The 54,283-nt window shown below is 66.9% G+C and carries 56 protein-coding genes; 26 read left to right on the forward strand and 30 right to left on the reverse strand.

The annotated features are described in order from the left end of the window. The first annotated feature begins 7 nt into the window (after positions 1 to 7). The 4 genes from BDO18943_RS29095 (at position 8) to BDO18943_RS29110 (ending at position 3,281) form a co-directional block, all read left to right on the forward strand. Positions 8 to 838, forward strand: coding sequence for a heme/hemin ABC transporter substrate-binding protein (locus BDO18943_RS29095; protein WP_235996221.1), 831 nt, complete (start codon positions 8 to 10; stop codon positions 836 to 838). Positions 839 to 853: 15 nt separating this feature from the next. Further along, entirely contained in the window at positions 854 to 1,942 is a 1,089-nt protein-coding gene (locus BDO18943_RS29100) for a FecCD family ABC transporter permease (protein WP_175024984.1), read from the forward strand. Positions 1,943 to 1,961: 19 nt separating this feature from the next. Further along, the gene (locus BDO18943_RS29105) at positions 1,962 to 2,783 is read left to right on the forward strand and encodes a heme ABC transporter ATP-binding protein (protein ID WP_175024985.1); all 822 of its coding nucleotides are present in this window, start codon (positions 1,962 to 1,964) and stop codon (positions 2,781 to 2,783) included. Between the two features lie 111 nt (positions 2,784 to 2,894). After that, positions 2,895 to 3,281 (forward strand): VOC family protein, encoded by a 387-nt coding sequence (locus tag BDO18943_RS29110; protein ID WP_175024986.1) that lies wholly within the window; start codon positions 2,895 to 2,897, stop codon positions 3,279 to 3,281. Between the two features lie 89 nt (positions 3,282 to 3,370). On the opposite strand, the gene BDO18943_RS29115 is transcribed toward BDO18943_RS29110, so the two are convergent. After that, a complete protein-coding gene (locus tag BDO18943_RS29115) occupies positions 3,371 to 3,982 on the reverse strand; it encodes a trimeric intracellular cation channel family protein (RefSeq protein ID WP_043181041.1) in 612 nt (203 codons plus the stop codon). A gap of 8 nt (positions 3,983 to 3,990) precedes the next feature. Then, a complete protein-coding gene (locus BDO18943_RS29120) occupies positions 3,991 to 6,114 on the reverse strand; it encodes a penicillin-binding protein 1A (protein WP_175024987.1) in 2,124 nt (707 codons plus the stop codon). Positions 6,115 to 6,352: 238 nt separating this feature from the next. On the opposite strand from BDO18943_RS29120, the gene BDO18943_RS29125 reads away from it, so the two are divergent. Further along, positions 6,353 to 7,147: an aminoglycoside phosphotransferase family protein gene (locus BDO18943_RS29125; protein ID WP_175024988.1), complete on the forward strand. Its 795-nt coding sequence runs from the start codon at positions 6,353 to 6,355 to the stop codon at positions 7,145 to 7,147. A 604-nt stretch (positions 7,148 to 7,751) separates the two neighbouring features. After that, positions 7,752 to 8,654: an 8-oxoguanine DNA glycosylase OGG fold protein gene (locus tag BDO18943_RS29130; RefSeq protein WP_175024989.1), complete on the forward strand. Its 903-nt coding sequence runs from the start codon at positions 7,752 to 7,754 to the stop codon at positions 8,652 to 8,654. A 217-nt stretch (positions 8,655 to 8,871) separates the two neighbouring features. Here the strand turns inward: BDO18943_RS29130 and BDO18943_RS29135 are convergent, their stop codons facing one another. Further along, positions 8,872 to 9,519, reverse strand: coding sequence for a hypothetical protein (locus BDO18943_RS29135; RefSeq protein ID WP_175024990.1), 648 nt, complete (start codon positions 9,517 to 9,519; stop codon positions 8,872 to 8,874). Between the two features lie 497 nt (positions 9,520 to 10,016). Between BDO18943_RS29135 and BDO18943_RS29140 the strand changes: the two genes are divergently transcribed. Further along, entirely contained in the window at positions 10,017 to 12,113 is a 2,097-nt protein-coding gene (locus BDO18943_RS29140) for a translation initiation factor IF-2 associated domain-containing protein (protein ID WP_235996216.1), read from the forward strand. Between the two features lie 286 nt (positions 12,114 to 12,399). Here the strand turns inward: BDO18943_RS29140 and BDO18943_RS29145 are convergent, their stop codons facing one another. The 5 genes from BDO18943_RS29145 to BDO18943_RS29165 form a co-directional block, all read right to left on the reverse strand. Next, a complete protein-coding gene (locus BDO18943_RS29145) occupies positions 12,400 to 13,236 on the reverse strand; it encodes a bifunctional allantoicase/(S)-ureidoglycine aminohydrolase (RefSeq protein WP_011353825.1) in 837 nt (278 codons plus the stop codon). A gap of 869 nt (positions 13,237 to 14,105) precedes the next feature. Beyond that, positions 14,106 to 14,552 (reverse strand): hypothetical protein, encoded by a 447-nt coding sequence (locus BDO18943_RS29150; RefSeq protein ID WP_043181055.1) that lies wholly within the window; start codon positions 14,550 to 14,552, stop codon positions 14,106 to 14,108. Positions 14,553 to 14,930: 378 nt separating this feature from the next. Beyond that, entirely contained in the window at positions 14,931 to 15,590 is a 660-nt protein-coding gene (locus tag BDO18943_RS29155) for a methyltransferase family protein (RefSeq protein WP_175024991.1), read from the reverse strand. 143 nt (positions 15,591 to 15,733) lie between these two features. After that, a complete protein-coding gene (locus BDO18943_RS29160) occupies positions 15,734 to 15,898 on the reverse strand; it encodes a hypothetical protein (protein WP_175024992.1) in 165 nt (54 codons plus the stop codon). 254 nt (positions 15,899 to 16,152) lie between these two features. Then, positions 16,153 to 16,572, reverse strand: coding sequence for an HIT family protein (locus BDO18943_RS29165; RefSeq protein ID WP_175024993.1), 420 nt, complete (start codon positions 16,570 to 16,572; stop codon positions 16,153 to 16,155). A gap of 301 nt (positions 16,573 to 16,873) precedes the next feature. Here BDO18943_RS29165 and BDO18943_RS29170 point away from each other — a divergent pair, with 301 nt between their 5' ends. Both BDO18943_RS29170 and BDO18943_RS29175 read left to right on the forward strand, forming a co-directional pair. Then, complete coding sequence (locus BDO18943_RS29170; protein ID WP_235996217.1) at positions 16,874 to 18,052, forward strand: NHL repeat-containing protein; 1,179 nt, start codon at positions 16,874 to 16,876, stop codon at positions 18,050 to 18,052. A gap of 192 nt (positions 18,053 to 18,244) precedes the next feature. Continuing rightward, positions 18,245 to 19,645 carry a serine hydrolase domain-containing protein gene (locus BDO18943_RS29175; RefSeq protein WP_175024994.1) on the forward strand — a complete coding sequence of 467 codons (1,401 nt, stop codon included), beginning with the start codon at positions 18,245 to 18,247 and terminating at the stop codon, positions 19,643 to 19,645. Between the two features lie 88 nt (positions 19,646 to 19,733). Here BDO18943_RS29175 and BDO18943_RS29180 read toward each other — a convergent pair whose 3' ends face one another. From BDO18943_RS29180 to BDO18943_RS29205, 6 genes are all read right to left on the reverse strand, one after another. Continuing rightward, positions 19,734 to 20,357 carry a glutathione S-transferase family protein gene (locus BDO18943_RS29180; RefSeq protein WP_175024995.1) on the reverse strand — a complete coding sequence of 208 codons (624 nt, stop codon included), beginning with the start codon at positions 20,355 to 20,357 and terminating at the stop codon, positions 19,734 to 19,736. Between the two features lie 72 nt (positions 20,358 to 20,429). Next, on the reverse strand, positions 20,430 to 21,929 hold the full coding sequence (locus BDO18943_RS29185; protein WP_175024996.1) for a TIGR01777 family oxidoreductase: 1,500 nt from the start codon (positions 21,927 to 21,929) through the stop codon (positions 20,430 to 20,432). Next, positions 21,926 to 22,798 (reverse strand): thiol-disulfide oxidoreductase DCC family protein, encoded by an 873-nt coding sequence (locus tag BDO18943_RS29190; RefSeq protein WP_175024997.1) that lies wholly within the window; start codon positions 22,796 to 22,798, stop codon positions 21,926 to 21,928. The genes BDO18943_RS29185 and BDO18943_RS29190 overlap by 4 nt, the downstream gene beginning before the upstream one ends. A 97-nt stretch (positions 22,799 to 22,895) precedes the next feature. After that, positions 22,896 to 23,366 carry a DUF2269 family protein gene (locus BDO18943_RS29195; RefSeq protein WP_175024998.1) on the reverse strand — a complete coding sequence of 157 codons (471 nt, stop codon included), beginning with the start codon at positions 23,364 to 23,366 and terminating at the stop codon, positions 22,896 to 22,898. Then, entirely contained in the window at positions 23,363 to 24,670 is a 1,308-nt protein-coding gene (locus BDO18943_RS29200) for an SDR family oxidoreductase (protein ID WP_407649898.1), read from the reverse strand. Before BDO18943_RS29200 ends, BDO18943_RS29195 begins: the two co-directional genes overlap by 4 nt. Before the next feature lie 88 nt (positions 24,671 to 24,758). Beyond that, a complete protein-coding gene (locus tag BDO18943_RS29205) occupies positions 24,759 to 25,292 on the reverse strand; it encodes a GbsR/MarR family transcriptional regulator (RefSeq protein WP_011353812.1) in 534 nt (177 codons plus the stop codon). A 160-nt stretch (positions 25,293 to 25,452) separates the two neighbouring features. Here BDO18943_RS29205 and fabV point away from each other — a divergent pair, with 160 nt between their 5' ends. After that, the gene (gene fabV / locus BDO18943_RS29210; RefSeq protein ID WP_175024999.1) at positions 25,453 to 26,655 is read left to right on the forward strand and encodes an enoyl-ACP reductase FabV; all 1,203 of its coding nucleotides are present in this window, start codon (positions 25,453 to 25,455) and stop codon (positions 26,653 to 26,655) included. Between the two features lie 64 nt (positions 26,656 to 26,719). Here the strand turns inward: fabV and BDO18943_RS29215 are convergent, their stop codons facing one another. Then, on the reverse strand, positions 26,720 to 27,424 hold the full coding sequence (locus BDO18943_RS29215) for an SDR family oxidoreductase (protein WP_175025000.1): 705 nt from the start codon (positions 27,422 to 27,424) through the stop codon (positions 26,720 to 26,722). Positions 27,425 to 27,769: 345 nt separating this feature from the next. Here BDO18943_RS29215 and BDO18943_RS29220 point away from each other — a divergent pair, with 345 nt between their 5' ends. After that, positions 27,770 to 28,354, forward strand: coding sequence for a TetR/AcrR family transcriptional regulator (locus BDO18943_RS29220; RefSeq protein WP_175025001.1), 585 nt, complete (start codon positions 27,770 to 27,772; stop codon positions 28,352 to 28,354). Positions 28,355 to 28,447: 93 nt separating this feature from the next. Here BDO18943_RS29220 and BDO18943_RS29225 read toward each other — a convergent pair whose 3' ends face one another. Next, entirely contained in the window at positions 28,448 to 29,026 is a 579-nt protein-coding gene (locus BDO18943_RS29225; protein ID WP_175025002.1) for a hypothetical protein, read from the reverse strand. A gap of 284 nt (positions 29,027 to 29,310) precedes the next feature. Here BDO18943_RS29225 and BDO18943_RS29230 point away from each other — a divergent pair, with 284 nt between their 5' ends. Next, the gene (locus BDO18943_RS29230) at positions 29,311 to 30,228 is read left to right on the forward strand and encodes a DMT family transporter (RefSeq protein WP_175025003.1); all 918 of its coding nucleotides are present in this window, start codon (positions 29,311 to 29,313) and stop codon (positions 30,226 to 30,228) included. Between the two features lie 15 nt (positions 30,229 to 30,243). Here BDO18943_RS29230 and BDO18943_RS29235 read toward each other — a convergent pair whose 3' ends face one another. Further along, positions 30,244 to 31,029 (reverse strand): YhfC family intramembrane metalloprotease, encoded by a 786-nt coding sequence (locus BDO18943_RS29235; protein WP_175025004.1) that lies wholly within the window; start codon positions 31,027 to 31,029, stop codon positions 30,244 to 30,246. Between the two features lie 11 nt (positions 31,030 to 31,040). Next, a complete protein-coding gene (locus tag BDO18943_RS29240; RefSeq protein WP_175025005.1) occupies positions 31,041 to 31,571 on the reverse strand; it encodes a GNAT family N-acetyltransferase in 531 nt (176 codons plus the stop codon). A 204-nt stretch (positions 31,572 to 31,775) separates the two neighbouring features. Between BDO18943_RS29240 and BDO18943_RS29245 the strand changes: the two genes are divergently transcribed. The 4 genes from BDO18943_RS29245 to BDO18943_RS29260 all read left to right on the forward strand — a co-directional run bounded on the left by BDO18943_RS29245 (position 31,776) and on the right by BDO18943_RS29260 (position 33,940). Next, positions 31,776 to 32,141: an ArsR/SmtB family transcription factor gene (locus tag BDO18943_RS29245; protein ID WP_175025006.1), complete on the forward strand. Its 366-nt coding sequence runs from the start codon at positions 31,776 to 31,778 to the stop codon at positions 32,139 to 32,141. Then, positions 32,113 to 32,598 (forward strand): SRPBCC family protein, encoded by a 486-nt coding sequence (locus tag BDO18943_RS29250; protein WP_175025007.1) that lies wholly within the window; start codon positions 32,113 to 32,115, stop codon positions 32,596 to 32,598. The genes BDO18943_RS29245 and BDO18943_RS29250 overlap by 29 nt, the downstream gene beginning before the upstream one ends. A gap of 119 nt (positions 32,599 to 32,717) precedes the next feature. After that, on the forward strand, positions 32,718 to 33,194 hold the full coding sequence (locus BDO18943_RS29255) for an SRPBCC family protein (RefSeq protein ID WP_175025008.1): 477 nt from the start codon (positions 32,718 to 32,720) through the stop codon (positions 33,192 to 33,194). Between the two features lie 107 nt (positions 33,195 to 33,301). Beyond that, positions 33,302 to 33,940: a 2-hydroxychromene-2-carboxylate isomerase gene (locus tag BDO18943_RS29260; protein ID WP_175025009.1), complete on the forward strand. Its 639-nt coding sequence runs from the start codon at positions 33,302 to 33,304 to the stop codon at positions 33,938 to 33,940. A gap of 46 nt (positions 33,941 to 33,986) precedes the next feature. Here the strand turns inward: BDO18943_RS29260 and BDO18943_RS29265 are convergent, their stop codons facing one another. Further along, positions 33,987 to 34,970, reverse strand: coding sequence for a LysR family transcriptional regulator (locus BDO18943_RS29265; RefSeq protein WP_175025010.1), 984 nt, complete (start codon positions 34,968 to 34,970; stop codon positions 33,987 to 33,989). Between the two features lie 101 nt (positions 34,971 to 35,071). Between BDO18943_RS29265 and BDO18943_RS29270 the strand changes: the two genes are divergently transcribed. From BDO18943_RS29270 to BDO18943_RS29280, 3 genes are all read left to right on the forward strand, one after another. Beyond that, complete coding sequence (locus BDO18943_RS29270) at positions 35,072 to 36,304, forward strand: MFS transporter (protein WP_175025011.1); 1,233 nt, start codon at positions 35,072 to 35,074, stop codon at positions 36,302 to 36,304. Positions 36,305 to 36,382: 78 nt separating this feature from the next. Beyond that, complete coding sequence (locus BDO18943_RS29275; protein ID WP_175025012.1) at positions 36,383 to 36,631, forward strand: hypothetical protein; 249 nt, start codon at positions 36,383 to 36,385, stop codon at positions 36,629 to 36,631. Positions 36,632 to 36,733: 102 nt separating this feature from the next. Then, positions 36,734 to 37,426 (forward strand): phosphatase PAP2 family protein, encoded by a 693-nt coding sequence (locus BDO18943_RS29280; protein ID WP_175025013.1) that lies wholly within the window; start codon positions 36,734 to 36,736, stop codon positions 37,424 to 37,426. 103 nt (positions 37,427 to 37,529) lie between these two features. On the opposite strand, the gene BDO18943_RS29285 is transcribed toward BDO18943_RS29280, so the two are convergent. From BDO18943_RS29285 to BDO18943_RS29295, 3 genes are all read right to left on the reverse strand, one after another. Then, complete coding sequence (locus BDO18943_RS29285) at positions 37,530 to 38,189, reverse strand: glutathione S-transferase family protein (RefSeq protein WP_175025014.1); 660 nt, start codon at positions 38,187 to 38,189, stop codon at positions 37,530 to 37,532. 127 nt (positions 38,190 to 38,316) lie between these two features. Next, positions 38,317 to 39,387 (reverse strand): rhodanese-like domain-containing protein, encoded by a 1,071-nt coding sequence (locus BDO18943_RS29290; protein ID WP_175025015.1) that lies wholly within the window; start codon positions 39,385 to 39,387, stop codon positions 38,317 to 38,319. Between the two features lie 139 nt (positions 39,388 to 39,526). Then, on the reverse strand, positions 39,527 to 40,180 hold the full coding sequence (locus tag BDO18943_RS29295; RefSeq protein ID WP_175025016.1) for a peroxiredoxin: 654 nt from the start codon (positions 40,178 to 40,180) through the stop codon (positions 39,527 to 39,529). Positions 40,181 to 40,473: 293 nt separating this feature from the next. Here BDO18943_RS29295 and BDO18943_RS29300 point away from each other — a divergent pair, with 293 nt between their 5' ends. Both BDO18943_RS29300 and BDO18943_RS29305 read left to right on the forward strand, forming a co-directional pair. Continuing rightward, a complete protein-coding gene (locus BDO18943_RS29300; protein WP_043181098.1) occupies positions 40,474 to 41,379 on the forward strand; it encodes an HTH-type transcriptional regulator ArgP in 906 nt (301 codons plus the stop codon). A 224-nt stretch (positions 41,380 to 41,603) separates the two neighbouring features. Then, positions 41,604 to 41,816 carry a DUF1059 domain-containing protein gene (locus tag BDO18943_RS29305; protein WP_175025017.1) on the forward strand — a complete coding sequence of 71 codons (213 nt, stop codon included), beginning with the start codon at positions 41,604 to 41,606 and terminating at the stop codon, positions 41,814 to 41,816. A gap of 113 nt (positions 41,817 to 41,929) precedes the next feature. On the opposite strand, the gene ltaE is transcribed toward BDO18943_RS29305, so the two are convergent. The 3 genes from ltaE to BDO18943_RS29320 form a co-directional block, all read right to left on the reverse strand. Further along, complete coding sequence (gene ltaE, locus BDO18943_RS29310) at positions 41,930 to 42,943, reverse strand: low-specificity L-threonine aldolase (protein ID WP_175025018.1); 1,014 nt, start codon at positions 42,941 to 42,943, stop codon at positions 41,930 to 41,932. A 165-nt stretch (positions 42,944 to 43,108) separates the two neighbouring features. After that, the gene (locus tag BDO18943_RS29315) at positions 43,109 to 43,660 is read right to left on the reverse strand and encodes a YMGG-like glycine zipper-containing protein (protein ID WP_175025019.1); all 552 of its coding nucleotides are present in this window, start codon (positions 43,658 to 43,660) and stop codon (positions 43,109 to 43,111) included. A gap of 13 nt (positions 43,661 to 43,673) precedes the next feature. Continuing rightward, positions 43,674 to 44,000 (reverse strand): hypothetical protein, encoded by a 327-nt coding sequence (locus BDO18943_RS29320; RefSeq protein ID WP_175025020.1) that lies wholly within the window; start codon positions 43,998 to 44,000, stop codon positions 43,674 to 43,676. A gap of 508 nt (positions 44,001 to 44,508) precedes the next feature. Here BDO18943_RS29320 and BDO18943_RS29325 point away from each other — a divergent pair. Genes BDO18943_RS29325 through BDO18943_RS29335 form a run of 3 tightly spaced genes read left to right on the forward strand, consistent with a single transcriptional unit; the run spans position 44,509 to position 47,110 of the window. Then, a complete protein-coding gene (locus BDO18943_RS29325; protein WP_043181105.1) occupies positions 44,509 to 45,921 on the forward strand; it encodes a cytochrome ubiquinol oxidase subunit I in 1,413 nt (470 codons plus the stop codon). Between the two features lie 30 nt (positions 45,922 to 45,951). Further along, positions 45,952 to 46,959: a cytochrome d ubiquinol oxidase subunit II gene (cydB, locus tag BDO18943_RS29330; protein WP_175025021.1), complete on the forward strand. Its 1,008-nt coding sequence runs from the start codon at positions 45,952 to 45,954 to the stop codon at positions 46,957 to 46,959. After that, positions 46,931 to 47,110 carry a hypothetical protein gene (locus tag BDO18943_RS29335; protein ID WP_043181109.1) on the forward strand — a complete coding sequence of 60 codons (180 nt, stop codon included), beginning with the start codon at positions 46,931 to 46,933 and terminating at the stop codon, positions 47,108 to 47,110. The genes cydB and BDO18943_RS29335 overlap by 29 nt, the downstream gene beginning before the upstream one ends. A gap of 177 nt (positions 47,111 to 47,287) precedes the next feature. Here BDO18943_RS29335 and BDO18943_RS29340 read toward each other — a convergent pair whose 3' ends face one another. Further along, positions 47,288 to 47,899 carry a hypothetical protein gene (locus BDO18943_RS29340; protein ID WP_235996218.1) on the reverse strand — a complete coding sequence of 204 codons (612 nt, stop codon included), beginning with the start codon at positions 47,897 to 47,899 and terminating at the stop codon, positions 47,288 to 47,290. 181 nt (positions 47,900 to 48,080) lie between these two features. Here BDO18943_RS29340 and BDO18943_RS29345 point away from each other — a divergent pair, with 181 nt between their 5' ends. Further along, positions 48,081 to 48,986 carry a LysR substrate-binding domain-containing protein gene (locus tag BDO18943_RS29345; RefSeq protein WP_235996219.1) on the forward strand — a complete coding sequence of 302 codons (906 nt, stop codon included), beginning with the start codon at positions 48,081 to 48,083 and terminating at the stop codon, positions 48,984 to 48,986. An 88-nt stretch (positions 48,987 to 49,074) separates the two neighbouring features. Here BDO18943_RS29345 and BDO18943_RS29350 read toward each other — a convergent pair whose 3' ends face one another. The 3 genes from BDO18943_RS29350 to BDO18943_RS29360 all read right to left on the reverse strand — a co-directional run bounded on the left by BDO18943_RS29350 (position 49,075) and on the right by BDO18943_RS29360 (position 51,007). After that, positions 49,075 to 49,359, reverse strand: coding sequence for a helix-turn-helix domain-containing protein (locus BDO18943_RS29350; protein ID WP_175025024.1), 285 nt, complete (start codon positions 49,357 to 49,359; stop codon positions 49,075 to 49,077). A 13-nt stretch (positions 49,360 to 49,372) separates the two neighbouring features. After that, positions 49,373 to 50,689, reverse strand: coding sequence for a type II toxin-antitoxin system HipA family toxin (locus BDO18943_RS29355; protein ID WP_175025025.1), 1,317 nt, complete (start codon positions 50,687 to 50,689; stop codon positions 49,373 to 49,375). Between the two features lie 123 nt (positions 50,690 to 50,812). Then, entirely contained in the window at positions 50,813 to 51,007 is a 195-nt protein-coding gene (locus tag BDO18943_RS29360; protein ID WP_059684201.1) for a YqaE/Pmp3 family membrane protein, read from the reverse strand. A 154-nt stretch (positions 51,008 to 51,161) separates the two neighbouring features. On the opposite strand from BDO18943_RS29360, the gene BDO18943_RS29365 reads away from it, so the two are divergent. After that, complete coding sequence (locus BDO18943_RS29365) at positions 51,162 to 52,298, forward strand: hypothetical protein (protein ID WP_175025026.1); 1,137 nt, start codon at positions 51,162 to 51,164, stop codon at positions 52,296 to 52,298. A gap of 78 nt (positions 52,299 to 52,376) precedes the next feature. On the opposite strand, the gene BDO18943_RS29370 is transcribed toward BDO18943_RS29365, so the two are convergent. Further along, entirely contained in the window at positions 52,377 to 54,050 is a 1,674-nt protein-coding gene (locus tag BDO18943_RS29370) for an alkaline phosphatase family protein (protein ID WP_374101860.1), read from the reverse strand. Between the last annotated feature and the right edge of the window lie 233 nt (positions 54,051 to 54,283).

Consider the following 54,283-nt stretch of genomic DNA (forward strand, 5'->3'; position numbering starts at 1 on the left):
CGGCAGCGTGCTCGCCCAGGGTGCGCCGGCCGCGCCGAAACGCGTGGTCGTGATCGGCGGCGCACTCGCGGAAACCGCGTTCGCGCTCGGCGGCGCCGAGACGCCGCGCTACCGGCTCGTCGGCGCCGACACGACCTGCACGTACCCCGACGCCGCGAAGCGGCTGCCGAAGGTCGGCTACCAGCGCGCGCTGTCGGCCGAGGGGCTGCTGTCGCTACGTCCCGATCTCGTGCTCGCGTCGGCGGAAGCCGGGCCGCCTACCGCCATCGCGCAAGTCAAAAGCGCCGGCGTCGCGGTAACGACGTTCGACGAGCGCCACGACGTCGAATCGGTGCGCGCGAAGATCACGGGCGTCGCGCAGGCGCTCGACGTGCGCGACGCGGGTACCGCGCTGCTGCAACGTTTCGACCGCGACTGGCAGGCCGCGCGCGACGCGGTCGCTGCCCGCGCGCCCGGCAGCGCACAGCCGCCGCGCGTGCTGTTCGTGCTGAACCATACCGGCAACCAGGCGCTCGTCGCCGGCCAGCGCACGGCCGCCGACGCAATGATCCGCTACGCGGGCGCGCGCAACGCGATGCAGGGCTTCGATCACTACAAGCCGCTGACGACCGAGGCGCTGGCGGCCGCCGCGCCCGACGTCGTGCTGATCTCCGACGAAGGGCTCGCGGCCGTCGGCGGCCGCGCCGCACTGCTCGCGACGCCCGGCTTCGGCGCGACGCCGGCCGGCCGTGCACAGCGCGTGGTGGCGCTCGATGCGCTGTTCCTGCTCGGCTTCGGCCCGCGCCTGCCGCTCGCCGTCACGACCTTGCACCGACGCCTGTCGGATGCGCTCGCCTGATTCCGGACTGCCTCGATGCCCGCTCACGCTTCGCCCTTCTCTGCACCGTCGCCCGCATCGCGCTCCGGCGCCGCGCGCATCGGCACGTCACGCCGCTTCGCACCGTTCGCGCTGGCTGCGCTTGCCTGCCTCGTGTGCGCGATGTCCGTCGTCGCGCTGTGCGTCGGCGCCTATCGCATTCCGCTCGCGGAAGCCTGGGCCGCGCTGACCGGCGATGCGGCCGCGCAGCAGGCGCGCGCGGTGCTGTTCGACATCCGCGCGCCGCGCGTCGCGCTCGCATTGCTGGTCGGCGGCGGCTTCGGGGCGACCGGCGCCGCGATGCAGGCGCTGTTCCGCAACCCGCTTGCGGATCCGGGGCTCGTCGGCGTGTCGAGCGGCGCCGCGCTCGGTGCAACGACGATGATCGTGCTCGGCCCCGCACTCTTTGCCGCGCACGTGAGCGCGGCCGCCTTGCCTGTCGCCGCATTCGCGGGCGCGCTCGCGGTCGCGGCGCTTGTCTACCGGCTCGCTGCGTCGCGCGGCCGGCTCGCGCTGCCGCTGCTGCTGCTCGCCGGCATCGCGATCAATGCGCTGGTCGGTGCTGCGATCGGGCTCCTCACGTTCGTCGCCGACGACGCGCAATTGCGCTCGCTGACCTTCTGGAGCCTCGGCAGCCTCGGCGGCGCGCAATGGTCCGCGCTGGCGGCCGTCGCGCCGTGCGTCGCGATCGGCTGCGTGCTGCTCGCGCGCGAACGAAACTCATTGAATGCACTGCAGCTCGGCGAAACCGAGGCGCTGCACCTCGGCGTACCGGTGCAGCGGCTGAAGCGGCGCGTGCTTGTCGCAGTCGCGCTCGCAGTCGGCGCGCTGGTGTCGTGCGCGGGCATCATCGGCTTCATCGGGCTCGTCGCGCCGCATTGCGTGCGCCTCGCGTGCGGCCCCGACCAGCGGGTCGTGCTGCCCGGCGCCGCGCTACTCGGCGCGCTGCTGACGCTCGCCGCCGATCTCGCCGCGCGCACCGTTGCCGCGCCCGCTGAAATTCCGCTCGGCGTGCTGACCGCGCTGCTCGGCGCGCCGTTCTTTCTCGCGCTGCTGTGGAAGAGCCGCGGCGCGCTCGGCGGCTAACCCTTCCCTCACGACGACCATGCTGACCGCCCATCACCTCGACGTCGCCCGTCGACACAGCACGATCCTGCGCGACCTGTCGCTGTCGATCGAACCCGGCCGCGTGACCGCGCTGCTCGGCCGCAACGGCGCGGGCAAGAGCACGCTGCTGAAGACCTTTGCCGGCGAGCTGACCGGCGGCGGCGCGCCGAACGGCGTGCGCGTGACCGGCGACATTACGCTGAACGGCGAACCGCTTGCGCACATCGACGCACCGCGGCTCGCGTGCCTGCGCGCGGTGCTGCCGCAGACCGCGCAGCCGGCGTTCCCGTTCAGCGTCGACGAAATCGTGCTGCTCGGCCGCTATCCGCATGCGCGGCGCAGCGGCGCGACGTCGCACCGCGATCGCGACATCGCGTGGCGGGCACTCGAACGCGCGGGCGCCGATGCGCTCGTCGGCCGCGACGTGACGACACTGTCGGGCGGCGAACTCGCGCGCGTGCAGTTCGCCCGCGTGCTTGCGCAGCTGTGGCCGGACGACGATGCAACGGAATACGGCCCGCGCTACCTGCTGCTCGACGAGCCAACCGCCGCGCTCGATCTCGCGCATCAGCACCGCCTGCTCGATACCGTGCGCAGCGTTGCGCGCGAATGGCAGCTCGGCGTGCTCGCGATCGTGCACGATCCGAATCTCGCCGCACGGCACGCGGATACGATCGCGATGCTCGCCGACGGCACGATCGTCGCGCACGGCACGCCGCGCGACGTGATGACGCCGGCCCATATCGCGCAGTGCTACGGATTCGCGGTGAAGATGGTGGACACCGGCGACGGCACGCCGCCGGTGATGGTGCCTGCATAGCGCGGGCCTGCGCCGCACGACTGTTGCACTGCTCGATGTCTGGTCTTACCGATAGCAGCACGTTCACGCAGCATCAATCGCGCTTCGCGCATCCCCTTCAAGGAGACCCGCATGCCACTTCCGATGACCCGCATCATCCTGTACGTCCAGGACGTCGCATCGCTCAAGACGTTCTACCGGCAGTATTTCGATCTGCCCGTCGTCGAGGAAATCGACAACGAGTGGGCCGTGCTCGGCGCAGGCGCCATCGAGCTCGCGCTGCATCTCGCCGGCCCGGCGTTCCGCCACGCGGCGCCCGCTCACGCGGAGACGCGCGCGGAAGCGAGCCACGTGAAGTTCGTGTTCTCGATCGGCCAGGATATCGGCGCGCATCGCGACCGGCTGGCCGGCAGCGGCGTGACGGTGCGCGATCTCAAGCGCTATGACGGGTTCGCGTACACGATGTACGACGGCATCGATCCGGAAGGCAACGTCTTCCAGGTGATGCAGGCCGACTGACGTTCGGTTCGGCCCGGGCGCTCACCCGAACGCCCGGGCCGGCACCGCTCGCGCCCCCAACCCGCCGCGCGGGTGGCGAGCCTCCCTGCTCAATGCTCGACGTCGGCCACGCCGAACGTGCGCATCTTCCAGCCCAGCCGCACCGCGAACATCCGCATCGCGAACCCCGCGACAAGCGCGACCACCGTCGCGACCCCGGCATCGATGCCAAGGTGCTGCATCCCGACATAGAGCGCGCCCGTGACGAACGCGACGCTCGCATACAGTTCCTCGCGCAGGATCAGCGGCATCTCGTTGCACAGCAGGTCGCGCAGCATCCCGCCGCAGACGCCCGTAATCGCGCCGGCCAGCACGACGATGATAGGCGCGGTGCCCGTCGACGCGCCGATGTCGCAGCCGATGATCGTAAATGCCGCGAGGCCGATCGCGTCGACGGTGACGAACAGCGTCTTCATTCGCGCGACATGCCGTGCGACCCACGACGCGACGGTCGCCGCGACGAGCGTGATCACCAGGTACTCCGGATGCGCGATCCAGCCGAGCGGATAGTGGCCGAGCAGCACGTCGCGCACGGTGCCGCCGCCGAGCGCCGTCACCGCGCCGACGAGCGCGAGCCCGAAACGGTCCATCCCGCGGCGCATGCCCATCAGCGCCCCCGACATCGCTTCCGCGACGATTGCAATCAGATAAAGCGTATGCATGGTGTGCGTCAGTCATCCGTCCGGAACAGGTCGAGCACGCGCTCGCGCTCGGCCGCATCGACCGCGGCAGGCATCGGCTCGACGGGCTTGCCATGGTCGCCCGGCGTGCCGGACGCACCAGCCGCCACCGCCGCTCCGCCGCACGCGAAGCGGCTGCGGATGTACGACGGCACATCGGCCGTGCACGTGCCGCGCGTGTATTCGGCGTAGACGAAGTCGCCGTCGACAAGCGCGACGTCCTGCGGCGGCGTCGCCTCGACCGACGTACGCCCATCGACGGCCGTCTTCATGTAGTCGAGCCAGACCGGTAACGCCAGCGATGCGCCGGTCGCGCGCCCCATCGGGCGCGGCGTGTCGTAGCCGAGCCACGCGACCGCGACGATGCCCGACGAGTAGCCGGCGAACCACACGTCCTTCGACCCGTTCGACGTGCCCGTCTTGCCGGCCGCGTCGTCGCGACGCAGCGCGAGCGCACCGCGTGCGGTGCCGGACTTCACGACGTCACGCAGCATGCTGTCCATCATGAACGCATTGCGCGCCGACACGACGCGCTCGCCAGCGGGTGCAGTGGCCTCGTACATCGCACCGCCATGACGCTGCTTCACCGACAGGATCAGGCGCGGCACCATCCGCGTGCCGCCGTTTGCGAACACGCTGTAGGCGCTTGCCAGTTCGAGCGGCGTCACGGCGCCCGCGCCGAGCGCGAGCGGCAGCGACGCCGGATTGCGCTGCGCGTCGAAGCCGAAGTGCACCGCGTGCTGCTGCACGTAGCGCGCGTCGGTGGCCTGCATCAGGCTGACCGCGACCAGGTTCTTCGAGCGCATGAGCCCGCGCCGCACCGGGATGAAGCCCTCGTAGTTGTTGGCGAAATTGCGCGGGCGCCACGGCCGCGCGCCGGTTTCCTCATGCGTGAGCGTGCGCTGCGTATCGTCGACGAGCACGCCCGGGAAGTAGCCCTTTTCCAGCGCCGCCGAATAGACGAACGGCTTGAAGCTCGAACCCGGCTGGCGATACGCCTGCAGCGCATGGTCGAACACGTTGCGGTTGAAATCCGCGCCGCCGACGAGCGCGAGCATGTCGCCGGTTGCCGCGTCGAGCGACACGAGTGCGCCTTCGAGCCCGTTGCGCGCATCGCGCTTCGCGCGCTGCTGACGGCTCAGCGTGCGTTCGAGCGACGCTTCAGCCGCGCGCTGGTCGCGCATCGAGATCGTCGTCGTCACGTCGAGGCCGAGCGTATAGGCGTCGTCGTGAAAGCGTTCGACCATCATCCGGCGCGCGCGCTCGGCGACGTAAGGCGCCGCGATGATCCCGGGCGGCGGGGTGGTCGCCAACGCGATCGGTGCGTCGACGGCCGCGCGGTACGTCGCGTCGTCGAGCTGGCCGAGCGCATGCATGCGGTCGAGCACGTAGTTGCGCCGCGCGGTCGCGCGCGCCGGATTGACGACCGGGTTGAATGCGGACGGCGCCTTCGGCAGCCCCGCGAGCACGGCCGCCTCGCCTGCGCTCAGCGCGTCGAGCGGCTTGCCGAAATACACGTTCGCGGCCGCCGCGAAACCGTACGCGCGCTCGCCCAGATAGATTTCGTTCATGTACAGCTCGAGCAGCTTGTCCTTGCTGTATTCGCGTTCGAGCTTGGTCGCCATCAGGATCTCGGCGAGCTTGCGGCTCAGCACCTTGTCGCGCGTCAGGTAGAAGTTGCGCGCGACCTGCATCGTGATCGTGCTGCCGCCCTGCCCGGGTTGCCCCGTCACGACGTTCGCGAACGTCGCGCGCGCGAGGCCGCTGAAATCGACCGCGCCGTGCTGGTAGAACTTCGCGTCCTCGGCCGCGAGCAGCGCCTGCCGCATCAGCGGCGGGATGCGTTCGAGCGGCACGAACTCACGGCGCTCGACGCCGTATTCGGCCAGCAGGTCGCCGTCGCGCGAGAAGATCCGCAGCGGCAGCGCGGGACGGTACACGGCGAGGTGCTCGACGGACGGTAACTGCGTCCAGATGCGCTGGATCGTCCATGCGCCGATACCCGCGCACGCGACCGTCAGGCCGAGCAGCGCGCCCGCGAGCGTGCGCCACATGCGGCGGCGGCGTGGCGGCGGCGCGGGTGGGGGTGGCGGGGATGCGGTGTGGTCGGTCATGTCGGGCTCCATCTTCGATGCTGCGACGGCCGGTGCGCGGGAGGCACCGACCGGTCACGAAAGGCGCGCATTGTCGAAGGGATGGCGCGAAACCGGAACATTCTTTAGCCAAAGTTGGGCTGGCTAAATTTTATTTAGAAAAGTGGGCCTGGGCCGTTCGTGGCACACCTGCGACCGCTTGACGCACTGTCGGAAGAACCACGCTGCACACGATCCGGTTCGCCTGTAGGATCGCGGGATGTTCGATCGATATCTCGGCCTGTGGGGCCTCGTTCCCGACGGCAACCCGATCCTGACCGCGAGCGGCGGCCTGCTGCCGGTCGTCTGGCAATCGCGGCCGGCGATGCTGAAGATCGCCACGTGTGACGAAGAGCGTCGCGGCAATGCGCTGATGACCTGGTGGAACGGGCAAGGCGCGGCGCAGGTGTGGCAGCACGACGGTGATGCGGTCCTGCTCGAACGGGCGCAGCCGGCGCCGACGCTGGCGGGTTTTTCGGAATCGGGGCGCGACGATGATGCGATGCGGATCGCGTGTGATGTCGTCGCCCGGCTGCATGGGCATCGTGCTTCGGAACCGCCTTCGGTCGTGCCGCTGCACGACTGGTTTCATGCGCTGCTATCAGATGCTTCTGGCAGAGACGTGCTACTCAGCTCGGCAACGGTCGCGCGCCAGTTGCTAGCCGGGCCGCCCGTCGATGAAGTCGTCCTGCACGGCGACATCCATCACGGCAACCTCCTCCATTTCGGCGAACGCGGCTGGCTCGCGATCGATCCGAAAGGGCTGCGCGGCGATCGCGCGTTCGACTACGCGAACCTGTTCTGCAATCCCTCGCACGATATTGCGGTCGATCCCGTGCGCTTCGAGCGTTGTGTCACGCTCGTGGCCGAGGCGGCGAAGCTCGACCGGCACCGGCTGCTGCAGTGGATTCTCGCGTGGTCGGGTTTGTCGGCGATGTGGTTGATCGAGGACGGCCTGCCGCCCGATGCGCGGCTGCAGGTCGCAACGCTCGCCGCGGCTGCACTCGGCAAGTAGCAATACGCATCACTGCGAAAGCAGGTTCAGCGCGAGTTTCCGGGGAGCGCAAGGAAGATCGATCGACGGCTTTCGGCCAATTGGAGTCATCTGAAGGCGCAGTTCCCATGACCGAGTTGGGTGAGGAGCAGCCGCCTCTTAAGCGTCGAGGGTACAGAGACTGCTTCGCCACGGGCGTCGGCCAAGCCTTTCGACTCCGTCCAACGTCGCTTCGGCACGCCTCCGCGTCGCGAAGAAACGCCAGTATCCGAGGAACGGCAGCAAGCCTCTCTTTGCACCGCTAGGAGGAGGTCGCCTGCGGGTTGGCTGGCAGGCGCTTGACTGTTTGCCGGGCGTTTCGATAGACTTCCGCTCCCGAGGTGAGCACGCAACGACACTGTTCACCCAGTCCATTCACGCCGGGGTGACCTTGATCGCAAGAGGTTCACGCCAACTGGACGGCCTAGGATCACCTGGGTATCCCGGCTAGATAGTGCCTCGGTACGGATTTTCTGCGGTGCTGATCGACCGTCAGCACCGCAGAGAGTCTTTACCGATGGCAATCTGACGCGGTAGCGGCCGCAATCTGAAGCCATCGATTTCTTCCCAACCTAGGAGATTCACGATGGCTTCTTTGCATTCTGACGCCGGCATTCCTGCCAACCACTGGCACCAGGTCACCCTCGGCATGCTGATCGCGCAGGAGGATCCCCGCGCTTGGCGGGGGTACAGCACCGAAGCGTGGGCCCGGTCCTGGGGGAACCACGAGCTGGCCGCCCGTTGCGCCGCACATCCTGAGCTGCGCCGCAAACTCCGCCGCGACGAGACGTGGACTATGTGCCATGACGCAGTCATCGATCCCGATCTGCTCGTCTACGCAGTTCTGGCATACGGCGGTGCCAACATGGGGCCCGGTGGCAGGAACAACTGGCGGGTGGCCGAGTCCATGCCGAACCTGCTGCCGCTGCTGGCCGAGCTGCCTACGCTCACCCGTGCCGAAGCCTACGAGCGCTTCCGCCACCTGCGCCGCCGTCGCTTGCTGCGCGGCATCGGGCCGTCGTTCTTCACCAAGATCATGTACTTCTTCGGCTGCAAGGGCGCCTACATCCTGGACCAGTGGCTCGCCAAGTCGATCCTGGCCCTCCGTGCGCAGAACTGGCGTGCCGGCGCTTGCGCGGAGCCGGTATTCGAGCTGATCGATGGCAACGGCATCCGCCTGTCCTTCGGACAGGGCGAAGGCATTCGGGACTCCGTGAGCGGGTTCGACTACGACTTCTTCTGCCGCGAACTGGAGGCGCTGACCGAGAAGCTAGGGCTGCCCGACGGCGCTGAGGTCGAGCGCTGGGTCTTTTCCTCGCCGCAGTCTGACTGGCGCCTGTTCCTCAACACGCTGGACTGGACCTCCCCGGGCACTCACAAGAAGCGGCGCGACGCCGCGGCACGGTACCTCGCGTCGCGCCGGGCCCTGCGCGCCGAAGTCGCAGCGATGTCGTTTCAGATCATTCTCGGCAACCATGCCTGCGCATAACTTGTCGCGCAGATCCCAGGGCTTTAGGCCCTCGATGCATTCATCATGGCTCTATGGCGGTATGGCGCAATAATGCGCCATACCGACTTGCTCATGCTGAAATGAACAATTATGTGGCCGCTGTTTCCGGCCATCACCGGCCATTCGATCGAGTTCTCGGGTGGACATTTGAGCGTCGGATGCGTCCAGACAACGGACGTTCCCGCTGACGAACATGTCAGTGCGTCAGGCAGTTGGTCGTGTTGCCGAAGCTCGTGCAGTTCGTGTACACAGGTCGATTCATCGAATTGATAGCCTGTTGTGTCTGTAGGTAATTTGCCATCGCCTGTGCGGCCTGCGCGCGCTGCTGCATCTCGGCCTGATACGACTGCTGTAGATCGCTCTGGATACGATTCAATTCGACGATCAGCTTGGCCTTACCGACGTTTTCCTCGCGTTGCTGATCCTGAAGGTACTGCCCCCACGTCGTTTGCTGGTTAATCAGCGACAGCAGCGCCGTATCGCCTTCCTGATAACTGTCCAGCAGGATAGGTACTACCGTAGGCGTGACCGTCATCAGTTCGTCCGCAGTTGCCTTGCGGCACGGCTGGATCATGTCGTGAACTGCGTACAGGGATTTAATCTCGTTCAGTGATGCATGGTCAGCGCTATTTAGCTGTGCCAGTGTCGCGTCGGCGGGGTCCATCGGGCGTCGAGCGCGTATCGGCGCCGCCTGAGGACTGTTGTACGCCTCGGCAGCGCAATCTTTCATTTGCGCGACAGTCTGTTTGATGACTACGGACATATGATTTGCTCGTTGCTGCGTGGCAGTCTGGCACCCGGCAAGCAGCGCGGCGGCGAGTAGCAGTGCGCGCGTGGTTTTCATGGTTTTCTCGTGTACGTTACCGTATCGATCGCTCACATCAGAGAATACGCAACGTCCAGGAGAATTTCCGGTTTTTTCAACACTATCGGCCAGCTACAGTCGTTCGCATGCTCGTCAACGCGAACGTTTGAAAGTCGGCTCCTCCCTGACAACGGCCCATCGTGCACCGATGAGCGCCCCTGATCCAACATGAGAGGCGAGAGATGATGGTTCGGGTACGCAACGCGAGGAAAAGACGGTCGCCATTTGGCGTGTAAAAAAATGATTTGATAGGCTGATAAGCGTCCAGCCATAGGCGGCGCATCCGCAGCACGGCACGGATTGATTTCTGCAAAGCCCGTAGCATGCGCAATCAGGAACCCGGTACCATTAACTATTGACCGACGGAAGCAATGCGTTCCGATTCTCCGATTCTCCACCAAGCTGCCGACTGTGCGTATCGAACATGCTTGGCTGATTTGAAATTTTACGTAACTTCGAGAGTGAAACGTTAGCGTATGGCAAGCCACACCGTAGAACAATTTGCTGCCGAGCTTAAGATGCCGTCCGAGACCATGCTCGAGTATTTAAACTTGGTTGGCGCAAACGTAAAAAGCACAAAAGATAAGATTAGTGAGAAAGATAAGGAGCTTCTACTCCTCCATCTTAGAAAAATTCATGGTTCGGATCGCGAGAAAAAGATAATTTTAACGCGAAATCCAGGGGATGGACGTCGTCGGACAGTTCAAGTCGAAGTTCGAAAGAAAAGGACTTTCGTACAAAAGGAAGCTGCGCCGACAGCCACGCCACAAAAACCGAAAGACGCAAAGGCCGACGATGTAACGATAACAGGGGTGGCAATCGAAAATCTCGGCCCGGACGTCGGATTGACGTCAGGGAAAAGGATACGCTGGAGCAAGCTTCAATCGATTGAAATATCAAATTTCAAGGCGGTGGAGCGCCTTACTGTACCGCTCGCTGACGTAACGATTCTGGTGGGGCCGAACGGGTCCGGTAAATCTTCAGTGCTGCAAGCGATTCATTGGGCGGCCCGCGCGGCCAGTTATGTTGCACCCCGGAACCAAAGTGAGTCGGTGTCGTTTGAACGACTAGACTATTCGCCGTCGAGTGAGCCACTGAAAACGGCACACAAGAAGGAACTATCGCCCGAGAGAAGCTCGGAACCCACCGCCGTAGTTTTCAACCACGTCCCCACTGAGGACGGGTCCTCTTCGGCAGCGACGATCAAGATTTGGGCAGCGCGGGCGTCGGCGGGTATTTCGGTCAGTATCGAAGGTGGTCCCGCCGTTACGCCATTTAAGCAAAGAACAGATCTGATTACTGCTTACATACCAGGGCTGGCTGGTCTATCCGAATATGAGACCCTGCTCGTTCAACCGTTGCTCCGACGGCAAGCAGCCGGAGGTGACGCAGGCGGTGTTTTGCGAAACGTCCTGTTTAACATAGGAAGTCGGCAACTTGGAGAGACGAACGATGACGCCGCAAGTTTGCGTGTCAGGCAGTTGAACGAGCTCGTACAAATCATTCATCCAGGTGTGTCATTGGAAGTTACTTTCAACGATCGAGAGGACATCAAGATTCAAGCAACGTTCGACGACAGTTTGTTGTCAGGAATTAAACGTCCATTGGAAACTGCGGCAACAGGAGTTTTGCAGGCGATTCAAATCTTCGCGTATCTTATTTTGTTTCGACCCAAACTTCTTCTTGTTGACGAGCCCGATGCGCATTTACATCCTGACAAACAAGAACGTTTGATAGAGGCATTAGAGCACGCTGCGCAGAAATTCGATGCGCAAATTATTTTGACGACGCATAGTCCTCACATAGTCAGAGCGGCCTCCCCTGCGATAAACCTGCTGTGGGTTAATCAAGGTAAGGTCTATCAACAGCAAGACGACAATGTGCGCGCACTTCTTGGATGGGGTGGTCTAGATAAGAAAATCCTTTTTTTTGTTGAAGATGAAAATGATCAAGCAATCAGAGCGATATTGCGTCAGTGGCCTCGACTGCACCGACAATTAGCAATTTGTCGCTGCTTCGGAGTGGACAATCTGCCTGGCAATTCGTTATTAAAGGGGCTTCTCTCGGCGGATTCGTTTGACGTTAAGGTGGTCATTCACCGCGATCGAGACTTCATGACGGACAAGGAATGCCGACTCTGGGCTCAACGCTATACAGAAGAGGACGTCGCGGCATGGATTACCACTCATTCTGACGCAGAAGCCTATTTCTGTGAGGCAACTTATCTAAGTCGTCTTTATAATGTATCAATAGATACGTCTGAGAGTTGGATAAGATCGGCAACCTCGAAATGCACGGGTGCAAGAAAGGTTTTCTTCGACAAGCGTAAGGTGTTCATTCGCTTGCTCTACGAGAACGGGGGATCGCCAGAATCAGAGGAACTGTGGCAACAGGGCCTAGAACAATCCCCTGCGAACGTTCTTGGAAAGACATTACACAAGGCCCTGAAGGTAGAGGTGAAGGCGTCGGGTTACGACGACAAGCTCTTAGATCGGTTTTCGGTTCCCGAGGGTTACGAGGTGGCATCGGACCTGCGCTCGATCCTTGAGGGTATGCTAAGCGATAAGTCATAAGGCCGACCCAAAGCATCGAGGGAGCCTCTTCGTGAACCACTGCTAAGCTGCCAGCGTCGCGAAAGTACGGCACGGGGGGCGATTGCCGTGAAGGTGAAATCGGGCTAACTCGTGCCAAGCGCGATCGCAACGACCGAGATGAGTGGAAAGCGGCCATCGGAAGCGGCCAGGGCCAATGACGGCTCGGGGTCGGCAACCGACATCCCCGAAAACCCAAGAAGAACCCGAAAAAAAACCCGCCGGCATTCCCCCGGCGGGCTCCCACATCCAACTGCTTGAACGACGCTTAACGCGCCGGATTCAGCAACAGGTTCATGTGGCGGTTCACATCCTTGTACAGCAGGTAACGGAAGCGGCCGGGGCCACCCGAATAGCATGCCTGCGGGCAGAACGCGCGCAGCCACATGAAGTCGCCCGCTTCGACCTCGACCCAATCCTGATTCAGGCGATACACGGCCTTCCCTTCCAGCACATACAACCCGTGCTCCATCACGTGCGTTTCAGCAAACGGAATCACACCGCCCGGCTCGAACGTCACGATGTTCACGTGCATGTCGTGGCGCATGTCGCTCATGTCGACGAAGCGCGTCGTCACCCATGCACCGTTGGTGCCCGGCATCGGGATCGGCTCGACGTCCTGCTCGTTGGTCACGAAGGCTTCCGGCAGCGGAATGCCGTCGACGGCCTGGTAATGCTTGCGCACCCAGTGGAAACGCACCGCGGCATCGCTGACGTTGTGCAGCGTCCAGTCCGCGCCCGGCGGAATGAACGCGTAGCCGCCCGGCTTCAGCACGTGCTTCTTGCCTTGCAGCGTCAGCTCGGCTTCACCTTCGACGACGAACAGCACGGCTTCGGCGTTCTTGTCCTGCTCGGGCTTGTCGCTGCCGCCGCCCGGGTTCACTTCGACGATGTACTGCGAGAAGGTTTCCGCGAAACCCGACAGCGGGCGAGCGATCACCCACAGGCGCGTGTTCGTCCAGAACGGCAGCCAGCTCGTGACGATGTCGCGCATCACACCCTTCGGGATCACCGCGTACGCCTCGGTGAACATCGCGCGATCGGTCAGCAGATCGGTCTGCGGCGGGTGGCCGCCATGCGGCGCGTAATACGTTGTCTTAGACATAGTGCATCCAGGCAATGGGTTGGTCCGGCCCCGGACGCAAACGGCATCGGGCGGCACGTACGCGCGTGGGGCACGCATGCGGCGGCGGGACATCGTTGCCGGGGTGGCTTGAAGGCGCACGCGCCTTCGTTCGGTCGGCCAGGCTTCGCGACGGGTTCGTCCGGTTCATCGGACGCGGCGGCCCATGCTTGTGGAGCCGGCGGCCGGGCCGCGGCGCTCGCGATCATGCGGCGAGGCGCGGCCAGCGGCACGGTGCGATGCCGTACGCGAGCCTTGCCGACGATAGCGAAGTCGTTCGCAATCGACCAATTAAATGTTGCGATGGATTCCATTCGATTTCCCACTACCGGCGGGCACCCGCGATACGCGGTGAGGAAGCGTGGCGCGACGGTCTGGCTATCAGGGAAATCCTGACGGGCGCGGCAACGCGCACGTCCGCCGGGACGCTAGAAGCGCAGGCGAGTCACCGCAGTCATGCCGGTCGCGCACGCGGGTCGCGATACATCTGGTTACGCAGATTGGAAAACCACGACACGCGCACGGCAGCAAGGTGCACCGCGCCGATCATGAGTCGCCATCAGGCCGGAACGGACCAACGGGAATCGAACGTGACGCGAACGGTATCGACGCTGCTCGAACGCAATCAGTCGCGAGAGGCGGTGTAGTCGGGAAACGGGGAATGACAGCGAGGAGGGAAGCTTGCCGGCCCGTCGATCGGGCATCTGGCGGCGGTTAATGAAGCCGGTAAGTGTTCGCCGGTCTGGCCGGCGATAGCGGCCCGGCAGGCCGCCGGGCCGAATCTCGCGTCGGGTGCCGACGCCGTCGGCGCGCCGGTGCGCGGGTCGCGCACCGTGCCGCGCCAGCGGCGATCAGTCCCAGTCGCGGTGGTGATGATGCTTGCGGTGGCGATAGCCACGATCGCCGCGGCCGCCGTAATCGCGTTCGTACGAGCTGCGCGACATGTTGCCGCCGAGCGCCGCGCCGGCGCCGCCGCCGACAGCCGCACCCAGCAGGCCGCCCGTGCGGCCGCCCATCGCATTGCCTGCCGCGGTACCTGCGCCGCCGCCGAGGGCGCCGCCGATGATCGCGCCGGTGCGCTCGCGACGGTTCGACGTCACTGCGCCACCCGCGCCGCCGCCGATGGCGCCGCCGATCACCGAGCCCGTGCTGCCGCCGAGCGCACCGCCGACTGCTGCGCCGGCTACCCCGCCGAGCGCGCCGCCAAGCGCGTTGTTCATGTCACCTGCCATGGCCGGCAGTGCAGTCGCGCCGGTCAAAGCGGCGACGACGAGAGCGGGGGCGATTTTCTTCCACATTCCCGTATTCTTCCTTGTTCGCAATCTGGTTATTGAAGGTCCGCTCGGTACGACGATCTGAATCGATCGACGTCGGGTCAGGCATTGTGCCGAACCGTGGACCAATTCATTTCAATGAGCTTGCGGCGAAGAATAGCACCGGTCCCACGTCCTTGCCGTGGACATTCTGGTAACAAGTTGTTTACGAATAAGCGATCTCGAACGCGCGCCCCGGAATGCCCGCAAACCCGCGCCGGCATTGGCTCCGCCGAGGGTCCGGCCCTGCCGAAAAACAGGTCGGCCATGCGCGGCGTCGCACGTTTGAGACACACGTGGCAACACATCGGGAACGAATCGTGGGCGGGCCCGGAAATGACGGCCGCGAAGAAATGAAGAGGGTCAGTACACGCCGGGCAGCAGACGCCAGGTTCGCGCGCAATACGCGTCGTATTCGGCGCCGAATTGCGCACGCAGCAGCGCCTCCTCGGAGCGGATGCGCGCGACGAGCGGCACCATCGTCAGCACGACCAGCAGCACGCCGACACCCGAACGGAATGCCAGCGCCCAGCCGAGCGAATTGACGAGCAGGCCGAGATAGCTCGGATTGCGGATGCGGCGGTAGATGCCGTCGGTCACGAGCGTATGGCCCGGCTGGATCGCGACGAGCCCGCTGAAGCGCTTGCCGAGCACGAATACGGGCCAGATGCGCAGCACACCGCCCGCGATGTACAACACGACGCCGATCCAGCGCACCGCATCGCCGCCGAAGGTCCAGAAGTCGAGCCGGTCGGTCAGCGCGGGCAGGTACGCCAGCAGGAGCCCGGTCACGCCGAACGCCGCGAGCACCCAGCGGTTGTCGCGGTTCTCGCGCTGGCCGCTGCTCAGGTTGGCATCGGTGAACAATGCCGCGACGGCCATCACGAGCGTCGCGACGACGGCGACGGTCAGCGGTGGATGCGAGAAGAAGGCCGCGAACCCACCGAAACCGAGCACCGCGAGCCCGAGATAAACGAGCGTGGAGATGCCCGACAGGGCGGCGACCTTGCGGGTGACTGTCATGGCTACCTCACCGGAATGCGCTTTCCTGTGAAGTATAGGAAGCGCAGCGCACCGCGATCATGCGGTGCGCGAATCCGCGCGAGTCATCCGGCGCAACGCATTGGCGCTGACCGATGGGGCCAGCGCCCGCGCCCGGCGCCGGATCAGCGGATACGGAAGTTGCCGCCGATCCCGACGCTGACGGGCGGCGCGTAATACGCCGGCGCATAGCCGTAGTAGGCCGGCGCCGGCGCGTAGCCGTACGGCGGCGCGACGTAGCAGCCGGACAGGCCGCCGATCAGGGTAAGCGTGATGAGAAGTCTGGACATGGCTCGATTCCCGGCGCGAAAGACGAATGGCACCTCGCGAAAGCCGCGCCGCCGCGTGGTGCGGCAGCCGGCACGAAGAGGCGATCCGCCCTTCCTGTCGCTCGATGAAGCAATGCGCGGAGTCTAGCGCCGGGTGGGCCGGGCCGCGTTTCGCCGGCGGTTACACGTGTTACCTCGCGTGACCGCTGAAACAGGCGACGGCACGGCGGCCGGCCAAGGCGCCGTACCGTGCCACGCCGCGTGCAATCGACGCGTTACACGAAGCGTGCGCGAATGCGCTGTGCGAGCGCTTCGAGCGTCGCCGCGTCGGCGATCTCGCGCGCGTGCATCCGCAGCTCGGCGCCTTCCCAGCGCGGAATCACGTGGAAATGCACATGCGGAACCGTCTGGCCGGCTGCCGCGCCGTTGAACTGGCCGATGAACACGCCGTCCGGCTCGAGCGCCGCGCGCACCGCCGCCGCGACCCGCTGCGTCATGCGGATGCCGGCCGCGGCGCCGTCGCCGGACAACTCGAAGATCTGCGCGGCCGGCTCCTTCGGGATCACGAGCACGTGGCCGTCGGCCTGCGGCATCAGATCCATGATCGCGAGGGTCGCGTCGTCTTCCGCGACCTTCACGCACGGCAGTTCGCCGCGCAGGATTTTGGCGAACGGGTTGTTGTTGTCGTAGGACATGGCGTTTTCCGATAACGGTTGGACTGGGAGAGTAGGAAAGCGATGCCGGACGATTATCGGCCGATGGCGGGTCGGATTTCAACTTGTCAGGCCGAGTCCCCGTTGCGGCGAACAATGAACGCCGGCTCGCATGCAACGGGCGTAACAGAATGGAATATCCGGCCGTCGCCATCCGTTCATTTCGAGCGCGGGTTCGCGTGGCAAGCGCATGAGCACGATCGCGAACCCGCGCCGGACACCCGTCGGCTGCGCAGGCCGGCAGCCGGGATGACTGATCGCGATCATCAACCGGAGTCATGCCATGGACCCTCTCCCCTCCTGTCGCTCCCCCGCCGCGCCCGTCTTTGCGGTTGATCCGCCAGCCTTCGCGCGCGTCCGGCGCACGCTTGGGCACGCGCTATGCCGCGCGGTTTGCGGTGCCGGGCTGGTCGCGTTGTCGTCGGCTTTCGCGTGGGCCGGCGGCAACGACATCATCTTGCCGATTCCATCGTTCACCGCTTCGACGGTGCCCGCCAACGGCGATCTCAACCCATACGGCATCGCGTTCGTGCCGCGCGGCGTGCCGGCCTGGAGCACGCTGAAACCGGGCGACGTCGTCGTGTCCAACTTCAACGCGGCGTCGAACGCGCAAGGCACCGGCACGACGATCGTGAAGCTGACACCCGGCAAGACGCCGGCGACGACTTTCTTCCAGGGCAGCAATCTCGGCCTGACGACCGCGCTCGCGGTGCTGCGCAGCGGCTTCGTACTGGTCGGCAACGTCCCGACGCCGGACGGCAAGATCGTCACGCCACCGGGCTCGCTGCTCGTCATCGGCCCGCAAGGCAATCTCGTCACGCAACTCAGCAGCGCGGCGCTGCTCGACGGGCCGTGGGACATGACCGTGATCGATCGCGGCCAGCGCGTGACCGCGTTCGTGTCGAACGTGCTGAACGGAACGGTCTCACGCATCGAACTGGCAATCAGCGACAACGGCGTCACGATGCTGCCGGGCTCGCGCGTCATCGCGTCGGGCTACGTGAATCGAACCGATCCCAATGCGCTCGTCGTCGGCCCGACCGGCCTCGCGTACGACCCGAACATCGACGTGCTGTATGTCGCGTCCACCGGCGACAACGCGGTGTTCGCGATCCAGAACGCCGCGTCGACGAATCGCAACGGCGGCGTCGGACGGATGATCTACTTCGACGCGGCGCACCTGCACGGCCCGCTCGCGCTGGCGCTCGCACCGAACGGCCATCTCGTGACCGCGAACGGCGACGCGGTCAACGCCGACGCGCAGCAGCCGAGCGAGATCGTCGAATTCACGGTGGACGGACGTTTCGTCGCGCAAATGCAGGTCGACACCGCTGCGGGGGCCGCGTTCGGCCTTGCGTTCGGGCACGGCAGCAAAGGCCAGCTGCAATTCGCGGCCGTCGACGACAACACGAATACCGCGTCAGTCTGGACCCTGCGGTTCGACAACGACAACGCGCAGTGATGCGCCACCTGGACGGGCCGCGCGCGGCCCGTTCGACCTGGGCGATCGACACACACGATTCACACACGCCGGGCAACGTGCGCCCTGTCGACACCGCCCGGCGCCTCACGCGCCCGCGATTGCCACCGCCGGCCCGAACCTGCGACACTGCCGGTTCATGTTCTGCCTGCCGACAACCGAGGACGCTCGCGCATGACGATCCCCTTCAAGAAGCTGATCCTGCGCGGCGTCGCGCTCGCGGCCGTCGCCGCGATCGGCTACACGGGCACCATGCTGTCCCGGCTCGCGCCGATCGCGACCGGCTATGCGGCGAAGGCGCTGTGTTCCGGCGTGTACGTATCGGGCCGCCCGGCCGCGTCCGTGATCGACGTCGACATCATGGCCGGCGTGCATCCGCTGCTGAAACTGGTGCACCCGTCGATCGATCCCGATCATCATCGCGCGACAGCGACCTTCGCCGGCTTCGCCGAACGCGAAGCCGACTTCCGGCCTGGGCTCGGCTGCACGCTCGCGATCGGGCCGCCGTCCGGCGCGTTGCCGGCCGCGCTGCCGCCCCTCCCCGATCCGCCGCCCGTGCAGCCGGCACCGGCCACGCTGCCGGCCGGCATCGACGCGCACAAGCTGCAGACCGCGCTCGACCGCGCATTCGACGAGCCCGATCCGGCACGGCCGCGGCGCACGCGCGCGGTCGTCGTGATGTGGCGCGGCCAGGTGATCGCCGAACGCTATGCGCCCGGCTTCACGGCCGACACGCCGCTGCCCGGCTGGTCGATGACGAAGACCGTCACCGCCGCGCTGGTCGGCACGCTCGTCGCGCAGCACAAGCTGTCGCCCGATACGTCGGCGCTGCTGCCCGAATGGCGCGGCAGCGGCGATCCGCGCGCCGCCATCACGCTCGACGAGTTGCTGCGGATGACGAGCGGCCTGCAATTCAACGAGGACTACGACGACCCGCTGTCCGACGTCGCGTTGATGCTGTACGCGCAGCCCGATACCGCGCGGTTCGCGTCGGCCAAGCCGCTCGCCGCGACACCCGGCACGCGGTGGTCCTACTCGAGCGGCACGAGCGCGATCGTCGCGCGCGTGATGCGCGAAGCGCTGGGCGGCAGCGAGGACGACTACCTCGCGTTTCCGCGCCGCGCGCTGTTCGCGCCGCTCGGGATGCGCAGCGCGGTGTTCGAGCCCGATGCATCCGGCACGCTCGTCAGCCCGTCGTACATGTATGCGAGCGCGCGCGACTGGGCGCGCTTCGGCCAACTACTGCTGCAGGACGGCGTATGGGACGGGCAGCGGCTGCTGCCGGAAGGCTGGGTGCGCTACCTGACGCGCACGACGCCGCAGTCGGAGCGCCAGGAATACGGCGCGCAGCTGTGGGTCAAGGTGCCGGAGCCATTCAACGATCGCGATCCGCATGCGGTCGCGATGCCGGCCGACGCGTTTCATGCGGTCGGTCATGAAGGCCAGTTCGTCAGCGTGGTGCCGAGCCGTCAACTGGTGGTCGTGCGGCTGGGGCTGTCGCGGCCGGAATCGGCGTGGAACCACGAGGCGTTTCTCGCGCGCGTGCTCGACGCGGTGCCGGCGCCCGGCGCGTAAAAACGGGCCCGCGGGCCCGTGATGCCGGTCATGACGCGGACGCGGCGGCAATTGCCACGCCGCCGCACCGCGCGCTACCTGCGATGGATCACGGGTTCGCGCTGCCCGCGTACTTCTGGAAGCCTTCGCGCGTCGCGAGACGTTCGATATAGCGCGACACCGCCGGAAAATCCGGATGCTCGATCGGCGTGCCGAACCAGCGGTTCACCGACAGGCCGATCGGAATGTCCGCGAGCGTGAAGCCGTTGCCGGCCACGTACGCACCGGTCGCTTCGAGCTGCGCGTTCAGCACCTGCATGTGCTTCGTCCACCCCGCGATCGACTGCGCGATGCCGGCCGGATCCTGGTGATCGGGCGATTTCCGCACGAGGCCGAGGAACGCGCCGACCCACGAGCGGTTCAGGTCGGCACCCTGCCAGTCGATCCACTGATCGACCCGCGCGCGCGCCTGCGGCTCGGCCGGATACAGCGCGTCGCCGCCATAGCGGTTCGCGAGGTAGCGGATGATCGTGTTCGATTCCCAGAGCACGAAATCGTCGTCCTTGATGACGGGCACGAGACCGTTCGGATTCAGCGCGAGATAGGCCGGATCGTTGGTCGTACGGAAGCCCGCGCCCCAGTCCTCCTGTTCGAACGGCAGGTTCAGCTCGGTGCACAGCCACAGCACCTTGCGAACGTTGATGGACGGGATCTTGCCGAGGATGTGCAGCATGCAGTCTCCTTGTGAGGTCGGATGCGGAGCGTCCGGGACACACGACACGTCCCGAACGCGTTCACGCCGAGTTTATACGCGACCGCGGGGCAAACGACAGGCCGTCCGCGGAAAATCCGCATGCGGCCGATTCGTCAGGTCACGCAGCGCATGCTCGGCCGTCGGGAACCGGAACATGAATCCGTCCTGATGCAGCCGCGCCGGCATCACGCGCTGCCCGTCCAGCAGCAGCTCGGCCATCTCGCCCATCGCGATGCGCAGCGGCGCGGCCGGCACGTGCAGCCAGGCCGGGCGGTGCAGCACCTTCGACACGACCTGCACGAACTCGCGCTGGGTCAACGGCGCGGGGGCGACCGCGTTGTAGACGCCGCGCATGCCCGGGTTCGACATCGCACGCGCGATGATCCGCAGCACGTCGTCCCGGTGGATCCAGCTCATCACCTGCGTGCCGTCGCCGAATCGTCCGCCCATCCCGAAATAGTGCGGCAACAGCATCGAGCGCAACGCGCCGCCGGGGCCGAACACGACGCCCAGCCGCAGAACCACCGAGCGAATACCGTAGCGCTCGAGCGGCTGCGCGGACTGCTCCCACTGCCGGCACAGCTCGGACATGAAGCCGGTGCCGGCGCTGCTGCGCTCGTCGAGCCGCTCGTCGGCAGCACGCACGCCGTAGTAACCGATCGCCGACGCCTGGATCCACGTGCGCGGCTTGACTTCGGCGGTCTCGACCCAGCGCATCAGCGATTCCGTGACGCCGACCCGGCTGGCGAGCAGCACCGCCTGCCGGCGCTTGCTCCAGCGCGCGCCCAGCACCGGCGCCCCCGCGAGATTGATGACCGTGTCGAAACGCTCGTGCGGCTGCAGCTGTTCGACGGAGGTCACGCTGCGCACGCGGCCGTGAAACTGATAGGCCGCGCGCAGCGGATCGCGCGCCAGCAACGTGACCGTATGCCCCGCATCGAGCAGCCCGTTCACGAGGGTTTCGCCGATGAAGCCGGTTCCGCCGGTCACGAGCACGTTCCCCGGCAGTTGCCCCGCGAATGGGTTGGCGACCGGCGCGCGTCGTGCGATCCGGCAGGCCGCGATCCCGTCGCGGATCCCCGATACCGTCACGCCGACAGCAAAAAGGCTCAGCACCCAGCCGCGCCAGCCGAGGTCGAGCGCCTGCAGCGCGGTCGGCTCCTGCGCCCACGCGGCCAGCTGCATTGCGACCATTCCGAACAGCGCGCCGCCGTTGACGGCCAGCAGCGTGTGCAACACGCGCTCGGTTGACGGCAACTTGCGGCTCTGGTCCTCGACGACGAAATCCCACAACGTCAGCACCACCTCGACGACGACCACCGCCGCGAGGGCCGCGACCCACGCGCCGTGAAAGGCAACGTTCGCGATCGAGGCGAACACGAGACCGTAAAGCACGGAACGTACCGCGTGAATCGCCAGCTCGAGCCGCGCGCGCGGGCTGTGCGGCAGATCCTGCGTGAGTTCGTGGTGATAGAGCGTATCGAATGCGCCCATCGCGCCCTGCACGATCAGCAGGTTGAGCGCCCAGTCGTAAGCAGCCAAGGTGTTCATACGGCGTCCCTCCTCCAAAGCCAGACAAGCGGCGGCACCATCGCGACGAGTGCTGCCGCGTCGATCGCCACGTGGCCCGATACATGGGCCTGCAATGAAAACAGCATGTCCTGCGGCGCCCAGATCAGCAGGCCGGCCAGCAGCCATCCCCACACTTCCCGGCGGCGCAGCCGGTTGCCGAGGTGGACGAGCGCCAGCATCCAGACCGACGCGCATTGCACCGTCGCGCCGATCAGCGACATCCACCAGATCTGCTGTGCACGAGCGGCATCGGGCGCCGTTCCCGCCCAGAAGTGCAGCTCGATGACGCGGTGATACGCATCGAGCCATGGCGCGCCGGCAAGCCACGGAACGGCAATGCCGACGAGCAGGTGCGCGATCGCCGCGCAGTACATCCAGGTCACCACGATGCGGCGCGCAGCGTCACCGGCGGGACGATCCGCCGTGGGTTCGGCGGCACGGTCGCGACCGCTACCGCATGTCGCCCCGTCGCACTGCGCTTCGGCGTGGTAGCCGAGCCAGCGCGATACCGCATGCCGGTTGCGCGCGAAGCGGCGATACAGCGGCGCCAGCGCACTGCGGACGACCGGCACGCGAAGCAGCCCGACGAGCCAGCGGCGCCCGGTCAGCGCATGGGCGGCCAGGATGCTGTCCACGCCGGTCAGCATGCGTCCGTCGGGCAGACGCGCGTGCAGCTCGCGGTTCAGTGCGGGCAGATCGACGCCCAGCGGCGCGGGATCGAACCCCGGCGCGGCGATATCGACGAAAGCCAGCCGCTGCCGCGTATCGCGGGCGCCGAGACGATTGATCTCCGCCACGCATAACGGACATCGTCCATCGAAGTACAGCACCAGTTCATTTGAGTCCATGATTCGCATTCCTTCTTTTTTCTGCCGCATGCCTCATGAATCGATCGACTGCTTTCCGCCATGCCATACCACCACCCCCGCGCGGTGGACGGCGCGCTTACATCGGCTTGATCACCATCAGGAAGTAGACGGTCAGCATCGCGAAGAACGCCGGATAGCCGAGCAGTTCCCAGCGCTTCGCATAGCGCCAGTACCGTTCCGGCAACGCGGCAGCGCCGTTCACGTGCGCGAGCTTCGCCATCGAGGCCAGTTCGACCTGCAGCCACACGACCGGCAGCCAGCACGCGCCGGCGATCGCATACAGCACGATCGACGCGAGGAGCCACGGCGTATCCCACGGCCAGCCGGCCGTGTGCGCGAGCCAGAGCCCCGAGGCCGGCTGGAAGATCACGGCCGGCGTCGTGAACCACCAGTCCGCGCGCACCACGAGGCGCGACACGGCCGCGATCGCGGGTACCGAGCGCGTGCGGTTCGCAAAGAACAGGTAGAACGCGGTGCCGAACCCCGTGCCGACCAGCAGCACCGAAGACAGGATGTGAAGCGCCTTGATGACGAGATAGGTATTCATGCTTGGTCTTCTTCTGAAAAAAGGATCAACAGGATGGCGAGGATCGGCACGTTCTTGAGCACGGGGCCGAACGGTTCGGCGAGCAGGCCCGGCATCGTGACCGCGATGACCGCCGAATACGCGACGATCAGCACGGCTTGCGCGACCCACAGGCGGCGCGACGGCGCCACGACGGTCGCGATGCCGAACCCGAAGTCCAGCGCGCTGGCCGCATAGAGTGCGATCAGCGCAGGCAGCCCGGTCAGGTGCGCAGGCGCGAGCAGCGCGAGGCTCGCGTGCAGCGGATGGATGAACGCGCTGGCGATGGCGGTCCAGATCCACACAATCGCAAGCGCGCCGCGCAGCAGCGGGCGACGCCACATCGCGAGCGCGTCGCGACGCAGCGCGCCGGCTTCCGCGCCGACGAAGCCATCGATCCCGCGTGGCGGCCGACCCAGCATGGCCGTGGCAGCTGCCGGATCGCCGGTGTTCCCGCCGCGCAGCATCGTCCACGTGTCGCGCGTGAACATCGCGCCCGGCAGCCTGCCGAACAACGTGGCCGTCGCGCCGGCCAGCGGGCCCGGCAACGTCACGCGGGCAGCCGGCGGAAACCCCAGCGCGGCACGGTAGCGGGCCAGCATCTCGCGGTATTCGACTTCGTCGTTGCCGACCACGTCGATCACCGGGTTGCCCGCCGCCGGCGCATCGACGCATCGTGCGACGACTTCGGCGAGATCGTCGACGTGCACGGGGCGCAACCGCTGATGGCCGCCCGCCGGCAGCACGTGCACGGGCAGGCTCGCGAGCATCCGGAAAAACCGCGCCGACGCACCGTCCGTGCCGTAGACCAGCGCGGGACGCACGATCCGGAAGTCGATCGGCAGCGTCTGCAGGAAGCGGTCGGCTGCGACCTTGCTGGAGAAGTAGCGCGTATCGCCACGCTCGACGCCAAGCGCCGAGATCTGGATCACGCGCCGCACGCCGGCGCGGCAGCACGCGATGAAGAGTGCGCACGGCGCGGCGCGATGCACGGCGTCGAGCGTCGCGCCGCGTCGATCGGCGAGGATGCCGACCGCATTGATCACCACGTCGACGCCCGCCAGCCGCGCGAGCCACGCGTCGGGATCGATGTCCTTCGCGAAGTCGATCGCGACGTCGGACGGACCGGCCGCACGATGCACGCCGCGCAGCACGCGATGGCCGCCAGCTTCGAGCTGCGCGCACAGTGCCCGCCCGATGAAGCCGTTCGCGCCGCACACGAGGACGGTCATGCTGCGCGTACCGGTGCAGCCACGCAGGCTGGTCGACGGCAAGACAGTGTTCATTTTCATCCTCTATTTACAGTCATTTCTGTACAGACAGAAATAACAACCCCGAAAAAAGCGGGCTGTCTGCCCGCATTGCGTGCCCCGCTTACTTCGACGGCTTGCGCCTGACCGTCTGGCTGATCTTCGCACCGATGCCGAGCGCCTTCATCAGCGTATCGGGCTTGAGCCGCAGCATCTCGTCCGACCAGGTCGTGAGCGTCTCGACGAACTGCAGGGTGTCGCGGATGCGCTGCTCGGTCTCGCGGCTCTCGTTTGCGATCTCGGGATTCGTCAGGCAGTCGCGCAGCACCGTGAGCGTCGGCTCGATCTCGCGCTGGCGCCGCCCTTCGACGATCAGCTTGAACAGTTCCCAGATGTCGGTCGACGTCTCGAAGTGGTCGCGGCGGTCGCCCAGCACATGCACGACCTTCGCCAGCCGCCACGCCTGCAGCTCCTTCAGGCTCGTGCTGACGTTGGAGCGCGCCACGTTGAGCGTCTCGGCGATCTCGTCGGCCGCGATCGGCCGGCCGGCCAGATAGAGCAGCGCGTGGATCTGCGAGACGGTGCGGTTGACGCCCCACCGCGAGCCCATTTCGCCCCAGTGGAGAATGAATCGTTCGGCAATCGGTGTGAGTTCCATGTCGTGCAATTTAGGCATTTCAGTTATTTCTGTCAAGAGAGAAATAACCGGACGATCCGCCAGGTTCCGGCGGCGTCCGCCCGCGATCTGCCGCATCCTTTACAATGCGCGGGATTTTCCCGAATTCAGGCCGTTTCTGCCTTTCAGACAAGAGGTTCCCATGATCATCAAACCGCGCGTGCGTGGCTTCATCTGCGTGACGACTCATCCGGTCGGCTGCGAAGCCAACGTCAAGGAACAGATCGACTACGTGACTTCGCACGGCCCGATCGCCAACGGCCCGAAAAAGGTGCTCGTGATCGGCGCGTCGACCGGCTACGGCCTCGCCGCCCGGATCTCGGCCGCCTTCGGCTCGGACGCGGACACGCTCGGCGTGTTCTTCGAGCGCGCCGGCAGCGAAACGAAGCCGGGCACGGCCGGCTGGTACAACAGCGCCGCATTCGAGAAATTCGCCGCCGAAAAGGGGCGCTATGCGCGCAGCATCAACGGCGACGCATTCTCCGACAAGGTCAAGCAGATCACGATCGACACCATCAAGCAGGATCTCGGCAAGGTCGATCTCGTCGTCTACAGCCTCGCGGCACCGCGCCGCACGCACCCGAAGACGGGCGAAACCATCAGCTCGACGCTCAAGCCGATCGGCAAGACGGTCACGTTCCGCGGCCTCGACACCGACAAGGAAGTGATCCGCGAGGTCACGCTGGAACCGGCCACGCAGGAAGAGATCGACGGCACCGTCGCCGTGATGGGCGGCGAGGACTGGCAGATGTGGATCGACGCGCTCGATGAAGCCGGCGTGCTGGCCGACGGCGCGAAGACCACCGCGTTCACGTATCTCGGCGAGCAGATCACGCACGACATCTACTGGAACGGCTCGATCGGCGAAGCGAAGAAGGATCTCGACAAGAAGGTGCTGTCGATTCGCGACAAGCTGTCCGCGCACGGCGGCGACGCGCGCGTGTCGGTGCTGAAGGCCGTCGTCACGCAGGCAAGCTCGGCGATCCCGATGATGCCGCTGTACCTGTCGCTGCTGTTCAAGACGATGAAGGAAGCCGGCACGCACGAAGGCTGCATCGAGCAGGTGTACGGCCTGTTCAAGGACAGCCTGTATGGCGCGAAGCCGCACGTCGACGAAGAAGGCCGCCTGCGCGCGGACTACAAGGAGCTCGATCCGCAGGTGCAGGCGAAGGTCAGCGCGCAGTGGAACCACGTGACGAACGACAACCTGTACGAACTGACCGACTTCACCGGCTACAAGACCGAGTTCCTGCGGCTGTTCGGCTTCGAGATCGCCGGCGTCGACTACGACGCGGACGTGAGCCCGGACGTGAAGATCCCGGGCATCATCGACACCACCGCCTGACGGTACGGCCCGCCGCCCACGCTGCGCGTGCAGCGGAGGCGGCGGGTGCGAGATTCCGGCGGCGTCAACGCGGCGCCGGTTCTTCCAGATAGACGCCCGACGACAGCGTGGCCTTCACCTGCCGCGTGAACTCGTCGGTCGACACTTCTTCCTCCCCCGCTTCGATCGCTTCGTACGCCTGGCGCACGACGTCGGCCGGCGTCGCCTTCGGCACGTCGAGGCCGGCCGTCAGGTCGGTATCGATGAAGCCGGCATGCAGCCCGACGACCTGCGTGCGCTGCTCGCGCAGCGAATGGCGCAGGCCGTTGGTCAGCGCCCATGCGGCCGATTTCGACACGCCGTAGCCCGCCAGGATCGGCCGGTTCACCCAGCTTGCGACGGACAGGATGTTCAGGATCGCGCCGCCGCCATTCCCGGCGAGGATGCCCGCGAACGCGCGCGACATCGCCAGCATCCCGAATACGTTGGTTTCGAAGTGATCGCGCAACGCGTCCTCCGCGCCTTCGTCCGTCAGGCTGCCGAGCCGCGCGATGCCCGCGTTGTTGATCAGCAGCGTGACGTCGCGTGCGGCATCGGCTGCCGCGGCGACGGCCGCCGGATCGGTCACGTCGAGCTTCACCGGCACGACGCCCGGCAACGTCACGGTGGCCGGATCGCGCGCCGCCGCGTACACCTTGCGCGCCCCTCTCGCGAGCGCCTGCTTCGCAAACTCGAGCCCGAGCCCGCGGTTTGCACCCGTGACGAAAACGACTGCCCCTTCGATCTTCATGTTCGTTCCTTTCGCGTGATGAATCGCATGCGCGCCGGCTCGCCGCGCGCGTGAGATCCGGTGGAAAACCAGGCTGCCATTGCTTGTCGAACCGTTGCGCCGCCGGGCGGTGGACGGTGAACGTTCCGCTGCCCTTCCTGCCCCTGCCGCGCCAAAGACGCCGACCGATTGCCATCCGATGTTCCGGCCTTGGCTTTGCACCCTCCGCCAAGTCGGCTACACTCAATGTCAATGTCGATCACCCTTGTCTTTGCGATGCATTGTGTTCGCGCAATTCGGGCATGTCAATGGTGATCACCATTGTGTTTTCCAATCGACGCAATCGGCAAAAAAAGGGGTGGATCGATGGGTGTGTCAAGACAGCAGGCTGCCGAGAACCGGAGCGCGATCGTCGCGGCCGCCGAGCGGCTGTTCCGCGTGCGCGGCGTCGACGCAGTGGGGCTCACGGAGCTGATGAAGGAAGCCGGCTTCACGCAGGGCGGCTTCTACAACCACTTCAAGTCGAAAGACGCGCTGGTCGCCGAGGTAATGGAAAAGGCGATGCAGGACCGCGCGGATTCGCCGAACGCCAGCAGTCTCGATGCGCAGGTGGCGCTGTACCTGTCGGCCGCGCATCGCGACAACGTCGAAGCCGGATGCCCGTTGTCGGGTTTCGCGGGCGATGCGCCGCGACTGACCGATGCGGCGCGGGCGTGCTATGCGCACGGCCTCGCCACCTATCTCGACCGGCTGGAACGGATGGTGGCCACGGAAGGCGCGACGCCGGCGCAGACGCGCCGCGACGCGATCGCGGTCTTCAGCCAGATGGTCGGCGCGCTCGTGCTGTCGCGCGCGATTGCGGGCACCGATCCCGCGCTGGCAGACGAAATCCTCGCAGCAGGGCGGGACACGCTCGTCGCCGGACGGGACGATCCGGGCGCATCGGCTTAGTCGCGCCAGAACGTCACGGCGCGTCGGCCCGCGCGGCCTGAGCGGCGTGTTGGCGTGCCGACGTGCGCGGCGGTATTGCCGCGTCCTGCCGCGCTATTCGACGCCCCGTGCGGCATCCCACAACGGCTGCGCACCGCGCCCCGCATTCCAGGCGGCAAAACGCGTGCGCCACGATTCGAACGGCTCCGCCAGCGGGTGGCGCGGATCGTCGCTGAGCGAATACGCCATCCCTTCGATCAGCCAGCGCGGCTTGGTCACGACGGCCAGGTTGCCGAGCACTTCCGCCTGCCGGTGATGGATCAGCTCGTGCGCGAGAAAGTAGGTCTGCCAGCCGCGCGGCGCGACGACCACGCCGAAATTCCCGAGCGTCAGCGCCGCGCGCTGGCCGACGCCGAATGCATCGGCGCACGCGCGCGTCGAACAGAACACGACGCGCGGCGCCGCCTGGAACGGGCCGACGGCCGCCGCCGCGCGCGCATAGCCGTCGCGATAGAGCTGCCGCGCGTCGTCGAGCTTCGCGGCATCGTCCGTGCAGAGATCGGCGCTCGGGCACGACACGCCGGGAACCAGCGCGGGCGCGACGACGCGCAGCGGCTTGACGAGCGCATACGCGGCAATCGGCAGCGCGACGAGCAGGCCCGTGAGGGCGAAAGCGGCATAGGAGCGTTTCATCGAGGCGGCGGTTCCGGGGCAATCCGTTGATGTTTTCCTGCGTGAATATATCGGACTGGCGACGTCACCGGCCCTGTTTCATTCACGGCCGAAACCCGACGGACGGCCTGGGCTCGCCACGACTGGCGAGACGTTCCGGCGCTCGCCATCGCGATCTATCCCTCTGTCCACATAAAGACCTTTTACGACCTAATTGCGCCTGAATAATATATTGGACGCATTACCGGGCGCACCGCATCCTTGCCCTCTACCGGCTCGCAACGGCCGCACGACCAGGACAGGACATGAACGGAAACGAACGGCTCGCCGGCATCGGCTACGGATTGCTCGCGGCGCTCATCTGGGGCGGTTTCCCGGTCGTCACGCGCCTCGGCGTCACGCACTCGGCCCTCGATGCGTACGACATCGCGTTCATTCGCTTCGTCGTCTCCGGCACACTGCTGCTGCCCGTCCTGCTGCGCCGCGGCCTCGGCACGCTGCGCCCGGCGTCGGTCGCGCTGATGGTCGCCGGCGCCGGCGCGCCCTACATCCTGACCGTCGCGGCGGCGTTGAGCCGTGCGCCGGTCGGCTACTTCGCGCTGACGCCGGGCAGCATGATCGCGTTCACGGCCATCCTCGGCAGGCAGATCGCGCACGAGCGGCTGAGCACCGCGCAGGTCGCCGGCATCGTCACGATCCTGGCCGGCATCACGCTGGCCGCGTCCGATGCGCTGCGCGGTGCGATCGGGTTGCCGGCTCTCACGCTGTTCATGCTCGGCGGCCTGCTGTGGGCCGTCTATAACGTCACGACGAAACGCGCCGGCGCCAGTGCGCTGCACGCGACGGCCGTCGTGTCGGTCGGCTCCGCGGTGCTCTACTGCCCGCTCTATCTCGCCGTGCGCGGCGGCGCCGTGCTGCAGGCGCCGGTCGCGGCGATCGCCACGCAGGCGATCTACCAGGGCGTGCTGATGTCGGTGCTGGCGCTCTACTGCTTCAGCCGGGCCGTCGTCGCACTCGGCCCGGCGATCGGCGCGACCTTCGCCGCGCTGATGCCGCTGCTCGCCACGCTCGAAGCCATGCTGCTGCTCGGCGAACGGCCGCACGCGCCGGCGCTCGCGGGCATCGCGATCGTCACGGCCGGGATGGGGTTGAGTCTCGTCAGCCGGTGGCGAATGGGCGATGCGCCGGCCATCCGGCGGCCGAACTCCGCTGCAAACGGCTGAACCGAGCCCTGCCCATCAGGCGACGTGCCTCGTGCTCGTGTCGCCGGCATCCGTCGTCCGGCGGCTCCAGCGCCTGCCCAGTAACAGGAGCGCGACGCCGGACACGAACAGGATCGCCTCGACCAGCACCGTCTCGACATGCCAGTACCGCGTCAGCAGCACGGCAACGAGGTCGAACATGAAATGGAGCGCAATCGCATACGCGAGCCAGCGTTTCGTCCCGCGCACGAACGTCTGCAGCACGATCAGCGACAGCCCGACATGCGCGGCCAGCGCGCTCGCGCGTTCGAGCAGCGCGAGCAACGGCGATGCGAGCGTCATGCCCGCGAACTGCGACCCGATCAGCGACTGCACGCCCTCGGGCACCACGACGCCCGCGTGCGCGAGCAGATAACCCGTGCCGAGCGCGAGAAACCCGACGCCGACCAGCAACATCGCCTCCAGCCCGCCGTGCCCGAGCCCGAGCATCACGGCCGCGGGCGCGTCATGCCGCTTCGGCAGCAGATACTGGAACGCGACCCAGCGCCCGCCCTCCTCGAAGAGCCCGGCCGTCAGCGCCGCGAACACGAGCATCGGCAGGTGCCAGCGCGGATCGTGCGCGAGCCAGCGGTACAGCGGAATCTGCCACGACATGCGCAATACCGGCTGGAACACGAAGAAGGTCAGCATGCCGTAGAAAAACACGCGCCACGGCACCTGCGTGCGGCGCCGCCACGCGGCCGCGAGCCACGCAGGCGCGAGCAGCGCGGCGAAACCGGCCGCGAGCGTGAGGAACAGGAGCGCCGGCGCAACGGGATGCACGGCGCGCCCGGTTACGCGAGCTGCTTGTGGAAATACGTGGTCGCGCAGAGCGTGCCGTCGGGCATCAACGCAAAGTTCGGCACGACACCGACGCGCTGCCAGCCGGCCCGCTCGTACAGCCGCTCGGCATCGCCGCCCGTCACCGTGTCGAGCACGAGCACGGTCTTGCCGGCGTCGCGCGCGGCCGCGTCGGCCGCCGCCATCAGCCGCGCGGCGATGCCCTGCCGGCGCGCATGCCGCGACACGAGCATCTTCGAGATATCCGCGCGATGCGGCTGGTTCTCGGGCTGCGCGGTCACGACCTGCACGGTGCCGAGGATCCGGCCGGCCGCATCCTCGGCAATGAGCAGGATGCGCTCGCCGTTCGCGACGCCGTCGGCGACGCGGGTCCAGAACGCGACGGCGGTCGGCCTGGCGATCGGCAACATGAAGCTGACGGATGCACCGCCCTCGACGCAATCGATCAGCACGTCGGCCAGCGCATCGACGCAGGTCATCGCTTCGCCCGCGTCGACGCGGCGGACGGTAACGGATTCGGTCATGCCATCTCCGGTAGTCAGATAGGCCGCACGCGCAGGTTCGGCGTGCGCCCGGATCGGAAGGAACCCCGGCCGGCCGTCGCGGCTCGCGCAACGGCGGCAGGCGCGCGGCGACGCCGCGCCCGGTCGGCGCGTGTTACCGCCCCAACATCCTACGCGACGAAAATTTCCGTTGCATCGCCGTTCAGCTCCCCTATACTTAGCCACATGGCTAACTTTCAACCCGGCATCAGCGACGTCTTCCACGCCCTCGCCGATCCGACGCGCTGCGCGATCGTCAGTGCGCTCGGCCACGGCGAACGGACCGTCTCCGCGCTGGCCGCGCCGTTCGACATGGCGCTGCCGTCGTTCATGAAGCACGTCGCGGTGCTCGAGCGCAGCGGCCTCGTGCAGACCCGGAAAGCCGGCCGCTCGCGCACCTGCACGCTGGTCGGTAGCCGGCTGAGCGAGGCCGAGGCATGGCTCGTCGAGCAGCGCGCGCTGTGGGAAGCCCGATCCGATCGTCTCGTTGAATTCGTCGAACGCCGTTACCAGGAGGAGCAAGATGTCCGCAAGCCCCGTCGAACCCGTTGAAACCCTCGATCTCGTCATCACGCGCACGCTGCGCGCGCCGCGCCACGCGCTGTGGCGCGCGTGGACCGACCCCGAACTGCTGAAGGAATGGTGGTGCCCGAAACCGTGGACCACCGAAGTGCGCGCGTTCGACCTGCGGCCGGGCGGCGCCTTCCACACGTTCATGCGCGGCCCCGACGGCGGCACGAGCGACAATCCCGGCTGCTTCCTCGAGATCGTGCCCGAATCGCGTATCGCGTTCACGTCGATGCTCGCGGGCGGCTGGCGCCCGCAGGCGCCGTGGATGGGCTTCACGGCGATCATCACGATGGCCGACGACGATGCGGGCAGCCGCTACGAAGCACGCGTGATGCATCCGGACGCCGCGACACGCGAGCGTCATGAAGCACTCGGCTTCTTCGAGGGCTGGAACACCTGCATCACCCAGCTCGACGCCTTCGCGGCCACGCTGCGCTGAGCGCGGCCGCGTGTGCGGTCATTGCATGCCGCCTCCCGCGCGCCTAGGATTCCTGAAGGAAGCATGACGACACGCCGGCCTCCGGCGTGCACCGTCGCGCGCGCTCCGCGGGAGGCAACATGTTGCACACGCACACGCATTCGACCCGGGTCAGCCGGCACCTGAACGCCCCGCGCGGGCGCGTCTACCGCGCGTTGCTCGATCCGCACGCGGTCGAGCAATGGAAGGTGCCCGACGGCATGACGTGCCGCGTGCATGCGTACGACGCGCGTGAAGGCGGCGCGCTGCGCGTGTCGCTGAGCTACGACGCGCCGTCGGCCGGCACCGGCAAGACCGCCGCGCACACCGATACCTATCACGGCCGCTTCGTCACGCTCGTGCCGGACGAGCAGATCGTCGAGATCGACGTGTTCGAGACCGACGATCCGATGCTGCGCGGCGCGATGACGATCACGATCACGCTGTCCGACGAAGCGGGCGGCACGCGCGTCGACGCCGTGCACGACGGGGTGCCGCCCGGCGTGCCGGCCGCCGACAACGAGACCGGCTGGCAAATGGCACTGGCGAGACTCGCGGCGCTGGTGGAGGCCGCGTAGCGGCCGTTCGTGCCGGCGGCGGGTGCGATGCGGCAGCGCAAAGCGCCGCCGCGTGCGACACTGGCCCGCACCCTATCCATCCGGACCCGCACGAGGAGACGCTCGCGATGAACGCCGCACGCACCGCCACCTGGTATTTCGATTTCGTTTCGCCGTTCGCCTATCTGCAGCAGGAACGGTTCGACCGGCTCCCACCGGCCGCCGCGTTCGAGCCGCGGCCCATCGTGCTCGGCGCACTGCTTGCGCACTGGGGCCAGAAAGCACCGGCCGAGATCGCGGCGAAACGCGTCTTCACCTATCGCCACGCGCAATATCGCGCGGACAAGCTCGGCATTCCGTTCCGGATGCCGCCCGCGCATCCGTTCAATCCGATCAAGCCGCTGCGCCTCGCGATCGCGATGGGCAACTCGCCCGACGCGATCCGGCGGATCTTCCGGCATATCTGGCGCGACGGCCAGGACGTATCGACACCAGAAGGCTTCGCCGCGCTGTGCGAAGCCGTCGGCTTTCCGGAAGGCGTGACGGCCGTCGACGCCCAGCCGGTGAAGGACGCGCTGCGCGCGAACACCGATGATGCGATCACGCACGGCGTATTCGGCGTGCCGACCTTCGAACTCGACGGCGACCTGTTCTGGGGCGAGGACGCGACCGACATGTTCGCCGACTGCGCGACGTCGCGCGCGTGGCTCGATTCGCCCGAGGTGCGCCGCATCAGCGCGCTGCCCGAAGGGATCCGGCGCGGCTGACGGCGTCGCAGCCGCGCGGCGCTCGCGGCGCATTCCGCATCCCGCGTCAGGCGTCGCGCCCTTCGACGAGCCCCGGCACGGCCTCCCGCATCATCGCAGCAAACCGCACGAGCCGCGACGGATAGAACTGCGCATGCGGGTAGGTCAGGTAGACGGGCAGCGGCGCGGCCTGCCACGCGGGCGCGAGATGGACGAGTTCACCACGCGCGAGGTGGTCGGCCAGCATCCATGACGAGCCGACGCACGCGCCCACGCCCAGCAGCGCCGCGCTGCGCAGCGCGTACAGGTTCGCGGTCGTGAAGCGCGGGCGGATCGCAATGCGCCGCGTCTCGCCCGTGACCGAATGCGTGAGCGCCAGCTCGGTGCGGTAGTACGTGCGCAGCGACAGCCACGGCAACGCGGCCAGCGCGTCAGGGCCGGCCGGCACGTCCGCACCATTCAGCACGGACGGTGCGGCAACCACGAAGCGCGGCACCTTCGAGAGCCGGATCGCGACGACGGCCGGATCGGTCGGCTCGCCCACCTGGATCGCGCAATCGATGCCGCTGCCGACGAAATCCCGCACTTCGTCCTGCAGCAACCATTCGACCGACACGCGCGGATAGTCGCGCAGGAACCGCGCGATCGGCGCGACGAAACGCTCCTGGCCGAACGCGTGCGGCACCGCGACCCGCAACAGCCCGTCAGGCTCCTCCTGTGCACCGCGCAGATCGGCCTCGAACGCCGCCCAGTTCGCCAGCAACTCCTTCGCGCGCTTGAAGCAGCGCTCGCCGTCGACGGTCAGCCGCATCGTGTGCGTCGTGCGCTGCAGCAGCCGCATGCCGAGCGAGCGCTCGAGCGCCTGCAGCCGCCGGCTGATCGTCGGCTGCGTCGTATTCAGTTGCGCGGCAGCGGCCGACAGACTGCCGGCCTCAACTATGCGCACGAAGGTTTCCATCAGCTCGAAACGATAGCCGGCGCCGTCCACCGGCACCGCCCGAACGCGCGAAGACCCGCCAGCAGCACGGGAGAAGGGGGATTTTTCGGTCATGCGTGAAGCGTATAACAAATCTGCGCAGGGCGGCACTACCGTGGCCGGCCGCGTGCCGCCACACTCGCGTCCATCCCTTCATCGCACCCAGGATGCACGCCATGTCCACCCCGTCCCGTCTCGATGCCGCGCCCCGCGCGGAACACGCCCCGGCCCACCCGGCCGCCCATTCGATGCCCGATCGCCGGCTCGTGCTGCTGCTCGCCGCCGCCGCGGGCCTCGGCGTCGCGCCGCTCTACTACGCGCAGCCGATGCTCGGCGCGCTCGGGCCCGATCTCGGCGCGTCGGCGCGCGCGATCGGCTTCGTCCCGACGCTCACGCAGTTGGGTTATGCGCTCGGCATCCTGCTGCTCGCGCCGCTCGGCGACCGCTTCGACCGCCGCCGCGTGATCGTGACCAAGGCCGCGACGCTGGTCGTCGCGCTGCTGCTCGCCGCCATCGCACCGTCGCTCGGGCTGCTGCTCGCGGCGAGCTTCGCGATCGGCCTCGCCGCGACGATGGCGCAGGACGTCGTGCCGGCCGCTGCGACGCTCGCGCACGACGCGCATCGCGGCCGCATCGTCGGCACGGTGATGACGGGGCTGCTGCTCGGCATCCTGCTGTCGCGGGTCGTGGCCGGGTTCGTTGCCGAGACGGCCGGCTGGCGCGCAATGTTCGCACTCGCGGCCGCCAGCGTCGCCGCGATTGGCGTCGTGGCCGCGCGCGGGCTGCCGCACTTCGAGCCGACCTCGCGCCTGCCGTATCGCGCACTGATCGGGTCGCTCGGCGCGCTGTGGCGCCAGCATCCGGCGCTGCGCCGCGCCGCGCTCGCGCAGGGGCTGCTCGCCATCGGGTTCAGCGCGTTCTGGTCCACGCTTGCGGTGATGCTGCACGGTGCACCGTTCCACCTCGGCAGCGCAGCAGCGGGCGCGTTCGGCCTCGCGGGCGCCGCCGGCGCACTGGCCGCGCCGATCGCCGGGCGCCTGGCCGACCATCACGGCCCCGAGCACGTCACGCGCTTCGGCATCGGCATCGCGACGGTGTCGTTCGCGTCGATGGCCGCCGCGCCGCTGATGTCGCCGCATGCGCAGCTCGTGCTGCTCGCGGTCGCGACGATCGGCTTCGATCTCGGCGTGCAGGCCACGCTGATCGCACACCAGGCAATCGTCTACCGGATCGACCCCGCGTCGCGCAGCCGCCTCAACGCGGTGCTGTTCGTCGGCATGTTCATCGGGATGGCGGCCGGCGCCGCGATCGGCAGTTTGTTGCTCGCGCAACTGGGCTGGAATGCGGTGACCGCGCTGGCTGTCGTCACGTCGCTGGCCGCGCTCGCCGTGCGGATCTGGCGCAACTGAATTTCCGCATCGCACGCACCTGGCGGGCAGGCCCACAGGGCTAGCCCGCCTTTTCTTTTATTTTCGACCGGCGCACGCATGACGCTGCGCAACCTGGCAGATTCGTGCGCATCCGGCACGAAAAGCATCCATCCCGTGCAAGGTCCGCACCGGCTCGAACGAATGTCCAGTTCAACCAATTATTTTTCCGGCAGCCTTGCGCGTCGATGCAAAACGTCGGACGAATCGGATGCGCCCCGCCACACGGCGCTCACCCATCCGGCCCCACCGCTCGGCCCCGTTTTATCAGGGGATTCCCGGTATTTTTTCGCATTTTCTTCGAAATAACGGGTGACATACTTGCCCCCCGTTGCGCTCCGGTACGAGCGCGCTTTTCGATCCTGCCGGCCGCATGTCATGCGCTGAGCGTCCGCCCGGGTCGCACAGAACATGAACGATTTCGACACCACAATCCAGATCTTCCTCACCCACATCACGTTCGGCCCATTGATGAATCACGCGATCCGCGTGATCGCGGGCCTGTACACGTTCAAGGGCTTCGTGCTCATTCCCGTGCTGTGCTGGCTGTGGTTCCAGCCGGGCCCGAACCGCGAGCGGCAGCGCGAGCTGGTCGTCGCGACGATCGCGAGCGGCCTCATCGCGCTCGCGTTCGGCCGGTTGCTCGCACACGTGCTGCCGTTCCGCGTGCGGCCGATCTACAACCCCGACCTGCACCTGCATTTCCCGTCGGCAGGATTGCGAGCGGCCACGCTGCAGGCATGGAGTTCGTTTCCGAGCGATCACGCGATGCTGTGGATGGCGATCGCCACCGGCATCTTCATCATCGCGCGCCGCGTCGGCGTGTTCGCGCTGCTGTATGCGGTGGTGTTCATCTGCGTGCCGCGCGCCTATCTCGGCTTTCATTACCCGACCGACCTGATCGCGGGCGCCGCGATCGGCATCGCGCTCGCGTGGCTGCTGACGCGCGACACGATCCGCTCGCGCTTCGCGCCGCAGGTGCTGGCGATGATCCGGCGCTTCCCCGCACCCGCCTATACGCTCGCGTTCCTGCTGTGCTTTGAGCTGATCACGCAGTTCGACGAACTGCTGACGCTCGCGCAGTCGGCCACCCACACGATGTGACGGGGAGACGCCGCGATGCTGCCGCTGCTTTCGTTCCGCCGCCGCCCCGGCACGCGCTGCCGGCCATGCGCGGCAACCGCGCGCCGCGCGACGGCCGTGCCGATCAGTCGCGATCGGGCGCACCCAGCGGAAAGAACGAGCGATACGGCCGCGCCTCGTCGACCGCGCGCGCGAACGACGGCCGCGCCAGCAGACGCTTGCGGTACGCGATCACGTTCGCGAACGATGGATCGATCCGGTGTGTCCAGTCCGCGTAGAACAGGAACGGCGCCGCGCCGCAGTCGGCGAGGCTGAAGCGGTCGCCGGCCGCCCATTCGCGATCGGCCATCTTCTGGTCCAGCCACGCATAAGACGTGTCGAGCATCGCACGCGCATCGGCGACACCGCGCGCGTCGCGCTCGGCTTCCGGCCGCAGCGCGTCGAACACGACTTTCTGCTGCGGCGTCGACACGTAGTTGTCGAAGAAGCGATCCATCATCCGCACCTCGAGCGCCGCGTGCGGATCGTCGGGCAGCAGCCGCACGGGGCCCGGATGGTTCAGGCCGAGATACTCGATGATGATCGACGCCTCGACCACCGTGCGGCCGGCATCGACGAGCACCGGAAAGCGCTTCAGCGGCCACAGCGCGGTCAGTTCCTGCATCGGCTTCGGATCGTCGTGCGCGAGCACGCGATACGCGAACGGCGTGCCGTTCTCGTACAGCGCGGTCAGCACCTTCTGGCAGTAGGACGAAAAGGGATGGGCGTAAAGCGTCGGCATCATCGTACGGTCTCTCAGGGTTTCGGCACCGCGTGATGCGGCACCACGTGATCGGATACCTTGACGACGAACGGCACCCGGCCGTTTCGACAGCGATCCGGATTTTTTTTGGCGCGACTCACTCGGGCCGTTACGACCGGCCGTCCATCACGACACGCCCTTCGGCACGCCAGCGCAGCATCCCGCCGCCGAGATTCGCCACCGTGTCGAAGCCGGCCTTCAGCAGAATGACGGTCGCCTGCGCGGATCGCCCGCCGGCCCGGCACACGGTCACGACCGGCCGGTCGCGCGCGATCTCGCCGGCGCGCGCAGCCAGTTCGCCGAGCGGAATCGGCGTCGCGCCGGGCAGGTGGCCGAGCGGGCCCGTGAATTCGTCCGGCTCGCGCACGTCGACGACCTGCACCGCCGGCAGATGATCCTCGAGCCATTGCGGATCGATTTCCCAGAACCCGGCGAACGTATAGACGAGCGGCGCCCAGTCGGGCGCCGCCTGCACATCGGGCGCATTCGCGGCAACGCCGCACTGCAGGTTCGCCGGCACCGCGACGTCGATCTGGCGCGGGTGCGCGAGCCCGAGGTTGCGCATGTAGCCCGCGAAATCGTCTTCGCTCAAATCGCCGCCGAGGCGCGGATTGAAACGCCGCTCCTCGCCGACGCTCGTCACCGTGAGCCCGCGATAGTCGTGCGCCGGATACAGCAGGCACGCGGCCGGCAGCGTGAAGAGCCGGCCGTGCACCGCGCGATACAGCGCACGCGGGTCGCCTTGCTGGAAATCGGTGCGACCGGTGCCGCGAATCAGCAGGCAATCGCCGGTGAACGCCATCGATTCGTCGTCGAGTACGAGGCTGATGCAGCCGTTCGTGTGGCCAGGTGTTGCGCGCACGGTCAGGTAGCGCGCGCCGAACGCGCAGCGGTCGCCGTCGTTCAGATAGCGATCGGCGCCTTGCGCGCCGCTCGTGGCCGAGATCGCGATCGTGCTGCCCGTGCGCTGCTTCAGCAGCCACGCGCCCGTCACGTGGTCGGCGTGCACGTGCGTATCGACGGTCGCAACGAGCTGCAGCCCGAGCTCGTCGAGCAGCGCCGCGTCGCGGCGCACCTGCTCGAACACGGGATCGATCAGCAGCGCTTCGCGCGACGCGCGGTCGGCGAGCAGGTACGTGTACGTCGACGATTGCGGGTCGAACAGTTGCCGGAAGATCATCGCGAAGTCGCTCCGTCGCTGGTGGATGCCTGTTTGATGCGTGTTGATGCGTCTTGTCCGGCCCGCGCCGCCGCTGTCGCTGTCGCGCGGGCCGCCCCGTCGTGGTCCTGCACGGCCGGTATCCGGCCGGCCCGGCGCGTCAACTCGGCTGCGCCACGTAGCGCAGGTACGGCTTCAGCGTCCGGAAGCCTTCCGGATACTTCTGCTTCGCCGCATCGTCCGACACCGACGTCGGAATGATGACATCGTCGCCGGGCTTCCAGTTCACCGGCGTCGCCACCGTATGCTTCGCGTTGAGCTGCAGCGCGTCGAGCAGGCGCAGCACCTCGTCGAAATTGCGTCCCGCGCTCATCGGATAGACGAGCATCGCCTTGACCTTCTTGTCCGGCCCGATGATGAACACCGAGCGCACGGTCGCGTTGTCGACCGCCGTGCGCGGGCCGCCGCTCGCGTTCGGATGAATCATGTCGTACAGCTTCGCGACCTTCAGTTCGTCGTCGCCGATCAGCGGATAGTTGACCGCATGACCCTGCGTTTCAGCGATATCCGCGACCCACTTCTGGTGATCGCTGACCGGATCGATCGACAGCCCGATGATCTTCGTGTTGCGCTTGTCGAATTCCGGCTTGAGCCCGGCCATGTAGCCGAGTTCGGTCGTGCACACCGGCGTGAAATCCTTCGGGTGGGAAAACAGGATCGCCCAGTGGTCGCCGATCCATTCATGAAAGCGGATCGTTCCTTCGGTGGTCTCCGCGGCGAAATCGGGCGCGTCCTCGCCTAGTCGAATCGACATGTTCATCTCCATCAAGTGGGAATCGTCACGACGCCCGCGCCGCGGCTTGCGCGCGACGCGCGATCGTCCGCGCGCGAAGTGCCGGCATGGCACATGCCGGGTTCCGCGCGTTCATATAGCCTAGTTCAAAATGCGCGCGCCACCGGCATGCGGCGTGCGGCATACCGTCATGCCGTGGTCGATTCCGACGACGAATGCCGTGCCGCAGGGCGTTGCGCCACACCCGGCCGCTGGTACGCGCTGACTTACACTACCGGCTGTTCTCGTCTTACGTTCACAGGAATTCCACCGACATGTCGATGACGATCGATCCGAAGCAGGCCGCCGCGCTGCTGGCCGTCGCCGACACCGGCAGCTTCGAGCAGGCGGCCGTGCGCCTGCACGTGACCGCGTCCGCCGTCACGCAGCGGGTCCGCGCACTGGAGGCGAGCCTCGGCACGCCGCTCGTGTTGCGCACGCGGCCGTGCCGCCCGACGGTGGCCGGGCAACGCGTGCTGCAGCACCTGCGCCGCGTCGCACTGCTGCAGGCCGACCTGCAAAGCACGCTCGCGACCGAGCGCGAATCGCCGATCTCGGTCACGATCGCGCTCAATTCCGACAGCCTCGGTACGTGGTTTCTGCCGGCGCTGACGTCGGTGCTCGCGGGCGAGCGCATCCTGTTCGAGCTGATCGTCGAGGATCAGGACCATACGTTCGCGCTGCTCGAAAGCGGGATGGCGGTCGGCTGCGTGACGACCGAGCCGAAGCCGATGCGCGGCTGCCTCGCGACGCCGCTCGGCACGATGCGCTACCGGCTGCTCGCGGCCGCCGCGTTCGCGGTGCGCTGGTTTCCGCGCGGGCTGAACCGCACGAGCGCGCGCAAGGCGCCCGTCGTCGCGTATTCGCGGCGCGATACGCTGCAGTCGTCGTTCCTGAAGGAGAAGTTCGGGTTGCTCGAGGGCGCGTACCCGTGCCACTACGTGCCGGGTACCCATTCGCACTTCGCGGCGGTGCGGCACGGGCTCGGCTATGCGATGGTGCCGGAGCCGCTGATCGGCAGTGCGCCGCTCGACACACAGGGGCTCGTCGATCTCGCGCCCGCGCATCCGACCGACATCACGCTGTACTGGCACGCGTGGACCGTGCAGTCGCCGACGATGGCGTCACTGTCCGAGCGGGTGGTCGAAGCGGCACGCCGGCTGCTCGCGCCGCTGCCTTGACGCGCGTTTGAGCGGCACCGCCGCGGTGTGCGGTGTGCGGTGTGCGGTGTGCGGTGTGCGGTGTGCGGTGTGCGGTGTGCGGTGTGCGGTGTGCGGTGTGCGGCGCGACATCTGGCGACGAGAATCCCCGCCGCGCCGCCTATACTTTTTCCATCGGTCTCGCGAACGCGCCGCGCGGCCGATCACGCACATCCGGCCGTTCCCTTTTCCGCAAGGAGAACATCATGTCTCGCCGCTATATCGATTGCCGCGAGTTTCCCAGCGCGATGAATTGCTCGGTCGCGATTTCTGCCGACTCCGACAACGAACTGCTGGAGGCCGCCGTACAACATGCGGTCCTGGTGCACCAGCACACCGACAGCGCCGAACTGCGCACGCAGTTGCAGGCGCTGTTCCGCGACGGCACACCGCCCGCCAACGCACCCCGGCAAGCCTGATCCGCCGGCACGCCCGATATCGACAGACGGGTTGCCACGGCGCCCCCGTCGCCTCTCCGCCCCCTGCTTCGCGCCATATCGGGCCGGCGTCCCCGCCGGCCGGCGCATTCCCCCTACGCGCGGCGCTGCGCGAAATACGCACCGACCGCGTCGATAAACGTATCGATATCCGCGCGCGACACGTCGCAGTGCGTGACGAAGCGCGACGCGTACAGCATCTGCGTGAGGATCCCGCGTTCCTTGAGCCACGCCTCGAGCGGCGCGCAATCGGCTTCGGGGAATTGTGCGAACACCATGTTCGTCGCATGCGACAACACCTTCACGGTGTCGATGCGTGCGAGGCCTTCGGCAAGATGCACGGCATTCGCGTGATCGTCAGCGAGCCGCTCGACGTTGTGGTCGAGCGCATACAGGCAGGCTGCGGCGAGAATGCCCGACTGCCGCATCCCGCCGCCGAGCACCTTGCGCCAGCGCTGCGCGCGCTCGATCAGCGCCCGGTTGCCGACCAGCACCGAGCCGACCGGCGCGCCGAGCCCTTTCGAGAAGCAGATCGACACGCTGTCGAACGGCGCCGACAGCTCGGCGATCGAACGGCCCGACGCGACGGCCGCGTTGCACACGCGTGCGCCGTCGAGGTGCAGCGACAACCCGCGGCTGCGCGCGAACGTGGTGGCTTCCTGCACATAGCCTTCCGGCAAGACCTGGCCGCCGATCGTGTTTTCGAGCGCGAGCAGGCGTGTGCGGGCAAAGTGATTGTCGAGCGGCTTGATCGCCGCGGCGATCTTCGCGAGCGGCAGCGTGCCGTCCGGCGCGTTCTCGATCGGCTGCGGCTGGATGCTGCCCAGCACGGCCGCGCCGCCGCCTTCGTACTTGTAGGTGTGCGCGAGCTGGCCGACGATGTATTCGTCGCCGCGTTCGCAATGGGCCATCAGCGCGGCCAGGTTGCTCTGCGTGCCGCTCGGGAAGAACAGGCCGGCTTCCTTGCCGGCCCGCTCGGCCGTCACCGCCCGCAGGCGCAGGACGGTCGGGTCGTCACCCCATACGTCGTCGCCGGTTTCGGCGGCAGTCATCGCGGCCAGCATTGCCTGGCTCGGACGTGTCACGGTATCGCTGCGTAAATCGATCATCGCTGAGTCCTGGGTAAACGCGGACCGGATCCGATGCGCCCGGCCCTGCCGAAACGAGACTCAGAGTGTACGCAATTCACACAGCGTGTGTGTACCGACGGTCGATGCGCACACAGGGTGCGGCGCACTTGCACGTCACGCCGCACGGCGGCGACGAGGCGGCCGTCAGTAGCGCGGCGGCGGCGGCTGAACGCCCGCCGGCGGCATGGGTGGCGCCGCGCGCGGTGCGCCGCCATATCCGCCACCGCCATACCCACCTCCCCCGCCGCCGCTCATCCCGCCCGGTACCGGCACGCGGTTGCCGGTCGCATACATGCATTGCAGGTAGCCGTAGTCGTAGCGGCGCTGGATGTCGTAGGCCGAGCCTTGCGCCGCGCCGGCACCGACCACGCTGCCCGCGAGCAGCCCGGCGCCCGCGCCGACGGCCGCCCCCGTGCCGCCGTTGAACGCCGCGCCGGCCGCTGCACCCAGCGCGGTGCCGACGGCCGCGCTGCCGACCGCGCTCGCGGTCGACGCCTGACCCGCGCTCACGCCGCCCGATTGCTCGAACGCGTATTGACGGCAGTTCGCATCGTCGGTGCGGAACTGGTCGAACGACTTGCCGGTGCCGGGCAGCGCCATCACACTCGGCCCGGTCGGCATGTACGCGCACGCGCCGAGCAGGCCGGCCAGCGCCAGCGCGGCCGGCATGCGCAGAAGTCGAGATACGGATTTCATCGTCGCGCCTCCGTCACTGCGGCCGAGCCGGCACCGATCGCCAGCCCGACTTGCAGGTCTTCACATACGGGTAGTAGTGCTTCGACGCGTCGCAGTAGTACCAGAGGTTCGCGTCGCCTTCGTCCTGCGGCTGCCCCTTCTCGACGTACTGAGGCGGCGGCCCCGGATCGACGGGCACCGCGACGACGGGTGGCGGGTAGTAGTAAGGCGCGGGGACGACGGGGTAGTAATACGGGTAGCCGGGGCCGACATAGACCCCGACCCGGGCAGCATGCGCCACGCCGCCCGTGGCGATCGCCACGGCGGCCGCCGCGCCCAGCGCGAGCTTCAATCCATTCACGTCACGTTCTCCGGCTGGCGGTTCGTCGATGCGAACCCGACATACCGAACGCTACGCCGCGCGCGATCCGTCATCCATTACGGGCGCCCGCGCCAATGTTGCGCGACGTTACCCATGTGACAGACCCCATCCGCCGCGGCCCGCCGGCACGGCCGGACGCGTTACGCGATAACGCAACGCAACGGTTCGGCCGCACACGCGTGCCGCGCCGCGCGGTGTCACGCGGCGTTTGCGTTTGCGGGCGCGTCGAACCGTTCCAATGACGCGACGCGCCATATTGACGCACGTGCGTCAGACCGCCACGCCACGGCTGCACGCGCCGCAAGCAGCCTTCTTGATACGAATCAACGATTTACCCCGGAAATGCGCGCGACGGGCTGGACATCTGCGACGAGTTGGCACATTTCGCGGTGCAACATCGCGGCACATACTCCAGCCAACCCCGACGCCCGTCCGCCGGGGTCCGCCGGCACCCGCCGGCGGGTATCGTCAGCCTCGGTCAACTGGTATGGACACCGCTCTTTCGGCCCTCGATCTGGCCCGCCTGCAATTCGCGTTCACCGTCTCCTTTCACATCGTCTTCCCGGCGCTGAGCATCGGCCTCGCCAGCTTCATCGCCGTGCTCGAATATCGCTGGCTGAAAACCGGCAAGCAGTACTACAAAACCCTCTGTCTGTTCTGGTCGAAGATCTTCGCGGTCGCGTTCGGGATGGGCGTCGTCTCCGGCGTCGTGATGAGCTACCAGTTCGGCACGAACTGGTCGGGCTTCTCGAGCTTCGCCGGCGCCGTCACCGGGCCGCTGCTGATGTACGAGGTCATGACTGCGTTCTTCCTCGAGGCTGGCTTCCTCGGCATCATGCTGTTCGGCTGGAACCGCGTGAGCCCGCGCGCACACTTCGGCGCGACGCTGATGGTCGCGATCGGCACGCTGATCTCGACGTTCTGGATTCTCGCGTCGAACAGCTGGATGCAGACGCCGCAGGGCTTCGAGATCGTCGACGGCCGCGTCGTGCCGACCGACTGGTTCGCGATCATCTTCAACCCGTCGTTCCCGTACCGCCTGTTCCACATGGCGATCGCCGCGTTCATCGTCGCCGCGCTGGTGGTGGCCGCGACCGGCGCATGGCATCTGCTGAAGGGCCGCCGCGACAAGGGCGTGAAGAAGATGTTCTCGATGGCGCTGTGGCTGCTGCTCGTGCTCGCGCCACTGCAGGCCGTGATCGGCGACCAGCATGGCATCAACACGCTGAAGCACCAGCCGGCGAAGATCGCCGCGATCGAAGGGCTGTGGGAAACCGAGAAAGGCGGCACGCCGCTCAACCTGTTCGGCATCCCCGACATGAAGGCGGAAACGACCCGCTACGCGGTGAAGGTGCCGCACCTCGGCAGCCTGATCCTCACGCACAGCTGGGACGGCGAGATCCGCGGGCTGAAGGAGTTCCCGCCGGAAGACCGCCCGAACTCGACCATCGTGTTCTGGAGCTTCCGGATCATGGTCGGCCTTGGCTTCGCGATGATCGGCCTCGCCGCGCTCGCATGGCTCCTGCGCCGCCGCGGCCGTCTGTATGAATCGAAGTGGTTCCAGCGCTTCGCGCTCGTGATGGGCCCGACCGGCTTCGTGTCGCTGCTCGCGGGCTGGGTGACGACCGAAGCAGGCCGCCAGCCGTGGGTCGTATATGGCGTGATGCGCACCGCGAAGGCCGTGTCGCCGCTGTCGGTACAGCAGGTCAGCCTGTCGATGATGACGTTCGTGATCGTGTACTTCCTCGTGTTCGGCACCGGCGTGTACTACATGCTGAAGCTGATGAAGGCCGGCCCCGCGCTGCCCGACGTGAAGCACGACGACACCCCCGACACGCGCCCCGACCACACCGCGCGCCGCCCGATGTCGGCCGTCGACGAGCCGCTCGAGACCGTCTGAGCCCCACCCTTTCCGCATACGAGAAAACCTATGGACGTCACCGTAATCTGGGCCGCGATCATCGCATTGGGGCTCTTCATGTACGTCGTGCTCGACGGCTTCGACCTCGGCATCGGCATCGTCTTCCCGTTCTTCCCGGACGAGAAGGAACGCGACCTGATGATGAACACCGTCGCGCCCGTGTGGGACGGCAACGAGACGTGGCTCGTGCTCGGCGGCGCCGGGCTGTTCGCGGTGTTCCCGGTCGTCTATTCGACCGTGCTGTCGGCGCTGTACCTGCCGCTGATCTTCATGCTGGTGTGCCTGATCTTCCGCGGCGTGTCGTTCGAGATCCGCGCGAAGGCGCGGCGCACGAAGCAGCTGTGGGACCTCGCGTTCATCGGCGGCTCGGCCGGCGCGACGCTGTTCCAGGGGATTGCGCTCGGCGCGTTCCTGCAGGGCATCAACGTGAAGGACGGCGTGTTCGCGGGCGACGCGTTCGACTGGCTCACGCCGTTCAGCCTGCTGACGGGCCTCGGCCTGATCGTGACCTATGCGCTGCTCGGCTGCTGCTGGCTCGTCGCGAAGACGGAAGGCGACCTGCAGCGCCGCCTGCATCGCGTCGTGTGGCCGCTGACGGTCGTGCTGCTCGGCTTCATCGCGGTCGTCAGCCTGTGGACGCCGCTGCAGGATCCGGCCATCGCGCAGCGCTGGTTCGATTCGGGGCTGTTCTGGCGCCTGTTGCCGGTGCCGTTCCTGGTCGCCGGGTGCGCGGTGTGGATGCGCCGCGCAGTGCGCGGCCGGCATGACATGACCCCGTTCGTGCTCGCGCTGGCGCTCGTGCTGCTCGGCTACGTCGGCCTGCTCGTCACGCTGTTCCCGTATGCGATTCCTCAGACGATGACGATCTGGGAAGCTGCGGCGCCGCGTTCCAGCCAGACCTTCACGCTGGTCGGCGCAGCGGTTATCCTCCCGATCATCATCGCCTACACGACGATGGGTTACTGGGTATTCCGAGGCAAGGTGCGCCATGAAGACCAGCATTACTACCACCACTGATTCCGCCGAACGCCAGCCCGCTGCGCCGAAGCCGCGCATGCGCGGCTGGATGTGGTTCATCGTCCTGTGGGCGGGCGGCGTGATCGGCGCCGTCACGCTCGGCTACGCGTTCAAGATCTTCATGAACCTGACGCTGTTTGCGGTGAAGTAGGCGAAGCGGTCGCCCGGGTCGAACGACGGTCCGGGCGGCCGTTTTCTCGTTGACGGCTGCGGCTTCTGCCGCGCCGGATGCACCGGGCGCCGCGCCCGGCTGCCATGCCCCGACGGGCTGCAATGCGCCCTTCGCTCCCGCTTCTTCAAGTCTCCCGCATCGGCGCGTGCGCGCCGGTCACCGCTCGCACGACGTCGTGCACATCGCCTTGTCCATCGCGCTGAAGAAGGTCTGGTAGTAGTCAGGCTCGACGACAGTCTTCATGCGCGAGTCGCCATTGCTGTCCCACACCGTGCGGTCGAACCGCGCACGCACGATCGTGTCACGCGCCGCCGTTACGCGGACCGTGACGATGGCAGCCACGCGCTCGTGATCCGGTTTCGCGGGCAAGCCGCCGATCTTCGCCTTCAGCGCGCCGCGCAGCAGTTGCCGCCACTTCGGAATCAGCGTGTCGCTGCGACCGCCTTCGATCAGCCCCACGTCCCGGTCGACCGTCACCGGCGCATAGCCCTGCGTGCGCAGCACGGACGCGGCCGCGTCGAGTGCACGCGCCTGCGACGCGCCCGCGTAGCGGCGATCGGTCATCATGCGCAGCGTCTGCTGCTCGGTATCCGTCAGGTCGACTTCGGTCTGGCTCGAGCTGTAGCGCACCAGCGAGCCGCCGTCGCCTATCTGGCGTTCGTTTTGCGGCTTCGCCGCACACCCGGTCAGCACCGCCAGCAGCCCGGCACAAGCGAGCGCCACCGCACCGCGGCCGCGCACCGGCGGAACCGCTGCGACGCTGCGCATCGCGCGCCGCGCCGTTCGCCGGTCGCGAAGACGGCGGCGAATTCCGGTTGATCGGCTATCGGGGGGCGCTATGATCGTCATCGGGGCGTTTTCTCCTGTCGGCGCCATGATAGGGAGGCGCTCCGGCCGCCACAAACGACATTTTTTGACCCACTGTGTAGCTTTTCTTCGCGACCTCACGATGCGCCGATTGCCGCCCCTGAACGCGCTGCGCAGCTTCGAAGCTGCCGGCCGCCTGCAGAGCCTCACCCTCGCCGCCGACGAGCTGAACGTAACCCAGAGCGCAGTCGCGCAGCAGATCCGCGTGCTCGAATCGTTCTTCGGGCAGAAGCTGTTCGAGCGCGACGGGCGCTCGTTGCGGCTCACGCCGCGCGCGCGGCACTATCTCGTCGACGTCGCGAGCTGCCTCGGCCGGCTCGCGCAGGCGACGGGGCAAATGTTCGAACCCGGCAGCGGCCATCCGGTGCGGATCAACACGTCCGTATCGTTCGCGCACGGATGGTTGCTGACGCAACTGGCTGCGTTCCAGGCCGACCATCCGGACATCGACGTGCAACTCGTCACGACGCCCGACAACGAGCGCGACCAGTTCGACGAAACCTGCGACATCGTGGTCCGCCGCTATACGCCGGAGCTGCGCCGCAAGGGGTTCGTGTCGCGGCCGCTGCTCGCGACCGTCGCGGTGCCGGTGTGCGCGCCCGGCCACCCGGTGCTCGACCAGGCGCGTACGCCGGCCGACCTGCGCAACGCGCCGCTGCTGCATTACGCGGGTTTGCCGCAGGCGTGGCAATACTGGTTCCACCAGGCAGGCTCGGTCGTCACCGAGACGCTGCGCGGGCCGTTCTATCGCGAGTTCTTCCTGATGACCAAGGCCGCCGCGAGCGGGCTCGGCGTGTGCCTCGCGCCGCGCGCGGTCGTGCGCGACGATCTCGAGCAAGGGCGGCTCGTCGCGCTGTTTCCGGAAATCCACCTGGAAGCGCCGCCGTTTCATTGCCTGTATCGCGACGACGACGATCCGGCGCTGCGCACGTTCGTCGACTGGCTGTTCGCGCGGGCGGAGGCGCTGGAGGGGGCGCCGCCGGGATAGCCGGCGACGGGCAGGGAAGCAGAAACCGATGAAGCAGCCCAATGCAGCTGCGCTGACGACGACCGAACGAATGCGGCGTCACGTCCGGCTACGTGCTCTGTCGCACCACGCCGAGCTTCAATCCCAGCATGCCGAAGATGCGGTTCATCGTCTGCACCGTCCCGTCGCTGCGACCTTGTTCGATATCCTGAATCGTCTTCGTCGACACACCTGCGAGCTTGGCCATTTCCGCGCTCGTCAGTCGCATCGTCTTCTTCAGATGACGCACCGATTCGCGCAGCGACCATTCGGGATGCGCGAGCACGTCTTCGATCGCTTGCCGTCGGAGCGAAAGCTGCTCGGGGAGTGGCAGCGCGTTATAGCGTTTGTCCATCGTGTCCCCCTGCCTAGCGCAACGCATCCAGCTCGCGAGCCAGCCGCTCGAGCCCCGGCTTCAGAAAGGCATGGACATCGTGCTCCAGCCCGAGATCGACACCATGATCGGCGATCTCCCGCAAACCCGGCGACATCGCACTTAGCCGTGCCCGCAACGCATCGCGATCCAACGCGACATGCGCCTCCCCCGCTAGCGGCTCGCTGGTTCGAACGATGGTATCCAGTACCCGCGCCCAATCCGGCTGCCCGCCGTCATTGCCTTCCCAGCGGATGCGCCGCGCAATGCCATCGGGGTGCAGATACATCGGCGCGAAGTCGTAAAGCGGCGTAAGGGCGACGCGCCCATCAAAGTCACGTTGCAAGGCGGTGTTTCTCGCATGATTGTCCTTGTTGCCCAACGCGAGATTCGCGACATCGCGGCACAGGTATTCCGCCACCTCGACCTGCGCGTCCGTGCATTGACGCACGAGACGCCAGCACACCTCGTCGTGGCTCGGCGCGACACCAAAGCCGGCCTTGTCCGTCAACGACGCAATGCTTTCCTGGGCAAACCGGACTACACGACCGTCGACATGCGCTCGATCAAAACGCCGAATGAACAGCGAGCGTTCATGCAGCGCCAGTGGTGCATGAACACGCAAGCCGAGACGCTGCGCCAATGCCATGTAGGGCGCCTCGTGGCGCAGGATCTGTGCAAGGCGCGCGTTCGCGCCGCGCCCGAACTTGACGATGTAGTGCTCACGCGCACGCTCGTCTGGCAGCGTATGGTCCAGATAGAGCAAACCGTCGTCAGCACGGGTCAGCAGTAGCTTCGGCCACTCGCCCTGTACACCCGAGGAGCCCGCAACGAAGAAGCCATGTGTGGCGAGATATTCGCTGAACGCGTCGCCTCGCGCGACAACCTCCTCGTCGGTAAAGCCCTGCTGTGGCCCCTGACGTTCAGTCAACCAATGCACGGCCTCCTTGACTCGCAGATTTCCGATCGAATTTGCGGCCCCTGCTAGCAGCAATGGCCAGTCGGCGCGTTCCTCGGCGGTTTCCGGCAAATCGAGACGGCGCAGCAACTCCGCGCGGCCGAATCCTTGTGGCAACAGATCGATCAGAAAAACAGGCCAATGCGGCGTTTCCAGCGGCTCAAGACCCACCGGAAATCGGCAGGTCATGGCGTGGGCATCGCGGGCGAGCTGATGCCGAACGGCCCACTCGACGTCGTAACCCGTATAGGCACGCGCACGCCAGCCTTCGTCGGGCGTGCCGAACAAGGTGACAACACCGATGTCGTGCCAGGCACCGTCGGCGTGGAGTTGAATCGTACAGGAGTCGCTCATTTCAGCAGAAATCTACATAAATTATCCGGATCGTTGCAGATAAAGTATATATATTTCCGCCGAAATAAGAACTGTCGCCGTTGGGCTAACAAAGCTCAACGTGCGGGGAACCGCCCCTGGAGTTTACTTTTGCCCCCGCAGCGCCGCCTCGATCTTCCGATCGGTCTTGTACTGGCTCAGCGCATACACCGACCAGATCGCGGCCGGCAGCCAGCCGATGATCGTGATTTGCAGGATCAGGCAGATGATTCCGGCGATCGGGCGGCCGATCGTGAAGAACTGGAACCACGGCAGCAGCAGGGCAAGCAGAAGGCGCATGAACAAACCTCTCGGTGCGTCGTTGAACGGGTGATGCGTGGCGAATATGCCGGTGCATGCTCCGGAATTCAAGCCGTCCGCCGCGATGCGTGCCTGCTACACTCGCGCGTCTTCAAACGAAGCACGATCAGAACAACAACGGAGAGAGAGGGCAATGAACACCCCATCATCACACTGCGGCCGCAAGCGGCCCGCCATCGCGTACCCGAAGCAAACCTGGCGCCGCTGCGCGGCGATCACGCTCGCCGCCTTCACCGCCGTCGGCGTCGCGCACGCCGGGACGAAGCCGACAACGCGCCACGCAATCAACCTGACCCGCGACAGCGGCAGCGAAATCCCACTGAGCAATGAGCCCTACAGCTGGACCACGCACGACGGCAAGGTGCTGGCCGAGGGCGTGACCGACGACAAGGGACGTGCCGCCGTCGCACGGCAGGCAGGCGAGACGCACTATGTGCTGGAGACCGTCAACACCCGCTGGATCTATACCGTCGACAACGCTTGCTGGACGCACCGCGACGACGCCTTTGCCCGCTGCGCGAAGCTGACCGACGCCGTCAACCTGGTCGCACAGCGCATGGCCGATAACGCGCGCGACGAGCAGGCCGCCGCCGCCAAGCGCCGCGATGCCGCGCTCGCCCGTTACCGCGCGGCCGCGGCTGCCAATGACGACGAACTCGTGTGGCTGGGCCCGCTGCCGGCCGAATGGTCGAGGGACGACGTCCAGAAACGGCTCGACGACGTGTACGGCAAGATCAAGCATGAGCTCGACCATCTCGGCGATGCCGACATCGACGTGTCCCGCTTCGTGTGCCGGTCGCCCGACCAGATCGGCCCGGCACCGGACCAGCAGGCCGTGATCGACTACATGAGCAGCCTGCGCGAACCGGGTTCGACGACGCCCGCGCAGTGGACGGCGCTCGTCGAGGCCGCGCGCAAGGGCAACTGGCTCGCGCGGTTGCAGATCTTCGTCGCGCTCGGCTCGCGCCCGAAAGACGATCTCGTATCGGTCTACCGGCGTATCCAGCTGATGGCGTGGCTGCAGGCGAACCACGTCGGCGCGCTGTACACCTACTACCTAGGCGAACTCGCCGCAACCGGCTATTTCGAAGGGCCCAGCCCCGATGCCACGTCGCCGATTCCGTTGTATGCGGCGATGCGCGGCAGCTACGCGGCGATGAAGCGCGCGGGCGATTCGCTCATGGCTCAGGACGAACCGGAAGCGCAGGCGATCGGCAAGCGCATGCACGATTGCGCGGTGCAAATGATGCCGGTGCTGTTCGCGAAGTAGGCGCGCACAGCCCCTCACGCAGCGCGCAACCGGCCCGCCGCACGGCCGGCGGCGGGCAGTCCTGCGGCGTCGCGTCGCTCAGCGACCGATCCCGAGCCCCGGCAGCACGCCGGTATTCTCGGCCACCACCGCATGCAGCAGGCGCGGGTTCGCGCCGAGCAGCCCGAGGATCGTCGGCGCGACCTGCTTCGTGCCGACCGTGTCGGTCACCGTGCGTGCGCGATGCAGGCCCGGATACGACACGAGCAGGCCGAGGTGGCTGTCGTCCGGCGCGTTGCCGCCGTGCTCCTCGTCCTTCTTCGTGCTCGACGTGTAGATCACGCCCGGATTCGGCTGGACGATGATGTCCGGCGTGCGGCCGTTGGCCGGATCGCCGAAGCGGTCGGCGAGCGCCGCGCCGTACAGGATGTAGGCCTGCGAGCCATCCGCGCAGATCCCCGGCGCGTTGCAGCTCAGGTTCGCCTTCAGCGTCTGCACCACGGCCGTGCGCTGGTTGCGGTCGCGCAGCCAGATCAGGCCGACGTCGTCGGTCTGCACGAAGCCCGTGTCGACCAGGCCCGAACCGTCGTTCAGGTTGCCCGTCGTCGTGTTGTTCTGGCCGAAGTTGCCGTTCGGGTCGATGTAGTTGTTCGTTTCGAGCAGCTTCGTCAGCGTGTCGCCGTTCTTCACGAGCTTCGTGCGGTCGGTCGGCGACTGGCCATGCTTCGACGTGACGATCACGGCCGTCGACGAATACAGGTTCGCCTGTTTCAGCGCCGCGACGATATGGCCGATCGAGTTGTCGACATACGTGATCGCGTTCGCGACCTGCCCGTTCGGCGTGAAGTTGGCATCCATGTAGCCGCCGCCCTTCGTCACCACCGCCTTCTGCGCGACGCTCAGCGTCTGGAAGTCGGCGCCGAACAGCGTCGGCACCGGCGCGCTCTTCGTGCCCGTCGAGTCGCGGCCGTTGATCTGGTTGATCAGCGCCTGCACGTGCAGGTTGTCGAATTGCGCGGTGTGCGAATAGACGTCCGTGTAGTCCGTCTTCGTCGTCGGGTCGATCGAGTTGATCTCGGTGCGCATCAGATCGTCGACGCCGGTGCCCGACGGCCCGTTCAGCCAGTCGTAGCCCCATGCGTGCTTGTCGGCCCACGCGGTGTAGGCGTTCGGGATGCCGGCCTTCACGGCCTCGAACACCGTATTGGTCTTCACGTAGTTGTGCGGATAGACCGGAACGCACTTGCCGTTGACCTTCGCGTTCGGGATCGCCTGCGGGTTGAACGCGCCGCCGCCGTTCAGGTGGACGAGCGCGCCGCCGTTCTGGGCATCGATGCCGGTCGTCTCGTCGAACACGACGTTCCAGCCCTGCTTGCCCGAGCAGCTCGTGTCGCCCGGCGCGTACAGGTTGCGGTCGTACGACACGTCGTAGAACAGGCCGGCCGTCTTCGGCGAGCCGCCCGTCACGAGCGCGGCGAGGCCCGGGAACGAATCCGACAGGCCCGGCGTATAGGCATTCGTGTACGTCACGCCGTGCTGCGCGAGCACCGCGATGTTCGGGCACGTGTTCGCGCCGATGCAGCGCGCGAGATCCTGCTCGTGCAGGCCGTCGACGCTGATCAGCAGCACGTGCTTCACGACGCGGCTCGCGTGGCCGCGGTCCTCGCCCTGACTATCGCCGTCCTGCTGCGCCGCGTGCGCACCCGCGCCTGCGAGCGCCAGCGCGCCCGCCACCATCGCCACCAACTTCCGCTGCTTACCAAGGAAAGACATGATCACCCCACCTCATCGATTGACGTTGAACTGCGTGACTTGCCAACAAGCGCGCAAAATATCGCCGCGTCGTGGGTCGCTCGCATGAAGCAAGGCTTTCTGTTTTCTATCAAACGTAACCAATCGCAAGTGACACGAAGCGGTCGCAAAGGAAGGTGACCTAGCGCACATTGCGACGCGCGCTTTCACCCGCCGGCACCGCGCCGGTGCATCGGTCAAACCGCCCGCGGCGT

This window comes from Burkholderia aenigmatica (genome assembly GCF_902499175.1).
GTDB classification, from domain to species: Bacteria; Pseudomonadota; Gammaproteobacteria; order Burkholderiales; family Burkholderiaceae; genus Burkholderia; species Burkholderia aenigmatica.

Bases quoted from the DNA above. Each gene is read 5' to 3' on its own strand.
- BDO18943_RS29100 (WP_175024984.1), top strand. From the start codon at position 854: ATGCCCGCTCACGCTTCGCCCTTCTCTGCACCGTCGCCCGCATCGCGC.
- BDO18943_RS29105 (WP_175024985.1), top strand. From the start codon at position 1,962: ATGCTGACCGCCCATCACCTCGACGTCGCCCGTCGACACAGCACGATC.
- BDO18943_RS29110 (WP_175024986.1), top strand. From the start codon at position 2,895: ATGCCACTTCCGATGACCCGCATCATCCTGTACGTCCAGGACGTCGCA.
- BDO18943_RS29115 (WP_043181041.1), bottom strand. From the start codon at position 3,982: ATGCATACGCTTTATCTGATTGCAATCGTCGCGGAAGCGATGTCGGGG.
- BDO18943_RS29120 (WP_175024987.1), bottom strand. From the start codon at position 6,114: ATGACCGACCACACCGCATCCCCGCCACCCCCACCCGCGCCGCCGCCA.
- BDO18943_RS29125 (WP_175024988.1), top strand. From the start codon at position 6,353: ATGTTCGATCGATATCTCGGCCTGTGGGGCCTCGTTCCCGACGGCAAC.
- BDO18943_RS29130 (WP_175024989.1), top strand. From the start codon at position 7,752: ATGGCTTCTTTGCATTCTGACGCCGGCATTCCTGCCAACCACTGGCAC.
- BDO18943_RS29135 (WP_175024990.1), bottom strand. From the start codon at position 9,519: ATGAAAACCACGCGCGCACTGCTACTCGCCGCCGCGCTGCTTGCCGGG.
- BDO18943_RS29140 (WP_235996216.1), top strand. From the start codon at position 10,017: ATGGCAAGCCACACCGTAGAACAATTTGCTGCCGAGCTTAAGATGCCG.
- BDO18943_RS29145 (WP_011353825.1), bottom strand. From the start codon at position 13,236: ATGTCTAAGACAACGTATTACGCGCCGCATGGCGGCCACCCGCCGCAG.
- BDO18943_RS29150 (WP_043181055.1), bottom strand. From the start codon at position 14,552: ATGTGGAAGAAAATCGCCCCCGCTCTCGTCGTCGCCGCTTTGACCGGC.
- BDO18943_RS29155 (WP_175024991.1), bottom strand. From the start codon at position 15,590: ATGACAGTCACCCGCAAGGTCGCCGCCCTGTCGGGCATCTCCACGCTC.
- BDO18943_RS29160 (WP_175024992.1), bottom strand. From the start codon at position 15,898: ATGTCCAGACTTCTCATCACGCTTACCCTGATCGGCGGCCTGTCCGGC.
- BDO18943_RS29165 (WP_175024993.1), bottom strand. From the start codon at position 16,572: ATGTCCTACGACAACAACAACCCGTTCGCCAAAATCCTGCGCGGCGAA.
- BDO18943_RS29170 (WP_235996217.1), top strand. From the start codon at position 16,874: ATGGACCCTCTCCCCTCCTGTCGCTCCCCCGCCGCGCCCGTCTTTGCG.
- BDO18943_RS29175 (WP_175024994.1), top strand. From the start codon at position 18,245: ATGACGATCCCCTTCAAGAAGCTGATCCTGCGCGGCGTCGCGCTCGCG.
- BDO18943_RS29180 (WP_175024995.1), bottom strand. From the start codon at position 20,357: ATGCTGCACATCCTCGGCAAGATCCCGTCCATCAACGTTCGCAAGGTG.
- BDO18943_RS29185 (WP_175024996.1), bottom strand. From the start codon at position 21,929: ATGAACACCTTGGCTGCTTACGACTGGGCGCTCAACCTGCTGATCGTG.
- BDO18943_RS29190 (WP_175024997.1), bottom strand. From the start codon at position 22,798: ATGGACTCAAATGAACTGGTGCTGTACTTCGATGGACGATGTCCGTTA.
- BDO18943_RS29195 (WP_175024998.1), bottom strand. From the start codon at position 23,366: ATGAATACCTATCTCGTCATCAAGGCGCTTCACATCCTGTCTTCGGTG.
- BDO18943_RS29200 (WP_407649898.1), bottom strand. From the start codon at position 24,670: ATGAACACTGTCTTGCCGTCGACCAGCCTGCGTGGCTGCACCGGTACG.
- BDO18943_RS29205 (WP_011353812.1), bottom strand. From the start codon at position 25,292: ATGGAACTCACACCGATTGCCGAACGATTCATTCTCCACTGGGGCGAA.
- fabV (WP_175024999.1), top strand. From the start codon at position 25,453: ATGATCATCAAACCGCGCGTGCGTGGCTTCATCTGCGTGACGACTCAT.
- BDO18943_RS29215 (WP_175025000.1), bottom strand. From the start codon at position 27,424: ATGAAGATCGAAGGGGCAGTCGTTTTCGTCACGGGTGCAAACCGCGGG.
- BDO18943_RS29220 (WP_175025001.1), top strand. From the start codon at position 27,770: ATGGGTGTGTCAAGACAGCAGGCTGCCGAGAACCGGAGCGCGATCGTC.
- BDO18943_RS29225 (WP_175025002.1), bottom strand. From the start codon at position 29,026: ATGAAACGCTCCTATGCCGCTTTCGCCCTCACGGGCCTGCTCGTCGCG.
- BDO18943_RS29230 (WP_175025003.1), top strand. From the start codon at position 29,311: ATGAACGGAAACGAACGGCTCGCCGGCATCGGCTACGGATTGCTCGCG.
- BDO18943_RS29240 (WP_175025005.1), bottom strand. From the start codon at position 31,571: ATGACCGAATCCGTTACCGTCCGCCGCGTCGACGCGGGCGAAGCGATG.
- BDO18943_RS29245 (WP_175025006.1), top strand. From the start codon at position 31,776: ATGGCTAACTTTCAACCCGGCATCAGCGACGTCTTCCACGCCCTCGCC.
- BDO18943_RS29250 (WP_175025007.1), top strand. From the start codon at position 32,113: ATGTCCGCAAGCCCCGTCGAACCCGTTGAAACCCTCGATCTCGTCATC.
- BDO18943_RS29255 (WP_175025008.1), top strand. From the start codon at position 32,718: ATGTTGCACACGCACACGCATTCGACCCGGGTCAGCCGGCACCTGAAC.
- BDO18943_RS29260 (WP_175025009.1), top strand. From the start codon at position 33,302: ATGAACGCCGCACGCACCGCCACCTGGTATTTCGATTTCGTTTCGCCG.
- BDO18943_RS29265 (WP_175025010.1), bottom strand. From the start codon at position 34,970: ATGACCGAAAAATCCCCCTTCTCCCGTGCTGCTGGCGGGTCTTCGCGC.
- BDO18943_RS29270 (WP_175025011.1), top strand. From the start codon at position 35,072: ATGTCCACCCCGTCCCGTCTCGATGCCGCGCCCCGCGCGGAACACGCC.
- BDO18943_RS29275 (WP_175025012.1), top strand. From the start codon at position 36,383: ATGACGCTGCGCAACCTGGCAGATTCGTGCGCATCCGGCACGAAAAGC.
- BDO18943_RS29280 (WP_175025013.1), top strand. From the start codon at position 36,734: ATGAACGATTTCGACACCACAATCCAGATCTTCCTCACCCACATCACG.
- BDO18943_RS29285 (WP_175025014.1), bottom strand. From the start codon at position 38,189: ATGATGCCGACGCTTTACGCCCATCCCTTTTCGTCCTACTGCCAGAAG.
- BDO18943_RS29290 (WP_175025015.1), bottom strand. From the start codon at position 39,387: ATGATCTTCCGGCAACTGTTCGACCCGCAATCGTCGACGTACACGTAC.
- BDO18943_RS29295 (WP_175025016.1), bottom strand. From the start codon at position 40,180: ATGTCGATTCGACTAGGCGAGGACGCGCCCGATTTCGCCGCGGAGACC.
- BDO18943_RS29300 (WP_043181098.1), top strand. From the start codon at position 40,474: ATGTCGATGACGATCGATCCGAAGCAGGCCGCCGCGCTGCTGGCCGTC.
- BDO18943_RS29305 (WP_175025017.1), top strand. From the start codon at position 41,604: ATGTCTCGCCGCTATATCGATTGCCGCGAGTTTCCCAGCGCGATGAAT.
- ltaE (WP_175025018.1), bottom strand. From the start codon at position 42,943: ATGATCGATTTACGCAGCGATACCGTGACACGTCCGAGCCAGGCAATG.
- BDO18943_RS29315 (WP_175025019.1), bottom strand. From the start codon at position 43,660: ATGAAATCCGTATCTCGACTTCTGCGCATGCCGGCCGCGCTGGCGCTG.
- BDO18943_RS29325 (WP_043181105.1), top strand. From the start codon at position 44,509: ATGGACACCGCTCTTTCGGCCCTCGATCTGGCCCGCCTGCAATTCGCG.
- cydB (WP_175025021.1), top strand. From the start codon at position 45,952: ATGGACGTCACCGTAATCTGGGCCGCGATCATCGCATTGGGGCTCTTC.
- BDO18943_RS29335 (WP_043181109.1), top strand. From the start codon at position 46,931: ATGAAGACCAGCATTACTACCACCACTGATTCCGCCGAACGCCAGCCC.
- BDO18943_RS29340 (WP_235996218.1), bottom strand. From the start codon at position 47,899: ATGCGCAGCGTCGCAGCGGTTCCGCCGGTGCGCGGCCGCGGTGCGGTG.
- BDO18943_RS29345 (WP_235996219.1), top strand. From the start codon at position 48,081: ATGCGCCGATTGCCGCCCCTGAACGCGCTGCGCAGCTTCGAAGCTGCC.
- BDO18943_RS29350 (WP_175025024.1), bottom strand. From the start codon at position 49,359: ATGGACAAACGCTATAACGCGCTGCCACTCCCCGAGCAGCTTTCGCTC.
- BDO18943_RS29355 (WP_175025025.1), bottom strand. From the start codon at position 50,689: ATGAGCGACTCCTGTACGATTCAACTCCACGCCGACGGTGCCTGGCAC.
- BDO18943_RS29360 (WP_059684201.1), bottom strand. From the start codon at position 51,007: ATGCGCCTTCTGCTTGCCCTGCTGCTGCCGTGGTTCCAGTTCTTCACG.
- BDO18943_RS29365 (WP_175025026.1), top strand. From the start codon at position 51,162: ATGAACACCCCATCATCACACTGCGGCCGCAAGCGGCCCGCCATCGCG.
- BDO18943_RS29370 (WP_374101860.1), bottom strand. From the start codon at position 54,050: ATGTCTTTCCTTGGTAAGCAGCGGAAGTTGGTGGCGATGGTGGCGGGC.